58 protein-coding genes and 1 pseudogene (2 of these 59 running past the window's edge) are annotated in these 56,107 nt (G+C 70.2%); 16 read left to right on the top strand and 43 right to left on the bottom strand.

Annotated features, from left to right (window positions below; all coding sequences use genetic code 11):
* The 3 genes from ACN6LM_RS02040 to ACN6LM_RS02030 form a co-directional block, all read left to right on the top strand.
* Positions 1 to 3,075 carry the 3' portion of a type I restriction-modification system subunit M gene (locus tag ACN6LM_RS02040; protein ID WP_445063511.1) on the top strand. 192 nt of this gene lie to the left of the window's left edge, so 3,075 of the gene's 3,267 nt are visible here — the last part of the coding sequence; its start codon lies beyond the left edge, outside the window; its stop codon occupies positions 3,073 to 3,075.
* 550 nt (positions 3,076 to 3,625) lie between these two features.
* Positions 3,626 to 4,849: a helix-turn-helix domain-containing protein gene (locus tag ACN6LM_RS02035; protein WP_445063510.1), complete on the top strand. Its 1,224-nt coding sequence runs from the start codon at positions 3,626 to 3,628 to the stop codon at positions 4,847 to 4,849.
* Positions 4,850 to 5,480: 631 nt separating this feature from the next.
* Positions 5,481 to 6,002 (top strand): hypothetical protein, encoded by a 522-nt coding sequence (locus ACN6LM_RS02030; protein ID WP_445063509.1) that lies wholly within the window; start codon positions 5,481 to 5,483, stop codon positions 6,000 to 6,002.
* 81 nt (positions 6,003 to 6,083) lie between these two features.
* On the opposite strand, the gene ACN6LM_RS02025 is transcribed toward ACN6LM_RS02030, so the two are convergent.
* The gene (locus ACN6LM_RS02025; protein ID WP_445063508.1) at positions 6,084 to 6,314 is read right to left on the bottom strand and encodes a hypothetical protein; all 231 of its coding nucleotides are present in this window, start codon (positions 6,312 to 6,314) and stop codon (positions 6,084 to 6,086) included.
* A gap of 134 nt (positions 6,315 to 6,448) precedes the next feature.
* Between ACN6LM_RS02025 and ACN6LM_RS02020 the strand changes: the two genes are divergently transcribed.
* The 3 genes and pseudogenes from ACN6LM_RS02020 to ACN6LM_RS02010 all read left to right on the top strand — a co-directional run.
* Positions 6,449 to 7,345, top strand: coding sequence for a DUF5655 domain-containing protein (locus ACN6LM_RS02020; protein WP_445063507.1), 897 nt, complete (start codon positions 6,449 to 6,451; stop codon positions 7,343 to 7,345).
* Between the two features lie 490 nt (positions 7,346 to 7,835).
* Complete coding sequence (locus ACN6LM_RS02015; protein WP_179499972.1) at positions 7,836 to 8,012, top strand: hypothetical protein; 177 nt, start codon at positions 7,836 to 7,838, stop codon at positions 8,010 to 8,012.
* A 6-nt stretch (positions 8,013 to 8,018) separates the two neighbouring features.
* Positions 8,019 to 8,705, top strand: a pseudogene (locus ACN6LM_RS02010) (JmjC domain-containing protein); the annotation flags it as partial.
* 396 nt (positions 8,706 to 9,101) lie between these two features.
* On the opposite strand, the gene ACN6LM_RS02005 reads toward ACN6LM_RS02010, so the two are convergent.
* From ACN6LM_RS02005 to ACN6LM_RS01980, 6 genes are all read right to left on the bottom strand, one after another.
* Complete coding sequence (locus tag ACN6LM_RS02005) at positions 9,102 to 9,944, bottom strand: hypothetical protein (RefSeq protein ID WP_445063506.1); 843 nt, start codon at positions 9,942 to 9,944, stop codon at positions 9,102 to 9,104.
* A 262-nt stretch (positions 9,945 to 10,206) separates the two neighbouring features.
* Positions 10,207 to 10,476: a DUF6087 family protein gene (locus tag ACN6LM_RS02000; RefSeq protein ID WP_445063531.1), complete on the bottom strand. Its 270-nt coding sequence runs from the start codon at positions 10,474 to 10,476 to the stop codon at positions 10,207 to 10,209.
* Positions 10,477 to 10,594: 118 nt separating this feature from the next.
* Positions 10,595 to 13,846, bottom strand: a complete 3,252-nt coding sequence (locus ACN6LM_RS01995) for a hypothetical protein (protein ID WP_445063505.1) — start codon at positions 13,844 to 13,846, stop codon at positions 10,595 to 10,597.
* A gap of 36 nt (positions 13,847 to 13,882) precedes the next feature.
* Positions 13,883 to 15,166, bottom strand: coding sequence for a DUF317 domain-containing protein (locus ACN6LM_RS01990; RefSeq protein ID WP_445063504.1), 1,284 nt, complete (start codon positions 15,164 to 15,166; stop codon positions 13,883 to 13,885).
* Between the two features lie 15 nt (positions 15,167 to 15,181).
* A complete protein-coding gene (locus tag ACN6LM_RS01985; protein WP_445063530.1) occupies positions 15,182 to 16,327 on the bottom strand; it encodes a DnaB-like helicase N-terminal domain-containing protein in 1,146 nt (381 codons plus the stop codon).
* Positions 16,327 to 17,586 carry a DNA cytosine methyltransferase gene (locus tag ACN6LM_RS01980; protein ID WP_445063529.1) on the bottom strand — a complete coding sequence of 420 codons (1,260 nt, stop codon included), beginning with the start codon at positions 17,584 to 17,586 and terminating at the stop codon, positions 16,327 to 16,329. Before ACN6LM_RS01980 ends, ACN6LM_RS01985 begins: the two co-directional genes overlap by 1 nt.
* Positions 17,587 to 18,057: 471 nt before the next feature.
* Between ACN6LM_RS01980 and ACN6LM_RS01975 the strand changes: the two genes are divergently transcribed.
* Complete coding sequence (locus ACN6LM_RS01975) at positions 18,058 to 18,588, top strand: NUDIX domain-containing protein (protein ID WP_445063527.1); 531 nt, start codon at positions 18,058 to 18,060, stop codon at positions 18,586 to 18,588.
* A 247-nt stretch (positions 18,589 to 18,835) separates the two neighbouring features.
* On the opposite strand, the gene ACN6LM_RS01970 is transcribed toward ACN6LM_RS01975, so the two are convergent.
* The 15 genes from ACN6LM_RS01970 to ACN6LM_RS01900 form a co-directional block, all read right to left on the bottom strand.
* Positions 18,836 to 19,648: a hypothetical protein gene (locus ACN6LM_RS01970; RefSeq protein ID WP_445063503.1), complete on the bottom strand. Its 813-nt coding sequence runs from the start codon at positions 19,646 to 19,648 to the stop codon at positions 18,836 to 18,838.
* 98 nt (positions 19,649 to 19,746) lie between these two features.
* On the bottom strand, positions 19,747 to 20,529 hold the full coding sequence (locus ACN6LM_RS01965) for a hypothetical protein (RefSeq protein ID WP_445063502.1): 783 nt from the start codon (positions 20,527 to 20,529) through the stop codon (positions 19,747 to 19,749).
* Positions 20,530 to 20,920: 391 nt separating this feature from the next.
* Positions 20,921 to 22,714 (bottom strand): type IV secretory system conjugative DNA transfer family protein, encoded by a 1,794-nt coding sequence (locus ACN6LM_RS01960; RefSeq protein ID WP_445063501.1) that lies wholly within the window; start codon positions 22,712 to 22,714, stop codon positions 20,921 to 20,923.
* Between the two features lie 46 nt (positions 22,715 to 22,760).
* Positions 22,761 to 23,513 (bottom strand): DUF317 domain-containing protein, encoded by a 753-nt coding sequence (locus tag ACN6LM_RS01955; protein ID WP_445063500.1) that lies wholly within the window; start codon positions 23,511 to 23,513, stop codon positions 22,761 to 22,763.
* Positions 23,510 to 23,932, bottom strand: coding sequence for a hypothetical protein (locus tag ACN6LM_RS01950; protein WP_445063499.1), 423 nt, complete (start codon positions 23,930 to 23,932; stop codon positions 23,510 to 23,512). The genes ACN6LM_RS01955 and ACN6LM_RS01950 overlap by 4 nt, the downstream gene beginning before the upstream one ends.
* Positions 23,823 to 24,962 carry a DUF317 domain-containing protein gene (locus tag ACN6LM_RS01945; protein ID WP_445063498.1) on the bottom strand — a complete coding sequence of 380 codons (1,140 nt, stop codon included), beginning with the start codon at positions 24,960 to 24,962 and terminating at the stop codon, positions 23,823 to 23,825. The genes ACN6LM_RS01950 and ACN6LM_RS01945 overlap by 110 nt, the downstream gene beginning before the upstream one ends.
* A gap of 28 nt (positions 24,963 to 24,990) precedes the next feature.
* Positions 24,991 to 25,791, bottom strand: a complete 801-nt coding sequence (locus tag ACN6LM_RS01940; protein ID WP_445063497.1) for a DUF317 domain-containing protein — start codon at positions 25,789 to 25,791, stop codon at positions 24,991 to 24,993.
* Positions 25,788 to 26,171 (bottom strand): hypothetical protein, encoded by a 384-nt coding sequence (locus tag ACN6LM_RS01935; protein WP_445063496.1) that lies wholly within the window; start codon positions 26,169 to 26,171, stop codon positions 25,788 to 25,790. The genes ACN6LM_RS01940 and ACN6LM_RS01935 overlap by 4 nt, the downstream gene beginning before the upstream one ends.
* Before the next feature lie 22 nt (positions 26,172 to 26,193).
* Positions 26,194 to 26,409, bottom strand: coding sequence for a hypothetical protein (locus tag ACN6LM_RS01930; protein ID WP_445063495.1), 216 nt, complete (start codon positions 26,407 to 26,409; stop codon positions 26,194 to 26,196).
* A gap of 38 nt (positions 26,410 to 26,447) precedes the next feature.
* Complete coding sequence (locus ACN6LM_RS01925; protein ID WP_445063494.1) at positions 26,448 to 26,855, bottom strand: hypothetical protein; 408 nt, start codon at positions 26,853 to 26,855, stop codon at positions 26,448 to 26,450.
* A gap of 16 nt (positions 26,856 to 26,871) precedes the next feature.
* Entirely contained in the window at positions 26,872 to 27,150 is a 279-nt protein-coding gene (locus ACN6LM_RS01920) for a hypothetical protein (RefSeq protein ID WP_445063493.1), read from the bottom strand.
* Positions 27,151 to 27,510: 360 nt separating this feature from the next.
* A complete protein-coding gene (locus ACN6LM_RS01915) occupies positions 27,511 to 28,269 on the bottom strand; it encodes a hypothetical protein (protein WP_445063526.1) in 759 nt (252 codons plus the stop codon).
* 23 nt (positions 28,270 to 28,292) lie between these two features.
* The gene (locus tag ACN6LM_RS01910; RefSeq protein WP_445063492.1) at positions 28,293 to 28,988 is read right to left on the bottom strand and encodes a hypothetical protein; all 696 of its coding nucleotides are present in this window, start codon (positions 28,986 to 28,988) and stop codon (positions 28,293 to 28,295) included.
* 13 nt (positions 28,989 to 29,001) lie between these two features.
* Positions 29,002 to 29,844 carry a relaxase/mobilization nuclease gene (locus tag ACN6LM_RS01905; RefSeq protein WP_445063491.1) on the bottom strand — a complete coding sequence of 281 codons (843 nt, stop codon included), beginning with the start codon at positions 29,842 to 29,844 and terminating at the stop codon, positions 29,002 to 29,004.
* On the bottom strand, positions 29,841 to 30,266 hold the full coding sequence (locus tag ACN6LM_RS01900) for a hypothetical protein (protein WP_445063490.1): 426 nt from the start codon (positions 30,264 to 30,266) through the stop codon (positions 29,841 to 29,843). The genes ACN6LM_RS01905 and ACN6LM_RS01900 overlap by 4 nt, the downstream gene beginning before the upstream one ends.
* Before the next feature lie 251 nt (positions 30,267 to 30,517).
* On the opposite strand from ACN6LM_RS01900, the gene ACN6LM_RS01895 reads away from it, so the two are divergent.
* On the top strand, positions 30,518 to 31,081 hold the full coding sequence (locus ACN6LM_RS01895) for an HNH endonuclease (RefSeq protein ID WP_445063489.1): 564 nt from the start codon (positions 30,518 to 30,520) through the stop codon (positions 31,079 to 31,081).
* A 61-nt stretch (positions 31,082 to 31,142) separates the two neighbouring features.
* Here ACN6LM_RS01895 and ACN6LM_RS01890 read toward each other — a convergent pair whose 3' ends face one another.
* From ACN6LM_RS01890 to ACN6LM_RS01800, 19 genes are all read right to left on the bottom strand, one after another.
* A complete protein-coding gene (locus tag ACN6LM_RS01890) occupies positions 31,143 to 31,589 on the bottom strand; it encodes a hypothetical protein (protein ID WP_445063488.1) in 447 nt (148 codons plus the stop codon).
* Between the two features lie 253 nt (positions 31,590 to 31,842).
* Positions 31,843 to 33,642, bottom strand: a complete 1,800-nt coding sequence (locus ACN6LM_RS01885; RefSeq protein ID WP_445063487.1) for a hypothetical protein — start codon at positions 33,640 to 33,642, stop codon at positions 31,843 to 31,845.
* Positions 33,639 to 34,781: an AAA family ATPase gene (locus ACN6LM_RS01880; RefSeq protein ID WP_445063525.1), complete on the bottom strand. Its 1,143-nt coding sequence runs from the start codon at positions 34,779 to 34,781 to the stop codon at positions 33,639 to 33,641. The genes ACN6LM_RS01885 and ACN6LM_RS01880 overlap by 4 nt, the downstream gene beginning before the upstream one ends.
* Before the next feature lie 179 nt (positions 34,782 to 34,960).
* Complete coding sequence (locus ACN6LM_RS01875) at positions 34,961 to 35,182, bottom strand: hypothetical protein (protein WP_445063524.1); 222 nt, start codon at positions 35,180 to 35,182, stop codon at positions 34,961 to 34,963.
* Positions 35,183 to 35,269: 87 nt separating this feature from the next.
* A complete protein-coding gene (locus ACN6LM_RS01870) occupies positions 35,270 to 36,541 on the bottom strand; it encodes an MFS transporter (RefSeq protein ID WP_445063486.1) in 1,272 nt (423 codons plus the stop codon).
* Positions 36,542 to 36,571: 30 nt separating this feature from the next.
* The gene (locus tag ACN6LM_RS01865; RefSeq protein ID WP_445063485.1) at positions 36,572 to 37,726 is read right to left on the bottom strand and encodes a hypothetical protein; all 1,155 of its coding nucleotides are present in this window, start codon (positions 37,724 to 37,726) and stop codon (positions 36,572 to 36,574) included.
* Entirely contained in the window at positions 37,723 to 38,169 is a 447-nt protein-coding gene (locus ACN6LM_RS01860) for a hypothetical protein (RefSeq protein ID WP_445063484.1), read from the bottom strand. The genes ACN6LM_RS01865 and ACN6LM_RS01860 overlap by 4 nt, the downstream gene beginning before the upstream one ends.
* 322 nt (positions 38,170 to 38,491) lie before the next feature.
* Positions 38,492 to 39,232, bottom strand: coding sequence for a glycosyltransferase family 2 protein (locus ACN6LM_RS01855; RefSeq protein WP_445063523.1), 741 nt, complete (start codon positions 39,230 to 39,232; stop codon positions 38,492 to 38,494).
* A 50-nt stretch (positions 39,233 to 39,282) separates the two neighbouring features.
* A complete protein-coding gene (locus tag ACN6LM_RS01850; RefSeq protein WP_445063532.1) occupies positions 39,283 to 39,507 on the bottom strand; it encodes a hypothetical protein in 225 nt (74 codons plus the stop codon).
* Between the two features lie 358 nt (positions 39,508 to 39,865).
* A complete protein-coding gene (locus ACN6LM_RS01845; RefSeq protein WP_445063483.1) occupies positions 39,866 to 40,774 on the bottom strand; it encodes a hypothetical protein in 909 nt (302 codons plus the stop codon).
* A 150-nt stretch (positions 40,775 to 40,924) separates the two neighbouring features.
* Positions 40,925 to 41,494 carry a hypothetical protein gene (locus tag ACN6LM_RS01840; protein WP_445063482.1) on the bottom strand — a complete coding sequence of 190 codons (570 nt, stop codon included), beginning with the start codon at positions 41,492 to 41,494 and terminating at the stop codon, positions 40,925 to 40,927.
* A 33-nt stretch (positions 41,495 to 41,527) separates the two neighbouring features.
* The gene (locus ACN6LM_RS01835) at positions 41,528 to 42,076 is read right to left on the bottom strand and encodes a hypothetical protein (RefSeq protein ID WP_445063481.1); all 549 of its coding nucleotides are present in this window, start codon (positions 42,074 to 42,076) and stop codon (positions 41,528 to 41,530) included.
* A gap of 20 nt (positions 42,077 to 42,096) precedes the next feature.
* Positions 42,097 to 43,611, bottom strand: a complete 1,515-nt coding sequence (locus tag ACN6LM_RS01830; protein ID WP_445063480.1) for a VirB4 family type IV secretion system protein — start codon at positions 43,609 to 43,611, stop codon at positions 42,097 to 42,099.
* 28 nt (positions 43,612 to 43,639) lie between these two features.
* Entirely contained in the window at positions 43,640 to 44,101 is a 462-nt protein-coding gene (locus ACN6LM_RS01825; RefSeq protein WP_445063479.1) for a DUF6238 family protein, read from the bottom strand.
* A 94-nt stretch (positions 44,102 to 44,195) separates the two neighbouring features.
* Positions 44,196 to 45,668 carry an SCO6880 family protein gene (locus ACN6LM_RS01820; protein ID WP_445063478.1) on the bottom strand — a complete coding sequence of 491 codons (1,473 nt, stop codon included), beginning with the start codon at positions 45,666 to 45,668 and terminating at the stop codon, positions 44,196 to 44,198.
* 81 nt (positions 45,669 to 45,749) lie between these two features.
* Complete coding sequence (locus tag ACN6LM_RS01815) at positions 45,750 to 47,129, bottom strand: SCO6881 family protein (protein ID WP_445063477.1); 1,380 nt, start codon at positions 47,127 to 47,129, stop codon at positions 45,750 to 45,752.
* 36 nt (positions 47,130 to 47,165) lie between these two features.
* Positions 47,166 to 47,858 (bottom strand): hypothetical protein, encoded by a 693-nt coding sequence (locus tag ACN6LM_RS01810; RefSeq protein ID WP_445063476.1) that lies wholly within the window; start codon positions 47,856 to 47,858, stop codon positions 47,166 to 47,168.
* Positions 47,858 to 48,172, bottom strand: coding sequence for a DUF6112 family protein (locus ACN6LM_RS01805; RefSeq protein ID WP_352028813.1), 315 nt, complete (start codon positions 48,170 to 48,172; stop codon positions 47,858 to 47,860). Before ACN6LM_RS01805 ends, ACN6LM_RS01810 begins: the two co-directional genes overlap by 1 nt.
* Before the next feature lie 99 nt (positions 48,173 to 48,271).
* Positions 48,272 to 49,384 (bottom strand): C40 family peptidase, encoded by a 1,113-nt coding sequence (locus ACN6LM_RS01800; protein WP_445063475.1) that lies wholly within the window; start codon positions 49,382 to 49,384, stop codon positions 48,272 to 48,274.
* Positions 49,385 to 49,898: 514 nt separating this feature from the next.
* Between ACN6LM_RS01800 and ACN6LM_RS01795 the strand changes: the two genes are divergently transcribed.
* The 4 genes from ACN6LM_RS01795 (at position 49,899) to ACN6LM_RS01780 (ending at position 52,385) form a co-directional block, all read left to right on the top strand.
* Positions 49,899 to 50,654 (top strand): DNA-methyltransferase, encoded by a 756-nt coding sequence (locus ACN6LM_RS01795; RefSeq protein ID WP_445063474.1) that lies wholly within the window; start codon positions 49,899 to 49,901, stop codon positions 50,652 to 50,654.
* Between the two features lie 219 nt (positions 50,655 to 50,873).
* On the top strand, positions 50,874 to 51,425 hold the full coding sequence (locus ACN6LM_RS01790) for a DUF4913 domain-containing protein (protein ID WP_381062644.1): 552 nt from the start codon (positions 50,874 to 50,876) through the stop codon (positions 51,423 to 51,425).
* Entirely contained in the window at positions 51,422 to 51,901 is a 480-nt protein-coding gene (locus tag ACN6LM_RS01785) for a hypothetical protein (protein ID WP_445063473.1), read from the top strand. The genes ACN6LM_RS01790 and ACN6LM_RS01785 overlap by 4 nt, the downstream gene beginning before the upstream one ends.
* A gap of 112 nt (positions 51,902 to 52,013) precedes the next feature.
* Positions 52,014 to 52,385, top strand: a complete 372-nt coding sequence (locus ACN6LM_RS01780; protein WP_445063472.1) for a hypothetical protein — start codon at positions 52,014 to 52,016, stop codon at positions 52,383 to 52,385.
* A gap of 144 nt (positions 52,386 to 52,529) precedes the next feature.
* Here the strand turns inward: ACN6LM_RS01780 and ACN6LM_RS01775 are convergent, their stop codons facing one another.
* Both ACN6LM_RS01775 and ACN6LM_RS01770 read right to left on the bottom strand, forming a co-directional pair.
* Entirely contained in the window at positions 52,530 to 53,165 is a 636-nt protein-coding gene (locus ACN6LM_RS01775) for a hypothetical protein (protein WP_445063471.1), read from the bottom strand.
* Positions 53,162 to 53,425, bottom strand: coding sequence for a hypothetical protein (locus ACN6LM_RS01770; protein ID WP_445063470.1), 264 nt, complete (start codon positions 53,423 to 53,425; stop codon positions 53,162 to 53,164). Before ACN6LM_RS01770 ends, ACN6LM_RS01775 begins: the two co-directional genes overlap by 4 nt.
* Positions 53,426 to 53,906: 481 nt before the next feature.
* Here ACN6LM_RS01770 and ACN6LM_RS01765 point away from each other — a divergent pair, with 481 nt between their 5' ends.
* The 4 genes from ACN6LM_RS01765 to ACN6LM_RS01750 all read left to right on the top strand — a co-directional run.
* The gene (locus ACN6LM_RS01765) at positions 53,907 to 54,656 is read left to right on the top strand and encodes a hypothetical protein (protein ID WP_445063469.1); all 750 of its coding nucleotides are present in this window, start codon (positions 53,907 to 53,909) and stop codon (positions 54,654 to 54,656) included.
* 182 nt (positions 54,657 to 54,838) lie between these two features.
* A complete protein-coding gene (locus tag ACN6LM_RS01760) occupies positions 54,839 to 55,153 on the top strand; it encodes an SH3 domain-containing protein (RefSeq protein WP_445063522.1) in 315 nt (104 codons plus the stop codon).
* A gap of 105 nt (positions 55,154 to 55,258) precedes the next feature.
* A complete protein-coding gene (locus tag ACN6LM_RS01755; RefSeq protein WP_445063468.1) occupies positions 55,259 to 55,738 on the top strand; it encodes a hypothetical protein in 480 nt (159 codons plus the stop codon).
* A gap of 23 nt (positions 55,739 to 55,761) precedes the next feature.
* Positions 55,762 to 56,107, top strand: the 5' portion of a protein-coding gene (locus ACN6LM_RS01750; RefSeq protein ID WP_445063521.1) for a hypothetical protein. Its footprint extends 74 nt past the window's final position; 346 of the gene's 420 nt are visible here — the first part of the coding sequence; its start codon is at positions 55,762 to 55,764; its stop codon lies off the right edge, out of view.

Here is a 56,107-nt window from a genome sequence, read left to right as displayed (position 1 = left end):
TATCCGGACTCGTACCGGGATTTTGCGCTCCGCCGCGCCTCTGGCCATCCCTTCTTCAATGCCAGTCGCTACGCCCTGGATGCTGTCGTCGCTGATCCGAGTAATTCGGTGGCGTTGCTGCGTGAGTACGTGCGCAGTTACTCCGAGAACGTCAGGGACGTGTTCCAGCGCTTCGAGTTCGACCGCACCGTCGAACGGCTGCACCACACTGGGCTGCTGTATGCCGTCGTCAGCCGGTTCCTCTCCATGGATCTAGGGGCGCCCCTCTCTGCCGACGACATGGGGTTCGTGTTCGAGGACCTCGTACGGCGCTCTGCCGACCAGGCAGGAGGGACTGGCGCCGACGAGCACGTCACCCCCCGTGACGTCGGCCGGCTGATGTCTGCACTGCTGGTGCGGCCCGATCAGCATGCGCCTGGCGTACTCCGCACGGTGCATGACCCGGCCTGCGGGACGGGCGGACTGCTCGAGGAGGTGGCCAGGCGCATCGAGACCGCCAACCCCGAGGCGCATGTGTCCTTGTACGGCCAGGAGATCAACGCTGAGACCTGGGCCGTCGCAGGCTCCAACATGCTGATGAGCGGACGCGACCCGGGGCAGATCCTGTTCGGGAACGTCCTGCGGGAGGACCGCTTCGGCGATCAGCGCTTCGACTACCTGTTGGCGCACCCTCCATTCGGTCTCAGCTGGAAGCACGCTGAGCAGCAGGTCCGCGCCGAGCATGAGCTGGGCGATGCAGGACGGTTCGGTGGCGGGCTGCCGCGCGTCAGCGACGGATCGCTGCTCTTCCTTCAGCACATGCTGGCGAAGATGAAGCCGGTGGACGCTTCTGGGAATGGTGGCAGTCGTGTCGTGGTCCTCTTCAGCGGCTCTCCCATGCAGGGGGGAGCCACTGGTCTGGGTGAGTCCGACGTCCGGCGATGGATTGTCGAGAACGACTGGCTCGAGGGCATCGTCGCCTTGCCTGACCAGCTTTTCTACAACGCCGGCGTCAGTACGTACCTGTGGGTCCTGAGTAATCGCAAGGAGTCGGCGCACAGGGGCAGGGTGGCCCTGGTCAAGGCACAGGACCACTGGCAGAAGACCCGGCAGTCATCGGGCAGCAAGCGGAAGTACCTCGGCCCCGATCAACTCGACAAGATCGTCCGGCTTTACGAAGAGGCGCTGTCGGCTCCGGTCGGCGGATCTCCACGCGATCAGGTGAGTGTCGTGCGGAACGAGGACCTGCTGTACCGGCAGATCGTCATCGAGCGCCCCCTGCGTTTGCGCTTCGAACTCACCACCGACGGCTTGCAGCAGCTCACCTCCCTGCGGCCGATCCAACGAGGGGACCACCCCGAGAAGCTGGTCGGCGCGCTGCGTGGGCTCGTCGGAACGTCTTGGACCACCGGCTCCGACGCCTTCTCGGCACTGCGGGACGCGGTCGCGGCCGCCGGCCAGACCTGGCCGCGAGGTGCCGCCTTCGAAAGGAGCGTCCGAAACGCGATCGGGGTGCGCGATGGCCAAGGAGAAGTGCAGCAGCGCCGAGGTGTGACGGAACCTGATCCGGAGTTGCGTGACCTGGTCGTCGTGCCGTTGCGGGACGATCCTGATGAGTACTTCCGTAAAGAGGTGTTGCCCCACGCTCCAGATGCCTGGCTCGACGATGCGAAGACCCGGCTCGGGTGCGCCATCCGGACTTCGCTCTTCTACGTCGCGGAGCTTGACGGAGAGTTCGGGCCGCTGCGTGCCTTCGCGCAGCTTGAGACAGAGCGTGTCAAGCTGCGCCGTCCGCGACGCGGCGAGGCAGAGCCCATCCCGCCCAAGCACCTCACGGCGTCCTACCTGCACAGTGTCGACTCGGCCTTGGAACTGCCGGATGCCGAACTGGACGACTCCGAACTGACACCCTGCACGGGCGGCGACTTGGTCGGGCGCTCTGGTAACTGGCGCCTTCTGCCTGCAGGGTTCGGTGACGCAGTCACTCGGCTGTTCGTACTGCACCCCGCCCCCGGGAGCGGTCGTGGACTATGTGAGTGGCTCAACTCCCGCAAGGAAAACGCGACTTACCTGCAAGCCCGAGAGCTGCTCGACACGCCGGTACCAGTGGAGCTGGTCTCCGCCCCGGAGGTCGAGGATCTACTGGAAGAGGTGCAGGAGGGCCGTCATGCGCTACGAATGGCGACGGACGGCATCTTGCCGAACGTCTTCGCCGGCCCCGAGACACGCATTGCGGAGATCCGTCAGTCCATCCGGTTCATCGCCCGCGAAGCGCGCCTCGCGGGACAATTGGTGCGCCCTTTCGACGACCCTGTGTGGCGTGCGGAGGCAAGCTATCCATTTCACGTAGCCGCTCTCGCGCGGCGTTACCGCGTGAGCACCCACCCGGCCGAGCGGAAGGATGGACTGCTCAAGCTTGGTGAAGGAACGGCACGCGCGCTGGGCGTCCTTGCCTTGCGCGAACTCATCGCGCACCACGGGAGCTTCACCAGCTCCCTACGCAAGACTATCGGTCATGGGGCGACCTTTGGCACCTGGACCACGCTCATCAAGAAATTTACGGATGAGGTCCCCACACCTCAGCTGCCGGAACTCCTCGCGCTCCGCGAACACGGCGTCACGCTATCGCTCCTGAAGGAAATCAAGGATCACCGTAACAATTCCCACCACGCTCACGGAGTGCGCAGGAATCACGAACTCGACGAGGACGTCGAAAAGCTCGAACCTTATGTGGTATCGGCGCTCAACTCGGTTAACTGGCTGTCGAGCACCGACTGGTTCTGGGTGGAGCGCTGTGAATACCTCGATGATTCATCCTTCCAGGCTGTGGGCCTGAGGCTACGAGGGAGCCACCCGAGCTGGGAGCCGTTCAGCAGGCCAATCAACCACCCCCTGCGGCCGGACAGGATATATGTCGACGGTAACCCGTCAGGCGTCCCGATCGATCTATGGCCATTGGCGATGGTCAGCCTGTGCCCGGACTGCCGCACGCGGGAACTGTTCCTGATCAACAGCACTTCACATGGCACGGCAGTTCTACGCAGCCTGGAGGAGCACGAGCTGACAATCCCGTACACCACCCAGAACCAGAATTGATCTTGCGAGGGATGCGCGGCTGCTGGGTACTGCTTGAGCCGATTAGCGAGTCTTGGTCGTTGCGGTGTCCCGCAGCCGGAAGGCTGCGGGACACCGTGTCGATCGCAAGCTAGTGCAGCGCCTCGCAGGTCCTTTGCTGATTGGGGCGGCCTGGTCTGGTTACTTGATGTAGTCGGCGAGTTGGACGAGCGCGGCGGTGTCAGAGGCTTCGGTGGGGTGGACGGTGGGGATTGAGCGTGCCGCCGTTGCAGCCAGTTTTGCCATAGTGCGGACGCTGCGCACTAAGTGTCGCTATGTTGCACACGCGCAGGCACTATCAGCGACGAAAGGTCCACTGCCATGTCTCGCCTCAACCTCGCCCACCTGACGCTCACTGCCGCCCAGAACATCCAGACCGCCGACAAAGTCCGTCGTGACCCGGCCGTCGTCAAGGCGGCCAAACAGCTCGCGGAAGACGGAGCCCAGGCTCTCCGCTCCGGTGGTGAGCTAGCGCGTGAGGTTAAGTCCTCCTGGCGTCGCCACAGCCCGCGGACCGAAAGGACCGGAACCGGTGAATGATTTCAGCGCAGAGGCGATGGGCTTCGTCATCCGCGAGCACCGCCAGGCCCAGACACCCTCCATGACCCAGGAAGAGTTGGCTGCGCGGGCCGATTACGGGAAAGGCGGCGCGGTCTCGATCTCCCGGATCGAGCGCGGGCTCATAAGCCCCGGGGAGCACCGTCTGGCCGCCATCGCCCTCGCGCTCCAACTGACACCCGCGCAGCTCAAGCAGGAGGCGGAGGACCGAACCAGGACTCTCACTCGTCAGCGAGGCCAGCGGCCGGCGAAGCTGCGCGACCAAGTCGCGGAGACGAAGAGACGCCACGCCGAGATCAACGAGAAGGCGGCCCAGCGGTCGAAGATCACCCAAGAACACGGGGAAGCCTTCAACCGTGTCCATGATGTCGTCCGCGACGAGTTCTTCATGAGGTTCGTGGAGCTGGCCGAGAGCATCAGTGGGGCGCCCGAGCCAGAGAGACCGAGTGAGGAGGAGAGCGAGAGCGCGGGCGAGACCCCTACAGCGATACGCATCGAGGCCATGTCCGCCGGGATCGCCAACGCGATCCGTGGTGCCGCCGCGGGAGGCGCGGCCGGGGCGGCGGTCGGCGGCGCCGCGGCCTACGGTGCGTTCGCGGCCGCCGCGTTGTTCGGGACCGCCTCCACTGGAGCGGCTATTTCGACGCTGTCTGGGGTTGCCGCGACCAACGCGACTCTGGCCCTCCTAGGAGGAGGCACGCTGGCCGCGGGCGGTGCGGGCATGGCGGGCGGAATTCTCCTGCTCACAGGCATGGTCGCCGCCCCGGCGGCAGCGCTGGCGGCTGCCGGCTTCTACGTTTTGAGGCAGCGCCGGAACAAGAAGGAGGAGGAACGTCTCCGAACTCAGGTCGAGGCCGCGGAGGCGGCTCTGGAGCAGTCACAGAAAGGCTTCGACACGATGGTCGACGTACTGTCGCGCGCCACGACCATCATGGAATACGTCGAAGTCCACGGCACCCACGCCCTTGAGAAGTGGAGGGCGCGTTTGCCACCGGAGCCCCGGGACTGGGAATCGCTCGGGCACGAGGGGCAGGAACGATACAAGGAGTTCCTCACCGTGGCGGGATGCTTCCTCGCTGCGAGCCTCATCAACGTCCCTGCTCTCCTCACGGCCAAGCCCGACGATTTGCGCGAGATGGACAGGGCCATCGACGAGACGCTGCGGTATGCGGACGAGAGCATCAAATCGATCGTCTGAGTCCCGAAGTCGTCGCCACGCGCAGAGCTAGCTTGGTCACTGACCTGCGGGAACCCCGTCAGTGGTTCAGTCAACAGGCCAGCCCCCAGGAGGCGTCGGACCTATCGGCAAAGTGGCCCATGGCAGTGGCGTCCTCGTCGTAAGTCGCCGACGGGGACCCTCCGGGCGCCGGGCGCGGCGTGACCTGCCCCGGCTGCCCGACAGCTCCGGGCGACGTTGGCGCGCTCCACCTCGGTCGTCTGCGCCTTGCGCTGCGTCGTCAAGGAACGCGGTCAGGGCGTCGGGTTCCTCGACGCCAAGCTGTTCGAGGAGCCGCTTCACCGCCGTCCGGCTGCCCTGGCCCTTCTCGCGGGCCAGCAGTGCGAGCGCGTTCTGGTCGACCGCCACTCCTGTGCCGGGGCCGGTCGTCTTCGGGTCTCCGCCGGGCTGCGCCGACGGGTCGGTGGGCGCGGCGCCCAGGATCGGAAAGATCCGACATCCATCACGCCGACGCCCGAGGGGCGTCAGGGGATCGGGCAGCGGACGGACCACGATGGTGTACTCCAGCAGCAGCGCCCGTGTGCCGTAAGTCAGTCTAGCCGCTTCCAAAATCGCTCACGAGGGCCCGTGTCCGCAACCTAGGGTGCGGGCCATGACGAACACCCCTGACACCGCAAGGTGCAACGAGAACGACGGCTGCCTCTCCGACAAGGAGAACCGGATCCCTGACGCCGCGTGGTGGAACAACAACTACACGCCGGACGCCCGGACCCGGGACTTCGTGGACATGGCGATGGACCAGGTCGAGGGGTGCCGCGACTACCTCGTTGCGGGCAAGGACATACCCGGCGTGCTACGCGTCGCGTGCATTGAGTCGTTCTGGGTGAATGTGAGGCTCTTGGTGGAGTTCCTGGTGAAGCTCACCCACGACAGCCGGAACGCCGACGCCCGCGCCCTCGTGCCCGACTGGCAGAAGCCGACCGGCGACACCGCTGATCGGCTGCTCAAGGACTGGAACACGGCCAGCGCGCACGTGATGCACTTCGCTAACGAACGCGCGCCCGAGGACCTGGCTGACATCGACTCGATCACGGACGAGGACCTCAAGCGGGTCGCCCGCGATGTGCGCGCCGTGTACGACCAGTTCTGCCAGGCTGCGGATGCACGTCACTGATCGTCCGGCTTCGACGGCAGCAGCGGCACGCCCGGGTCCGCCTCCGACAGCCCCAGGTGCTCCCGCACGGCCGCGTGGTCGCTAGTGGCGTCCGCGAGGCGTGCCGCACGCCTCGAAGGCGCGGCGCTGGATCCGCACGACCTCCTCGGCGGCGGGCTCGGTGGAGTACCCCGCGTCCTGCAGCATCCGCACACTGGTCTTCAGGCTCATGACCCCGCTTGACACCCTGCTGACGACATCGGCCAGGACCGCCGTGCGGTCGGTCGGGGTGCGCGGGCCCCAGGCCAGGGACGCCGGCAGGGGCTTCCCCACGGGACCATGGCCGCGGGAAGGTGCACCTGGGATCTTGATGTACCCCCACACTTTCTTCACTGCAGCGTCGGGCTTGTGCGGAAACAAATCCGCACGCGCCTGACGTTGTCGATCTCCTAACCGAGGAGGGGAAGGTGTCGGGCCTGAGACTGTTCCGCACGAGCACGACGAATAGCGCCATGGCCGAGGTCACGCCGCGTCTTGCTGAGGTCGAGGCAGACGTGCAGTGCCTTGTCGAGGCGCACATGGAGACGCTGCTGGGGGTTCGTTTCCTTGCGAGCGAGTACAGCACGGGGCCGGTGCACGGTGGCCGGATCGACTCGCTCGGGCTGGACGAGAACGGATCACCGGTCATCGTCGAGTACAAGCGCGGGGTCGACGCCGGCGTCATCAACCAAGGGCTGTTCTATCTCAGCTGGCTGGTAGACCACCGAGCCGAGTTCGAGCACCTGGTCCGCGACCGGCTCGGGGGGACGGCCGCGTCCCAGGTGCTGTGGAGCGGCCCGCGCCTGATCTGCATCGCCGGCGACTTCACCCGCTACGACGTGCACGCCGTGCGCGAGCATCGGCGCTCGATCGACCTGGTCCGCTACCGACTCTTCGGCAGCGACTTGCTCGGGCTTGAGACCGTAGCGTCCGTCAGCGGCGGCACGCCGGTGGCCCGCCGGGCTCGCCGGCAGGCGGTCGCTCGGGCCGCAGCAGACGTTCAGGGTGCGCCGATGATGGAGCTGGCCAACGCGGTCGACGAAGTGCTGCTCGGGCTCGGGGACGGTGTGAACCGCGTCGAGCGCAAGACCTACCGGGCCTATCAGCGGCTGCGGAACTTCGCCTGCGTCTGTCCGCCGCAGCGGAGCAAGCTCCTGGTCTATCTGAAGGTCGACCCGAAGGATGTCGACCTCGTTCCGGGCTTCACCCGGGACGTGTCTGGTCTCGGTCACCACGGGACGGGTGATCTGGAGGTGCAGCTCCGTACGCCGAGGGACGTGGAGCGGGCGCAGGATCTTTTCCGGGCGAGCTACGCGTCGGCGTGATCGTCTGCCGGCCTCTTGGCCGTGCGAGCTTCGTGGGTGGTCTGTGGTCGTCGGTGGTTCCTTTCGTCGGGCGGGCAGGGCGTGGCGGTGGACCATCAATACTCCGTGGGATCGCCGGTTTGGCCAACCGGCGATCCCACGCTATGTTCCTCCGCTCCGATTCCAGTGCGTCTGATCGTGCAAGGTGTGTTCACTGGCCTGGCGGACCAGATCCTTGAGGTGATCTCGTACGTTCGCGAGGGCGGAAGCCTTGGGGCACCCCGGCAGTGCGCCCCGCATCCCTCCGCGTACGCCTTGGGGTGACCTGAACGGACACGTGAAGGCAACGACCGATCCCCGTGTCACCCGGGCCAGATACGCGGCGCCATCGGCGGCGAGGACAGCGGCTCCGCACGCGTGTCCGAATCGCGCTCTATTGTCATCGGCTGGACGCGGGTTAACTCGTTCCTTCGCTCGGAGCCGGGCGGGAATGACCGAGAGGAGAGTGTCGATGGCAGACAGGGCGTCCACGCAGACGTCGGGGACCAGCCCCGCGCTTCTGATCGCGGTGGAAGAGCTGGCGACCGCGCACGACCGTAGCGAATCCGAGCGGTCTGACATCACCAGCTCGCAGAACAGCGCGGGCGACGACGGCGAGAACCGCGACCTGAACCTCCCAAAGGAGTAAGGGGCCATGGAGCACCGGCTCGTCACTCACATCGAGAAAGCTCTCGGCTGGGACGGGCCGGGCTCCGTGGGGACCGCGTTCGCGCGCGGCCGGCTCACGGACCCGGACCTGCCTGCCCGCCTGCTGACCCCACACAGGCTGCTGGACCTGATCAAGCGCCGTCACCTGGCCAACCCGCAACTGCGCTGCTACGCCGAGGGCGACGAGATCCACCCGTCCACGTTCCTGTCCACCAACGTCAACCGGCGCAGGCAGGCCGTGAGCCAAGCGGACATGGCGGCCCTGGGACGCATCCTCAACGAGGGCGGCACCGTGGTGCTGGATCACGTGGACTTCTTCGACCCGACGCTGGAAGTCGCCTGCCGGGCCCTGGGGTGGTGGTCGGGCGAGCTGACCTCCGCCAACGCCTACCTCGCGGTCGGCGACACCGACGGATTCCATCTGCATTGGGACGACCACGAAGTCATCGCCGTGCAACTGTCCGGGGAGAAGTCGTGGGAGGTCCGCGGGCCGTCCCGGCCCGCGCCGATGTACCGCGACGCGGAACGCAACCGCACGCCCTCCGATGAGGTGCTGTGGAAGGGCACGATGCGGGCCGGGGACGTCATGCACATCCCCCGTGGCTTCTGGCACACCGCCACCCGCCTCGGCTCCGGCAGCGACGGCCACTCGCTGCACGTGACGTTCGGGTTCACCAAACGCACCGGTGTCACATGGGTCAACTTCCTCTCCGACACCGCCCGCGCCGACGAGGCGTTCCGACGCGACCTGGAAGGCGCTGGCGACGCCGGACCCAAGGGACTGGCGGACAAGCTCAGCACCCTGGCCGCCTCCTACAGTCCCGAGCGGTACCTGGACGAACTGCGCTCCAGCACCCCACCCGCCCGCCCCGCGGATCTTCCTGCGGGACTCCGAGTCGGCCACACCGGTCCAGGCGGTCTACCGCGCCGCCTTCCGACTGCCCCCGGTCGACGCGGTTGCGGTCGGCACGGACAACACGGAACATCTGCGCGAGCTGGTCGACGCCTCGGCGTACGAGGTCGACGACCAGGTCGTCCGGGAGTACCGACGGCTCCTTCGTTCCCGGCGTCAGCAGCGCGTCTGAAGGCCCATCACCACTCGGTCAGCCGTTTCCCGGGCGGCCCCCAGCCGGGGGTCGTCCGGGTCGGCGTAAGGGCCGAGGATCTTCGCGGCGACGAACAGCGTCATCAGCCGGCCGTCCCGGCTCTCCAGATCGTCACGCCGCTCGCTGCGGACTCGGTTGGCGAGGGACGGGACGGCGAGGGACGCCCCCCACAGGTTCGCCGCGTCCAGGCCGCGCGGGGCCATGCCCCAGTCCTCCCAGTCGAACACGCAGAACGCCGGCGCCGTCACGTTCGCCCAGTTGAGGTCCGCATGGGCCGGACGCCACTCACCCACGGACGTATCGACGTCGGGGAAGACACCGCGGATCGTTTCCGCGACAAGCTCCTGCGTCAGGGTCTCTGTGTCCGGCGTCGCGATCCGGTTGGTGCGCTGCGAACCCAGAGCATCCAGGGAGGCGTTCAACCCGGCCCACCACATCTCGGACAGGTGGGGCTCCCCTGTCAGCACGGTGTTGCCCACCGGCGGCCCGGGCAGCAGCTCCGTTTCGTCCGCCCGCCACATCACCGGATCCGTCTCGTCCCGCCAGGCCACGCCGGCGAACCAGGCTGGCTTCGCGACATCCGACAACGCCTCCGCGGACGCGGTGCCGTCCCCGCCCTGGACCCCGATCCGGTCCAGCCCACGGCGCTCGATGCGCACCCACGTACCACGGTCCGTCCGCGCACCCACCGAGCGGCGCTTACGCACCACACTCTCGCGGTCCAGACTCGTCCCCAGCGACCGCTCGACACGGTCCAGTGCGGCTTCCACCGGCTCTTTACGCAGATCCACCGAACGCAGCGTCATGCGCCCGAACGTACCCCAGAGGCCGGGACGCCAAGCCCGACACCGAGCGCCTCCGAACCGTTCGCGCCTTCACACCCGTCGTGAGCAGACTCGTGCCGCCACGCAGAACGGCTCGCGAGCGGGCAGCCGCCCTCGCCCGAGATGGGGCCGGCCATCGGGGTCTGCCATCAGCCTCTCAAGCAGCCTGCACCTGCTGATCCCGCTCCTCAGCCGGGGACGGCTTCCGATGCCGACCACGCCCCTTGCCCATCGCGGGCCGGTCCTACTCGGCAGGCTTCTCCCGCGTGGGCGGTGGCGGGTACAACAGGGCCTGGGCAGCGGCCAGGTTCTCCACGACGCCGACCACCACCCACTCCGTGCCCGTCCACTCCTCGATCGCCCCCGGCGCGCCGGGGGCGACATGAGCCCCACAGCGTGGGCCACTACCCAGCGGCACCGCGCGCACCTGCCCTTCGAGGCGGCCTGGCGCTCGGCACGCCGACGCGGGAACCCATGCCGAGGGTGTCCCGCTGCTCGACGCCGGTGGCCGCATCAGCGCCCTCGGCAGGGACCGTGTAGCTCTCACGCCAGCCATCCGACTGGCATTGCACCGTCTCTCAGAAACGCGTACGACGTCCGCGAGTGAGGGTGCCTGTCCGAAGCGGGGCGGCTCAGGAGGCGGGGTCCGCTGGTTGTGCGGTCAGTAGGGAGCGGAACTGCTGGTAGCCGCGGGCGGCTGCACGGTTGATGATGCCTCGGGCAAGCATGGTGTGCTCGGGAGCCTGTAGGCCGGTGCGCAACAGGGTGCTGATGTCGGCTTCGCGCAGGCTGGGAAGCCAGGGGTCCATGGACGGTGAAGCGAGGCATTGCTGTAGGAGGTTCAGCACCGGGCCGGTGTGATCTTCGACGATGCTCGTGAGGTAGCGGAAGACGTGCGTGTTCCGGCCGAAGGATCCGGTGGTCTGGAGGAGGTCGTCGAGTTGATCAAGGCACCAGGTGGCCGGGAATCGTCCGCTACCCACCAACGCTCCGGGGATATCCAGCAGCTCTCGTCGTTCCGGTGACTCTGGGCCGACAGGTGCTCCGGCGAGCATCGCCATTCGCCATTCCCACCAGAGGCGGACACGTTCGATGACGGCAGTGGGGATGTCTGGACCAGTCCGGAGGCCAGAGGCGATGTTCCAGGCGAGCTGCTTGAGGGCCTCACCGCTGGAGTTGGCGTAATAGTCGCGGATGATGCTGTCCTCGCCGTCCAGTTCGATGAGGCCGCCCCAGTAGCGCGCAAGGATGTCTGAGCCGAGTTTGATGCGGAGGTATTCTTGTCGGGTGGTGCCGTCTTCGGTGCGGGTGGAAGCCGCAGTGCGGTAGGCGCCGAGAAGGAGTTCGATGGCGGGCCGGTAGTTCGGTGAAGCCTCCAGGTATGCCTCCCACGCGAGGCGTGCCAGCGGCTCGCTTCCTGTCAGGAGATAGGCGTGGCGATCGGCCCAGTCATGGTCGAGGTCGGTCAGTTGCGCAAACCGCTCGCCGACGACGGTGACAATCAGGTCCGCGATGGGCAAGCCGGCAAGTGAGTCGGGTTCGGTCAGTTCATCCAGAACGCCGAACAGGCGCCGAAAGTCGGCATCGTGGGTGCGGCACCATCGCGCCCAAGCCACCATGGTGCGCAGCGCCTGGGCGCGAGGGTCACTCCAGTGATCGGTGTCGCCGGCCGCGGGCAGGTCGGTAGTGCGGAGGGTGGCGGTGAGGGTTCGCCAGATGGCCTCGGCCAGGTCAGGTACCGGCTGTGCCGTGGGACGAACGAGCATTCCGTGCAAGAGTTGGGCGCTCTCGCGGAGGATGTCGTGGGTTCGCGGACTGGCAGACCGCTCGGTGGCAGTGGCCGCCAACTGGACGAGGGCTTCGCTGTCGAGGTCCTCGCCGCGGCGGATGGCATCAGTGAAGCCACCGAGCGCGGCAACAAGATATGCATCGTCCAGGTCGGCGAACAGTGCGGATCGTGAGCTGTGGGTGCGTGCCTGCTGGCTGATAGCCGACCGTAGCTGGACCGCGAAGTCCCCTTCGGATTGCCCAGTGAACCAGTCGGCCGATGGGGTGAAGGCGCGAACGCGGGCAACGAGCTCAGTGGTGTTGAGAGCCGCCAGTTCGTCCGTGTCTACCGAACTTGGCGGAGTCCACACGAATGGCTCCTTGATGTCGTCGAGCGAGTCCGCCGGACCGTACTCCGTTTCGAGCCGCTGGAGGTCGTTCTGCAAATCGCTTGGCAGGATAGGCCGGATCGAGGCGTAGCGCTCCCGGCGCCACGTGTCCGTGAGGTGCCTCAGCTTTGTGTCGCTGATCTCCTCGTTGGCGTATCGACGGTGGCTTTCTTTCCACTTATCTGTGTGAGGCCCCTCCCGGACGATTTGCATCAGAACATCGCGGTGTTCGGGTTCGAGCTGTTCGCAGCGGGCCCGGGCCAGGCGCAGCCACTCGAGTGCGAGGGCATCGTCTCTTGCCAACTGTCGGTCGGACAGGGCCTGACTGACCAGTGCCGGCGTGAGATCGCCGTGATGCTCCAGCACGTGAAGACGTAGACGCCGGAAGATCAGCCACGGGTAGGTGTCGAGAACGGCAAGGACGGCGTGAAGGTCCGCCCGACTCGAGGTCAGAAGATGGCGAGCGGCATCTCGGACTGCTGCTGTCAGGCGTGCCTCTCGCAACTGGTAGGGGTGCGGGCGATCCTGTTCGAGAGTCGGGCAATACGTCCGGGACATGTCCATCCCAGACCGGCTTGCCGCTTCTTCAGGAGTCCCGCTCGCCTGATCTAGGAGGTCGGCAAGAATCTCCAGCCACGGCAGCCCCACGGACTCGGCGAGGCGGGGCGCGTAGTGCCCCAGGATTTGCTCGTACTCCCACTCATCGAGCCGACCGCCGCTTTGTGCCTCGTCGATTAGGGCAGCCATCAAGTCGAGTGCGGGTGCCTGATCGCTGTTCTCGGCGCAGTGGGCAACGAGGGCCGCGTATCGAAGTGGGTTGATCAATTCGCGACTACGGCGCGCTGCGGTTGTGGCCCTCGGAGCGAGCTTTGCAGCCTTGGCAGGCGGCATGCGTAGAGCTGCCTCCACCAGGTCGAGGTTGACGAACGGGTTGTCCGTCTCCGGGACATCTCGGGCGATGACAAGTACCTGCTCGGGGTCAGCTTCCGCAACACGGGCGAGGTATGCCGATGCCGGCCAGCGAAGATAGGAGACCTGGTTCCCCTCGTCGTCGACTGTCACAGGTGGGAGATCCGCGAAGAACCCCGCGCTGCGTAGTGGTCCGAGCCATGCCGGCGTAGTGAGCCGGGAAAAGAACCTCTCCCAGGTGATCTGGTTTTGAGGGAAGTCCTTACGTAGGCGCTGCGCGTCCGCGGTGGTGGGCTCCGGTATGTCGGCCAGGGCCTCCAGACGTTCCACGGACGCCAAGTAGTGGGCTTCGAAGGCGTCGAGGACGGTGTCGAGCATGCCTTCCAGGCTGTCGACTCGCTCAAGGATGTCTGCATCCACTGTCTGCGGATGTTCGAGGTTCCTCCTGTGCGCCCGCCCCTGTAGTGTGCCGACCGCCTTGAGCCACGCCTTCCCCGCTGGCGATGTCTTCTCGATGCTCAAGGCGGCCAGGATGGCCTCTACCGCCTTTTTGTGAGCTGTACCCGCGCCCGCTTCGCGGGGTACGCGGGCCTCATCAGGTAGAAGAACGGCCCTGACCGAACTCTCCAGCTCCCTGAGCAGGTGGAAGATCAGCATGGATCGGCTGTTGAGCTGGAAGTCGTGGTCGACCAGGCGACACATGTCCTCGAACAGGGCTGCTGGGCCGGGACCGAGATGCTGCAATCGTTGATGAATGCGCTCCCGACGAATGGAGCTGCTGTCATCCGGTGCAGGGGGGAGGGCTGGAGGCTCTGTCACCTGGCCATCATGCCCGTGCTCGTCGTCTCGTGCGGGCTAACGGAGCCAGCCACGGCGCTGAGGAACGACGACGGGGACTGGCGCGCCCAAGGGCGGCCGGCGTACGGAAGGGGGCTGTGGCGTGGAGAGATCGGCAGCGGTGCTGACGAGGTGGGCCAGGAGGTCGTGGGGAACGCCGGCCGAGAGGCGGATAGTCCACGCCGCTCGGTCGAGGTTGTCGCCGCCGTACAGCATCCAGCGGTCGGTCGTGGCGTGCAGGGTGTGCTCGAAGGTGATGGCACCGGCTGCGGTCCAGGTGGTGCGGGCGGGGTGGCTCGCCGGGTGCCAGGCAGCGTCGTGGAGAACGTCGTCCGGGCCGTACGCGGCCGTGAGGGGCGGGGCGTCGAGGTACTGGAGCATCGCGCGGATGAGGGGCACGGGGGTGCCGGCGGTGAGGGTGGCGTGCCAGAGGCGCTCGCCGACCGGGCCGTCGTACTCGGCGACCGTCCAGGCCACGTCGGTGCAGTGCCGGGCCTCGTGGTCGAACTCGGCTCGCACGGCGAGGGATTCGTGGGAGGCGATGGTCGTCTCGTCGGAGGGGCGGTACCTCTCCCACTGACGGTCCTCGTCGAAGAGGGCGGCGAGGAACGCCTCGTGCTCGCCGGGCTCCGCGACCGGAGGCTCGACCGTGGGCTCGGAGGTCTCCTCGGCGGTGGACGGGGGCTTGCCTGCGAGGAGCCGGCGGACGGCCTGTTCGAGGTCGGTGAGCGGGGCAGGGCCGGGGCGGACGGCGACGGAGTACAGCCGGTGGAACTCGGCGACGGCCTCGGCTTCGGTGTCGTACGAGGTGGAGATCTGCCGGAGATGGTTCTCCCCGTGGAGGTGGATGTGCCGGCGCACGCCGGTGGTGTAGGAGCCGACGGCGACGGTGGTGTGGCCGTCGTCGGCGTGCAGGTGAATGGTCAGGTGGCCGGTAGCGATGTCGTCGTGGATGCGCTGGGCCGCGGCGCCGACCTCGCGGATCTCGTCGCGTGTGCACCAGGGCATGGGGTGGTTCGCCCAGGTCCATTCGGTGTCGATCTCGTCCTGGAGGGCGGGGTCGATCTCGGTAGTGAAGCCGTACCGCTGGAGCTGTTCGGCGGCGCGGGCGGTGTAGTGGGGCTCTTCGCGGTCGATGCGGGCCAGGACCATTGTGGTCGGGCCGGTGCTGCGGAAGCCGTGGTCGTACAGGTGGGAGCGGGCGGCGTCGGCTGTGGGGCCCGTCGTGGTGGCGATGACGGCGGGCTGGTGGTCGGGGTGGAGGGCGAAGTGGACGTGGGCGTCGGCGGAGGCGTACGGCATAGGGTCCTTCCGAGGTTAGGGGGTTCGGCCGGTGGCGGCCCTCGCGGCGGGGCGCGCAGACGGCGGCGAGACGACGGGGGCGCGGCGCGTCGAGGGGCCGGCCCGTGTGGTGGGCGCGGCCCGCGCTCGCTGGGGCAGCGGCCGGCCGGTGGCATGCTGCCAGCGGGTACGGACGGCGCCGATGTCGGCGAGGGTCCGGCGGGCACCGGCGACGAGCTGGAAAGGTGTGTTCATCGGGTCGTCGGAGTACGCCTGGATGCGGCGGGCGGAGTGGTGCACCGTGGTCAGGAGCGAGCGTGTGAGGGCGCGTTGGCTCCAGTGTTCGATGGAGCCTGCGGGTTCGGCGAGAAGACGCAGAACGTTGCTCGGCTCGCTTCCGTCGTGCAGGAGGCCGCGCTGCTGGGCTTCCCACAGGACGGTGACGGGGTCGACGGGCTCGTGGCGGCGGACGAGGGTGGTGAGGCACTGCCACAGGCCGGCGTGCAGGGGTTGAGTGAAGTCCTCGGGCAGCAGCCACCGTACGGACTCGATGTCGGCGGGGCGGGCGGTGGCGGTCGCGAGCAGCAACTGCTCCTCCTCCGCCGCATCGGTGTGGTCGGGCACGATGGCCGGCGGGGAGGCCGGGGTGCGGGGCAGGGCGCCGGCGCGTGGAGGGAAGCGTGTGGCGATGTCGTCCACGACCGCGGCGAGCGCGTCCGCCTCGGCGAGCACTGTCGGGACGGGGTGCGGGAGGGTGTCGTCGTGGGCGGTCTGGAGGAGGTGCTCGGCGGCGGCGCGTAGCCGGCGGCGGGCGTGTTCGGCCTCGACCATCCGTGCGTAGGCCGCCGCGTGCCTTGGCCAGGGACAGACCTGGATGAGGGTGTGCAGGTAGGAGGCTGTCAGGCCGCGTGCCTGCTCCCGGCCCGCGGCGAGCACCTTGTTGAGCCACGTGATGTTCCTCGCGTGCTCGTCCGGGTCGGGCGGCGGCAGGGCGTTGATCGCGGCGAACAGGCCGGCGTGCGCGGCGGTGGAGAACGAGTCGGCGCAGATCCCGGTCATGTCGCCGAGACGTCGCGGATCGAGAAGAAGGGCGCCGAGGAGGGCTTGCTCGACGTGGAACACCGGCGGCGGCGCCGGGATCGTGTCGAGGTCGTCCTCGTCTGGATCGAGGTTATGGGGCATCAAGCGGCCAGGGTGAAGTCGTTGGGGTCGAGGGTGACACCGAGGTGCGGGGCGAGGAGGTGGCCGGCGAGCAAGGGCGGAACCGCGTTGCCGATCTGCGAGAACTGCTGGCCTTTGTTCCCGGCCCACGGGTAGTCGCCGGGGAAGGTCTGCAGCAGGCCGGCCTCGCGAGCGGTGATCCGGATCGGCTCCGGCACCGCAGGCACGTCCCCGTCCTGCGCCGACGTCGGGACCGGTTCGGCGACCCAGGTGCACTCGTTGGCACGGTGTCCGAAGAACAGCGTGCCTGCCGGCTCCTCAATGGACCGGACGGTGGCGTTTGCCTGGTTGTTGCTGCGCAGAGACCACGACCAGCGATACGCCTCGGAGGCAAACGTCGGCGCCGAGGCGGTGGCGGCACGGTTGTCACGGGTGCCGTGCCGCGCCGCCCACCCAGCGCCTTCGCGGCGGGACTGCAGGACCACTCCGTCCGGACGCGGCATCCAGGTGCCGCGCTCCCGCGCGTCGGTGAGGGTCTTGCGGGAGCCCGACGGGAACGGCTCGGGGCCGCCGCCGGGCCCGCCACCGGCGCAGACGGTCGGGACGGGGCGGTCGGTCGCTCCCCAGCCGAGGGCCTCGGCCATGGACACCCAGCGGGCGCGGCCCGGCCCGAAGAGGCTCTCGGGCTCGGCGACCTGGGCGTGGGTCGGCGTCGGGGGTTCGGCGGTACGGACGCGGGAGGCGAGCAGGATCGCCCGCCGCCGGGTCTGAGGCACCCCGTAGTCCGCGGAGTTGAGGATGCCGCACCACACGGAGAAACCCCAGGATCTCAGGATCTGCGCGTACTGCTTCCACAGCGGCAGCACGTCGGGCACTTCCTCCATGGCCACCCATTCCGGCTCGCCGACGGAGTTCAGGGCGCGCAGGTAGCGCATCGGCTCGGCTGCGAGCAGGGAGCGTTCGTCGCGACAGGCGGCCAGGAGCGCCTTCCGGGTGTCACGCCCGGCGGCGAGATCGGCGACCGCCTGGTGGACGAGCGGCTGGTCCACCAGGCCGAGGCGCTTGCCCGCCATGGACCATGCCTGGCACGGAGGCGAAGCGATGAACCCCCGGACCCTGCCGGCGAAGATCCATGCCGGGTACATCGCCACATCGGTGCGGATCGTCAGCAGACCGGCCGCCGCCCGCGTCCGGCACGCCCACTCGTCCCATTCCAGCCCGACGTCCCGGACCCCGAAACGGTGCAGAGGGACGCTCCAACCACCAGGACCTGCGAACAGATCAAGCACGAGCCCCTTCGGCGGGATCACGACGCGAGACCGAAGTCGTCCTGCTCGGCGTCGCCGCTGCAGCTCCAGGGGGAGCAGCCGTTCACCACACCCAGCTCGGCGGCCTCGGCTTCGGCCTCGTCGAGGGCGGCACGCTCGGCCCTTGTGACGTGGTCGATCGGCGCCTGGCCGAGCGGGACGCGGGAGCGGTGTAGGAACGCCTCCCCCAGCAGGGTGTTCCCGGTCGCGTTGGCGCGTGCCTTGCCCTTGCGGATGGCCGCGTCGAACTCGACGACGTCCTCCCACTCCGAGGGCGAGGTGTCGCGGATTTTTCGCCACTGGGCATTTCCGTGGAAAGGGCAAGTTATTGAGAATTGAGACAGGGTCGTGATCCTTTGTTCGGGGGGATGAGGCCGGTCTGAGGGGTCGCTGACTGTGCGACGGTCCGGTCATTCCGGGCGGGTGTCAGTGGTGCCTGCGATCGTGTGCGGCGTGGATGAACTTGTGGAACGTGTTGACGCTCAGGACCGTGTGCTGGGGGTAGTCAGTCGGAGGGACGCCGTTCGGGAGGGCTGGCTGCACCGGGTTGGCGTGGTGGTGTGCCGCGATAGGCGAGGCCGTCTTCTCGTCCATCGGCGGGCCGAGCACCTGTCCCGTTTCCCAGGGCACTACGAACTCGGGGTCGGGGGTGCTGCGGGAGTGGGCGAGTCCTATGAGCAGGCAGCTGCCCGCGAGCTCAGCGAGGAGCTGGGGGTGCGGGCGACAACGTGCCTTCGATTCAAGTTCCTCAACCGGGACGGGCTCAGCCCTCACTGGCTTGCGGTCTGTGATGCCGTGGTTCCGGAGATCGTCGCCCCTGATCCGGAAGAGGTGGCCTGGCACGGGTGGCTTACCGAGTCCGAGCTGCGGCGGGCTCTGCAGCAGCGGATCTTCACTCCTGATAGCCAGGCGGTATTCGATCGATATCTTGCTTGTCGTGCTGCCCCGGCTTCTGCGCAGGAACGGTGTTCTTGAGCTGGGTCAGTGGGACGAAGGTGCCGGTCGTTCCGAGGTCCCTGGGAGTGGGGCTGGCGGGGGTGGGGTGTCCGCGAGACGTTCGGCAAGGGAGGTGACCGCTTCGCGGTCACCTTCGAGTGCTTCGCGCTCGTCGTCGGTGAGGTCGACCTGTTCGAGCATCTTGTTGATGCCGTCCTTGACCGCAAGGAGCTGGCCCTTGGACGCGCGGGAGGTTGGCGGAGCGGCTTCTTCGCGGGCAGGGGCGTCACCGTCGCGGACGCGCGGGCAGCGTGGTGCCCTTCGTCCTGACCGGCGTCGGCGTGGTGCGCACGAGGCCGCAGTTCCGTACCGGACGTGCCGATACGAGGACTTGGACGCCGGCGGTCGTGAGCTGGACGCCGTACCGGTCTTGCTGGACGAGCTGGGTGAGGCAGACCAGTCCCTTGTCCATAAGGGCGTCGATGGTGGTGCCCCTCATGTGCGCGTACAGAGGGGCGATGACTTCTCGGGTGCCCGCGGCGCTCTCGTGGACGACGGCCTCACCGCGGGCGAACGCGGCGAGGCCGCTGCGCTGGGCTTCGCTGACCTTGACGGTGGGGGTGCTGGTGCCGAGGTTCTCCCGCGCCGCCTGTTCCTGGGCGTAGAGGTAGCCGTCGTGCCGCAGCAGGGCGCCGCTGACGTCCTGGACGGCCACCGGCGTTCGGTACAGGTGCGCGCGGGACTGCTCCAGCAACTGGTCGGCCGAGGCGGTGTCGCCGTGGGCGAGGGCAGAGACGGCGTCCGATGCGCGCGCGGCGGCGTTCGAGGTGGCCTCGGTGAGGCGACGGAGGATGGCGATCGCCTCCTGGCCGTCGATGGTGGTCGCAGCGTCGGAGAGTGATGCCTGGGTCAGGAGTTTGCCGGTGTGCAGCGAGGTCCGGTACAGGGCGCTGCCGGTACGAATGGTGTCCGCCAGCCGCTGTGGTGCCTCGCCCGGCTGCCGCGTGAGGCCGTCCAGCAGGTCGCCGCACTTCAGCAGGTACTGGGTCAGGGCCCACAGGTCCTCATCGATCGGGCCGGGAGTGAACGGGTGTGTCAAGAAACGGGACTCCTTGGCGAAGAGAAGAAGAGGGGATCGCGAGGACCGGCCCTGCCGCCGGGCGGCGCGGCGCAGGCGCCGGCGCGGCGGTCCTTGGGTCAGCGGAGTCGGGTTCGGGCGGGCTGCGCCGCGAGCGCGGCAGGCCGCTTCGAGGTGGGGGCGGGGGGACGGCCGAGCCTAGAGGCGAGCGCCGCGCGGCCGGCGTCGGTCAGGTACAAGCGCACCGAGAGCGACGTGTCCAGCGGGCGGGACGCGCGGGTGACCCAGCTCTGCGCCTCCAGGGAGCGGACCGTGGCCATGGACAGCCGGTCCAGCCGCAGCCAGGCTTCTTCGACCGTTCGGGCGTCCACGCTGACGTAGCCCTGGGCGACGGCCAGGAGGCACAGGTACTGGGAGGACGACATCACAGCGGCGGGCTCGGCGCCGTGCTGGGCACGGACCGCGACCGCGAGATCGCCGGCGGCACCGACGAGGTCGGGTGCTCCCAGGGCGGTCAGGGTCCTGGCCGCGGCCACGTGCCGCCCCGCCTCGATGAGCGTGTCCTGGACGTGCTTGGTACGGCCACCGGGCCGCTGCGCCATCTCCTCAGCGGAGAGAGTACGCAGGAGGCTCTCGGTGATCCGCAGGTCGTCAGCGGCTGTCGCGGCCTGCGTGGCGAGCAGCGTCATCCGGATGTAGATGTCGTGGGCGACGGGATTGAGGGGCAGGGGGATCCGTGCGGTGGCCTTCTGGACGTCCTGGACGTACCAGGAGATGGCGCCCGCCCGCGTGGCGAGGGCCTCGGCGATCTCCCGCGAGAGATGCTCTCCGACGCGCAGGAGTTGCAGGTCGTCGTGGAAGCTGGCGAACTCCTCGGCCAGGGCGAGGAGACGAGCAGGCATCGGGATCTCCGGTGACTTCGGGCTGACGGGGTGTTCGTGCTCGGCCGGCGTCACAGGCCCCTCCCCGACTTGGCCGTTCGCGTGACGGTCGAGGAAGCGACCGGGGGCATGCCGAAGAGCGTGGCGGGGATCGCTTGGGCGAACACCGTGATCGGACCGCGGTAGGACCGGGGGACGTCGCCGGCCGCCGCCTGCCGACGGGCGTCGAGGCGTACGGTCACGTCACGGTGTGCGGCGCAGGGACGGATCCGGCCGGCGAGCGCACAGGCGACGTCGTGCGCGATCGGGGCGTTGGGAGACGTGGGAGAACCTCCGTTCAGGAACGTCCTGTTCGTGGGGGCGGTGTGAGCGGACAGGGCCGGGGCCCGTCAGCGGTAGGGGAAGAGAGCCGTTACGCGGCCTGTTCGAAGTCGCCCTTGGACGGTCGCTGTTTGGCGACGGCGCGGGCGGTGATGGCTTTCGAGGCGCGGGCGGAGGCGGCGGCGAGTTCGTCGGCGCCGGGCTCGGCGTACCAGGGGCGCAGGTCGAGCATGGCGACGCGCATGCCGGTGGCCAGGCACAACGCGCTGCCCTTGGGTAGGGCGCGGATGGCGTCGGCAGGCAGGATCCGCTCCTGCCGCATGCTGATCGAGGTCGACTTGCCTGACTCGGAGACCGAGGTGGAGGTGGTCTCCACGTCGTGGTCGCCGATCATCCGCGAGAGCTTGTCGGCGAAGTCCGGATCGTCGATGCCCGAGCCGATCACCTTCACCGTGGCCGCCGACCACATCGCGTCCATGCCCGCGTCACCCCACACTTTCTGGCCTTGGCGGTAGGACTGCAGGATGGTGATCGGGATGATCCCGCGCGACCCGAGGTGGGAGTACAGGTCGGGCAAGTCCGAGATTTTGCAGACGTTGGCGGCCTCGTCGAGGATCGCGAGCATCGGTGGGTCCAGCCGCCCGCCGGCGCGCTCGGCCTGAGCGGTCGCCGCACGCATCACGGAATCCGCGCACGCCGCGATCAGCGCTGAGGCGCCGCCTCCGCCGTCCTTCGACAGCAGGAACAGGGTGTCGGTGGAGGTCACGAAGTCGGCCGGCCGGAACTCGGGGGTGTCCTTCTGCGGGGTGACCCAGGCGGCGATCTCGCTGTTGAGGAGGGCGGCGGCGTACTGGCGGGCGGTCTCGTAGATGCCGTCCCGCGTCTCGGGCGGTCCCTCGACGGTGCCCTTGAGCTGGGCTGCGACCGCGGCGAAGCCGTGATCGCGGAGGATGTCGAGCGGGGTGCGGTCGGCCGGGAAGGCCAGCCACTGCATGATGTCGGTGATCGGCCGCTCGTCCAGGGCTGCGGCCAGGAGCAACTGGGACAGGATGTTGCTGCCGGCCTTCGACCAGAAGTCGCCCTGCTGGGAGGCATCGACGCTCGCGGCGAGGAAGTGCCCGGCGAGCCGTCCGGCGCCGTCGAGGGTCTTGGCGTCGGCGAGCGGGTTCCACCACATGGTCCGCTCGGCGTGGGCGATCTGCTGCGGGTCCATCGACCACACCCGTCCCACGGCGGCGCGCGCGTCGAGGCACGCGGTGTAGGCGTCGCCGGCCGCCTTGTTCGAGGTCAGCAGGACCGGTCCGGGCGCGGCGAGGATGGAGGGGATCGCCAGGCTGGTGGTCTTGCCGGAGCGCGGGGCCATGATCGCGACGGCCACATCCTCGAAGCCCATGCGGACCTCGTGACGGGTCCCGGTGAGGTTGCCGAGGAGGACGCCGGCGTCGCGCGGCTCGATGTGCTTGGCGGCCTTCAGGCTCGGCCGCAGCGAGCGCGCCTTGGACTCGATGGCCTTGGCGAGCAGCGGCTCGATGTCGCGGGCCTTGGCCATCCCGTCGACCTTCTGCTTCCGGCCACCACCTCGGTTCTTGTACCGCAGCCACACGGCTCCGCCAGCGGCGGCGAGCAGCAGCGTCACCAACACGGGGATGACGCGGGTGGCCAGGAGCAGAGACGTTTCTCCGGCCTGCGGCCACAGCTGTTCGGGGCGCAGGAGAGCATCGGCCGGCCGGTAGGGCGCCCACGTGCCGGTGCCGGTGGCCCAGGCGGTGAGGTTGCCGCCGAGCCAGGCGATGGAGGCGAGGGGAAGGCCGACGGCGAAGGCGCCGAGGAGGACCTTCAGGGCTATGTCGTAGCCGTTGGAACTGGAGGAGGGAGCGGAGCGCAAGCGGTGGTTCCTTGAACGGTGCGGCCCCTGGTGGGGCGGGGGAGCGTCAACGGGCGCGGCGGGGCGCCGGCGGCGGGGTGGGAGGCGCGGGCGGTGGCGGACTGGCGCGGCGGGCGGCGAGGCGCTCGATCCGCTCCGGCAGCGTGCGGGCGACGCTCTCGGCCAGCCACTCCTGCCAGTGCAGGGTGATCCTTCGGCGGGAGAGGCCGACGGTCTGCTCGTGGGAGCGGCGTACTGGCTCCGGATCGGCGAGTGCCTGCATGAACGCGGCCACGAGAACTCGGGGTGTGCCGCCGCTGAACCAGGCTTTCCACACGGGGTCGTCCTCGTCGAGGCTGGCCGTGACACGCCAGTTGCGGCTGCCGGAGAGATTGAAGTGCTCGCCCCTCACACGGCCGTCCGGCGAGCGGAACTCCCCGTTGCCAACGGAGTCCCATTCGGCATCCCACAGCGGCTGGTAGGGGGCGGATATCGCCCGCGCGTTGTAGCCGGGGTCGGTGAGCGCGTCGGTGACCGAGGCGATCAGCTCGACGGGCGTCCCGCCGTCGAAGGAGGCGTTCCAGACCGATCCGGTGCGGCCGTCGCGATGCGAAAGGTGCCACCACGGCTCGTTCGGATGGGGCTCGAGGCGGAGCATCGACTTCTGGTCGGGGCTGGTCAGGATCACCCGGGGCATGAGCGGGTCGTGGCCGTGGCTCCACCCGGCGCCGGCGTGCAGGGCGGCGGTGATCCAGGCCGGGTCACCGGGGCCGGCGAGGTAGCGGGGCGAGATGAGCGCCTGCTCGACCTTGACGCTCACCCGCGCCTCCCGGCCGGGCGCCGTACCGGCGACGCCGCCGGGGCCGGTACGGCACCCAGGATCCGAGTCGGTGCCTTGAGGGCGACGGCGTGGATGCCGAGGAGGGCCCGGCCCTGGGTGGCCCAGGTGTCCAGGGAGTCCCACGCCTCCTCGTTGCGCTCGGCAAGAGAGTCGACGAACTCCTCCTGCGACACCGGCGGCAAGGCCCGCCGGGCTTCGCGGACTTCGGCATGCCCGCGCTGGAGCGTCTCCAGCTTCTCCAGGGCGCGGGCGAGCTCGGCGAGCTGCCACGCCCATCGGGGCTCGATGTCACCGGCGTTGATGTGCTGGAGCTGGACGGCGGCCGTGGCGAGTAGCTCCCGGGCCGAGGGGCGGACCTCCTGGAACGCTCTCCAGGTCTCGGAGTCCCGCTGGACCATGCGCCAGCCGTACGACACCTCGTCGTACGGCCAGCCGTCGGCGTCGGTGTGCTCGTCGGAGTAGGCGTCCCAGGCGGTGAGGATCGCCTCGCTCTCGACCAGGAACGCCTCCAGCCGCCTCAGCAGGAGGGCGTGCCGGTCGGGCGGGAAGGTGGTGGACGGTGTGGTCAGGGTGTTTCCTTGTGTCGAAGGCGGTGGTCAGCGGCTGCGGGCGGGCGGGCGACGCGACGACGGGTGTGTTCGGCGCCGGCTTGGCCGCGATCGGCGGCGTGGTGGGGCGGTGCCGGCGGGCCTCGGCGAGACGCTGTTGGTGCGCGGTCACGATCTGTTCGCCGATCACGATTTCCCGGCCCACGGTCAGGTGCGGGCTTTCGTCGATGGCGAAGCGCGGGCGCGGCACGGGTGCCGGGTCGGACAGGGCGGTGGCGACGGCGCCGAGCACATGGTTGGGCGTTCGGATGTCCAACGAGGCCCGCCACAACAGCCCCTCGGGCCCGTACGGTCCCCGGTAGCGGGCGACCTCGATCTCCCAGCCGCAACGGCCCATGGAGGGCGAGATCCGCTGCTCGACCATCGCGGTGAGGTCGGGCGACATGATCTGGTGACCGCCGAGCTCATCGGTGGTGTGCTCCCAGCCGCGTGTGGTGAGGATGGCCGCGAAGTCTTCCCGGGAGGTTTCCTCCGGCTCGGGGAGCAGGAGGGTGTCGGTGAGTCCGGCGACGATCTCCACCGGCGTGGAGCCGCTGAACGCGGCGTACCAGTTGCTGGGGCCGAATCCGCTGTGCACCGTCCACCAGTTGCGCGTGTACTGGGCGGAGGGCTTGAAGACCAGCTCGTGCTGCTGGTCGGGGCTCTGCATGCGGATGTCCGGGTGTAGAGGGTCGCAGGGCGTGCTCCAGCCGGCGGCGCGCAGGGCGTGTGTGACGTGCCGGGGGTCGCCGGGTCCGGCGAGGTAGCGCGGGGAGACCGGCGAGCCGAGCTTGTTCGTGTACTCGTTGGCGAAGGCGTCGAGCTGACGCCAGGTGATCACGGTGGTCCTCCTTCTGTCTCAGGACGGGTCAGCGGCGGGTCCGGGCGCCGCTGGCGGGGGTGTAAGGGCGGGGGGTGGAGCGCGGCCGGGAAGTGCGGGCGCTGTTACGGGCCCAGGTGGCGGCGCGGGCGGCCGTGATCCGGGCCTGCTGCCACGCGCTGAGCTGGGAGGGCTTGACGGAGACCGACCAGGTGCGGATCTGCGTGCTCAGCGGAACGTGTCCGCGCGGACGCATGACGGGGTCGGGGTTGGCGAGTTCGGCCGAGAAGGCTTGCACCAGGTGCATCGGCGTGCTCGGCGAGAAGTTCGCGGTCCAGCCGTTGCCCTGGCGGTCCTTCGCCCCGGTCCACCACATCGCCTCGCCGTCGGGGCCCTGGTGGTACTGCATCCAGGCAGTGCCGTCGGGGCTGGTTGCGGTGTAGTGCTCGCCTTCGAATCGCGTGTGCCAGTTCTGCTCCTGCAGCGGCGCCCAGACGTTGGGGGCGTGCGCGGAGCGCGGCCGGGTGAGGGCGTCGGTGAGGCCGGCGACGATCTCCACCGGGGTCTGCCGGCCCAGGTGCGCCGACCACTCGTCGCCGTGACCGCTCGCAGCGCCGTGGACGGTCCATCCGCCGGGCAGGACGTAGGGGTGGTACGAGATGCGGATGGTGCGGTCCGGGCTCTCCATGGCCAGGGGACCGCCGGTCTTGGAGTGGTCCCGCCATCCTGAGGCCCGTAGGAACTCGGAGACGTGGCGGACGTCGCCGCCGCCGGCGAGGCCGCGGGGGTGGACGAGGTAGTGCTGCTCGGCCTGTTCGCCCGGCCCCCAGCCCTGCCACGTCCTCTTCATCGGTGCCGCCGGATGACGAGCGGGGCGGGCACCGGTGGCTTCGCCGCTGTTGCGGCGGGCTGGGCACCGACCCGCCGGAGGGTGACACGGTGTTCGTCCAGGTCTCCTCCGATGGCGTCGAGGTCGTTGGCGGCTCGGCCGAGGGCGAGCCACACCTCGGCCGGCAGCACGCCCCGCTCGGCCTGAGCCTTCGCGAACGTGCTGCTGACGGACACGAGGCCGGTGACGCCGTCGAGCAGTCCGTCCTCCGGGTCGAGTACGTGAGCGATGACCTGCACCGCTTCGTGGGGAGGGAGCTGGGCGAGGTGGTCGGTCAGCAGGCCGAGCTGTCGGGCGATCTCGTCGGCCAGTCGCACGGGGTAGGGGGCGGGGTGGGACATGCTCCTCCGGGTCGGTGGGCGGTCAGTGGTGCTGGTGGCCGACGCGCTGCGTCTCGGCGAGGACCGACTCTGGGCGGGCGCCGGCCAGTGGGGAGACCTGGTTGGGGCCGGTCGGGATGCAGGCGCGCAGGTAGCGGCGGAACAGGGCTGTCGCGAGGCGGGGCTTGAGCAGGGAGGTGATCGGTGTGGGTGTACGGGGTGCTACGGGTTTCTCCGAAGGTCGAGCGGGGCGGGGCAAGCGGCCCCCGGCCGAGGCCGGGGGCCGCACGAACGGTCTTACGGGGTGCGACGGGCTGGTGCGGGGCGTGAGGAGGAGGGGGCCGGTGCCGGGTTCCGCGGTGAGGTGTGGGCCGTGCGGGCGAGGGCCTCGTGCGCGGCCTGCTGGAAGGCGGCTTCGTCGAAGACTTCCGGAGTGCAGTTGACCTTGTACCCGGCCAGGCGCAGGGCCGGGATGGCGCGGGTCGCCAGGCGTTTCTGCTCATCGGTATCGAGGTGATCGGGCACGGTGTGCCAGATGTAGAGGGGCGAGCCGACGGGGTTCTCGTGGCGCTCCAGACCGAGCTGTTCCAGCAGTTCGTGGAGCGCTGCGGGAGCACCGGTGGGGGTGTCGGCGTGGATGGTGGTGGTCAACGGCTTGACGTAGAGCTCCACGTCCGTGCCGTATTCGTCGGCCAGATTGGCCACGGATCTCCTTTCTGGGTCAACGGCGGCGGGCGGCCGGTGACTGGGCGGGGCCCGGCGGCAGCGACGGGGCGGCTGGCTCTCGCGGAGTGCCGCCGACGTGGTCGCGGGCGAGGCGGATGAGGTACGCGGCGTGGGACAGCGAGTCCGCGGTGTCCCCGAGTCGGGCGACGGGACCGGCTTCCTTGCCATGGGCGTCTTGGCGGATCGCAGCGTTCCAGGACCCGACCACGACTTCCCGGACGAGGGGAAGCAGCCCGTGGACCGGGGCGGCGATCTCGGTCAGGACCTCGGCCACCTCACTGCTGGTCTTGGCGGCGAAGGTCCGTTCGGCGAGCTGGGCGATATAGCGCAGGGCCGCCTCCCGGTCGCCGTCCGGTGTCGCCAGCGTGTTCAGGGAGGGGTCGAGGTGGACGCTGTGGCCCGCGGTGAGCAGGGCGTGCGCGGCGGCGGTCGCCCTTCAGGCGCTGTTCCTCGAAGGGCAGTGCGTGGGGGAGCCGGTGGTAGTCGCAGCGGGGCCCGGGGGCGGAGAGGAAGCCGGTTCGTTGAAGGATGTCCGCCGCCCGTTCGGTCCCGCCGATGGCGACGACCAGACCGGTGCGGGGGTCCTGGGTGATGGTCACGTACTCCAGCACCCAGAAATCTGGTTCCTTCTGGCTCATCGAGTCCGGGCGGCCGGGGCTCGGGTGCCGGCCGGAACATGTGGCACGGACGCCGGGGCCGAGGTGGGCGCGGTCCGGCTGGCCGGGTGCTGGAGCGCCGTGCCGATGCCGAGGGCTTCGAGCTGGGGGCCGATCGCACGCAGGGCACGGGCCTGCGCCTGGGTGTCATCCGTGCCGAGGCGGTAGATGCCGCTCTGCGGGTCCTGGATGAAGCCGTTCGCTTCCAGGACGGCACCGGCCTGGTTGCCGACGGGGGCGGTGGCGACGCTGCCGTCCGGCTGCCAGGTCAGGACGAGACGGTCCGGCTGGGAGGGCTGGATGCCGCCGAGGGCGTTGTCCCGGACCTGGGCGAGGGCGCTGTCGTAACGGACAAGGAGGTCGCTGGCGACCTGCTCGGCACTCAGGAACGGGTCGTCCGTCAGGGCGATGCCGTTGGGTTCGGGGACGGCGCGGTACGCCTCGTCGGGCAGGGCGCGCGGGGCGACGGCGGCGACGAGGAAGCCGTCGCGCTCGTCACGCCGCTCAAGGAGGACGAGCTGGGCGCCGTCCGGGCGGGTCAGGACGGCTGCCTGCCGCAGCGGGTGCTCGGTGAGGGAGGCGGCGACCAGGTCCAGGTCCCAGATGCGATCAGCGAGTTCGGCGAGATCGTCCTTGGCGTCCGGCGGGAGGTAGGAGCTGGTCCAGGTGTCGGGGAGTTCTCCGGCGAGGACGTCGGCGTACGAGGCGAGGCGTTCGGAGGTGTCGTGGTGGTGCATGGTGTCCTTGGGCGAGGTGAGGGTCAGCGGCGCAGGCCGGCGGCGACCGGGGGCGGCGGGGCCGGAAGCGTGCGCGGTGGGGGAGGGCAGGCGCACACGGCGGAGCGTTCGCGTTCGGTGGCGGGGACCTCTTCGGTGCAGGTGCTGCGGCCGGGGTGAGGGGCGTGCCGGTCGGCGAGCGCGTTGCGGGTGTGGGTGAGGTCGCTGCGGAGGACGCGGAGGTGCTCGTCGGCGAGGTAGTGCAGCCGTCGGGCGATGTGCGGGTCGGCCGCCTCACCGAGCCCGTCATGGAAGTCGGCGGTGGCGACCAGCACCTCACCCAGAGCGGTGAGGATGCCGTCGTGGGCGGCGGTCAGCTCGGTCAGAGCATCGGCCACTTCGTCGGTCGTGGTGGCTTCGTGGATCTTCTGGGCGAGGTGAGAGACGGAGGCGCCCAGCGGCAGGTAACTGGCCGGACGGGAGCCGGAGTCGAAGTCCTGGTGACAGCCGACGTGGTACCCGGCGACGCGAAGCCGTGCGACGGCGTCGGTGGCGAGGCGGGTCTCGTCCGGCTCGGTCAGCCCGGTGGGGGTGCGGTGGTAGGTCTCGTGGAGACGGACCACGGCGACGAACCCGGCGCGCTGGAGGATGCTGTGCGCCCCGGGGTCCCCGCCGCGCGCGAGGACTTCGTCGGAGTGCGGGTCGCGGCGGATGTCCAGGAAGCGGTCGGCAACGGGCAAAGAGACGTTTCTCCTACAAGGCTCGATGGACCGGGGGCCGGGCGGCGGACGGCGTGGTGGCGACCCGGGGCCGGACCAGGTCAGCGGCGGTGGCGTCCAGGTCCTGCTGGATGCCGTGGAGGCGGTGGGCGATCAGCTCCAGGCGGTGCGCAGCATCGACACCGGCGGCGCCGGGAAGGCAGGCGATGCGATGTGCGGTGTGCTCGACGAGTCCGCGGACCGTGGCCAGCGGTCCGGCCTGCTCGTCGGCGAGCTGCGCGAGCACACTCGCGAGCTGGGACGACACCGCCGGTACCGGCCCGGAGGCGACCCGAGCCGCGGATGCGGTGCGCACCGCGATCAGGCCCAGGTCCTCCTCCACGCGACGGGCCTCGCCCGTGAGACGCCGCAGGACGTCGGCGGGCGGCGCGTGCCACGCACCGTCGAGGTGGACCAGGTTGGCAATCAGGTCGAGGCGCCCTGGCTGGGCCTGGACGGCGATCCACCGGCAGCCGTGTCCCTTGCCCGGGATCTCGACGCCGGCGGCGCGGACGAACCGGTGGGCGACCTCACCCCACTCCGGGCCGGTCAGCGGCCGGTCGTCGGGGTGGAGCCGGACATCGAGGTGGAGGATCGCCCGCCGTTCGCCGTCCGGGCCGGCGGCGAACGGATGCTCCAGGAGGGCCTCGTCGAGGTGATCGGCCCACCGGGCGAGCGTCCAGGTCCTCCTCGGGTCCAGGTCATAGTCATCCAGGCCCGGCCAATGGGCTACGACGCTGCGTTCCGGAAGCCGCTCGCTCGGCGAGATGGGTCGCCCCAGCGCTTCGGCGAGCGGATCGTACGGGGTATCGGTCTGCTCGTGGAGACGCGGGATCACCGGCCGGCCCGGACGTCGGCGACGTGCACCAGCTGGCCCACGGCGGTGGTGGTGTACCAGCCGCAGTCGATCAGGGCGTTGTCGTCGGGGTACTTCGGCAGGAGGGCGTCCTCCATGGCCCGCAGGTGGATCAGGCAGTCCGGGCAGCGGCGCGAGAGGTGCACGAGGTACCGGGGGTGGGCGGTGACATAGGACTGTTGCCCGCCGGTCGCGTCGCGCAGCCGCCAGCCGTCCTCGTCGGTCGGCAGATGCCAGGACGGTGCGACCACGCGCATCGCGTCGCCCCACAGCTCGCCACCGGCTACGCCCTTCAGGATGACGACCGTGTCGCCGGCCTGGAAGTGGGCGTGGGTGACGTCCCGGTCGGGAGTGAGCGGGTCGGGAGTGAGCGCGACCACGGGGTCGGGCGGGAGCTGAGACATGCGATTCCTTCCACGCGGGGCGGATGCGGTGGGAGGAACAATGGTCCGGAGGATCGCCGGTTTGGCTAACCGGCGATCCTCGGCTATGTTGCGCCGCGAACAAGCGGATCGGCACCGAGCCTGATCGCATCGGACGATCCGGTGGTACGCGACGGGGGCCCGCAACTCGCTGACGCGGTTGACCTTGCACCAGTCCGCCGCCCGTTGTCAGTGGTGCCCGCTAAGTTCCTCCCGAGCGCGGGGAGGGCGCATTGGGCCGCAAGAAGCAGGACATGTGGATCAGGCTGATGGTGCTGTTCACCAACATGGGGCGCTGCGTCTACTGCGATTTCGCAGAATCACAGGAGATCGACCACGTCATTCCTGTGAAGCACGGGGGCCGAGACCACTGGTCCAATCTGGTCCCGGCCTGCGAGCCGTGCAACCAGGGCAAGAGCGCAAAGGGACTGTTGGCGTGGGTTGCTGAGCTGACGTATCAGCGAGACAGGGCGGAAGCCAGCACCTGGCCACACGGGAACAAGGGCCTCTGGTGGATGCGGGCGAGAATCGAGCACGAATTCGACGAGGTCATGGCTCGCGTCGAGGGGGTCAAGTCGGAGTTGGACGACGAGGCGCGCAGAAACTGGTTCCTTGACCGCTATTGGTTTCTCGGGAAGAACGATCCGGTCTATCTCTGGCGTGGCTGGATTTCGAGCCGCGTAGAGAAGGCCCGCGAGGAAGGCTGGCCGAAGCCGCCCCCGCCGCCGCGCATGAGGGTCGTACGAACCCGCCTCGGGCAGGTGATGGAGCCGATCCCAGAGGGCGAGACAACGTGACGGTGACCTGTACACAGGAGGGCCTGCCTGACGCACGAGCCCGGCTGTGTGCTGGCCGCCGTCAGCGGAACGGGTTCTCCGTCCCGCGGTCGCCCTCACCGGCGGCATCCAGGAGTTCCAGCAGGTCACAGCCCTCGGCTTCACGCTGGTCGATCCACCACCCGGCGCGGGTGATCGAGCGGGCCTTCTCTTCCAACTCTGCCCAGTCCGCCTCGTCCCAGGAACCCTCGACGACCAGGGCGGCGTACGCCGAGGTCATCAGCTGGTGGCGGGATCGCTCGCCCCAGTCCAGGGCCTTCTCCGGTCCCTCCAGCTGCGGCATGTCGAACTGCTTCGCCCACGCGGCGGCAGCCTCCTGCTCCGCAGCTCGCCTGGCCGCGAGCCACTCCTCCTTGGACTTCGTGTCGGCGTCACGGGCCGCCTTCCAGCAGTCGGTGCAGTCCCGGCCGGCGAGCCAGCGGGCGAACCCCGACCGGCGGTCGGCCGCCCGGTCGGAGAGATTGTGCATTACCTCGTGTCCACAGCTGTGGATCACGGTCCAGACGGTCTTGACCCCCGGGGAATTCCGGTTGCTGGGCGTTACGTTCGAGGTCGGGCTGCTGGTCTGGGGCTTCAAATCGTGTGCCTTTCGTCGGCGGTTGGGGTGGTGGCCTGCGTCGCTGTGGAGGGTCGTGCATCAGATGCACGATTCGGGCGGCAGACGGAGGTGGTCCGGGTGCTCGGCGGTGGTCTCGGGGGCCGCTTCCGCCTTCTGAGGCGTCTCAGCGTGTCCTGCGGATGGCGTCTGTGGCCGCCGTGGCGATGGCGGCGGGAGCGCTGGAGGGCCGGGGCAGGTGCAGCAAGGTGGTCCCCGGCAAGTGGCGGGACTCTGCGGTGAGGGTGAGCTGGAGTACGGCGCAGCCGGCGGTCGTGAGCTGCTTGACGCGGGTGATGGCTTGAGCGGTTTCGTCGCTGCCGTAGTGGGCGTCGGTGACGATCACGAGGAGGCGGCCGGCGCCGGGGCGGCTGAGTTCGAGGCCGTGGTCGAGTGCGTCGATGGCGTCGCCGAGGTTGTGATGGCCGCCGGTGGCATCGAACGTCGTCACGCGCTCTGGTGCTCGGTGGGTGGGGCGGGTCAGTGCGGTCAGGTGCCTGTCATAGGCGATGGTGGCGGTACGGGAGTCGGGGTCGGTCAGGGCTGCTGCGCGTGCCACGATCCAGGCAGCGGACGCGACGGGCGCGCAGGCGGCACGCATGGAGCCGGAGACGTCGACGGCGATACCCACGCGCAGCGGTGGGGTGGGGGAGTTCCGGCGGCGGGTGTGGGTGAACGGTTCTGCGGTGGGGACCGATCCGGCCACGCGCTGGGCGTCGCGGGCGAGGGCCGCGCGCATGTTGAGGCGGCCGGGCGGGGTGGGGCTGGTGGTCCGTTCTTCGGTCCGCTCGCGGTAGGCGGCGGCACGCAGGGCGCGGCTCAGGCGTGCGGCGGCACTCTGCTCGGCGGCGGTGGGCCTGCGGGTGCCGGTGACCGGGTTGCTGCGGGGCGCCGGTCTGCCATTGGGGGTGACGGTGGTGCCACGGGCGTTGAAGACCGACCTGGCGGTGGCGGCGGCTTTGCGCCGCTGGCCGGCCCGCTGGGTGCGGTCCTGAGCCTGCGCCTTGGACCGGGCGGCCTCGGCGTTGGCCGCTGCGTCCTGTGCCGCGAGGTCGGCGGCGTCGGTGGCGGCCGTACTGCCCATGACGACCCCCACGGCGCCGGACAGCAGATCGGTGAGGTTCTCCGGCACGGGCAGGGCGGGGGCCGCAGTGTCCAGAGCGTCGCACCATTCTCTCGCGTGCGCGAGCATGGTCGTGGCGTCGTGGTCGGCGCACTGGTGGGCTGCGGTCCAGATGCTGGTGAGCGTGGCCAGCAGGTCTGCACCCAGCACCTGTTCGCACAGATCGGCGACGGCCCGGGTCTCGCCGGCGTCCAGGATGCCTACGTCACGGCGGCCGAGGATCAGGGCCGCCACGGCGGCTGCGTGCTCGATGCCCTGGAGGGTGGGGTGGGCGAGGTCGGGCATGACCAGGGTTCGGGCACTGGTGCGCAGGTACGTGCGGTCCGTGGGCCGCGTGATCAGGTGTGCGCCTTCGACGCGGCTCTCCTCCAGCAGGAGCGCGGCCTCGACGACACGGGGGTTCGCTCCGGCAGGCGCCGTCCAGACGGAGTGGGCCGCGTGCGCGGCCTCGTGGACGAACACTCCCCAGGCGGCGGGATACCGCTCCTCGTCGCCCACGATCCGCGGATGGATCTCGTGGGGCTGGAGCGGGGCGAACAGGCCGGCGTCGAGCTCGACCTCGCCCAGAGTCGGGAAGAACGCGGCCGGTGCGCCGCTGCGCGTGCCGGGGCGGCAGGTGACGAGGAGGTCCTGGCGGCCGGAGAGGGCGACCAGCCGATCGCCGAGTTCGGCTCCCACGCGCAGCCACGCGGCCGGGGAGGAACGGGGCTGCGCGGGCGGGGCACCGTCGTCGTCCCAGCGCGCGAGGTCGGCGTCGTCGTCCGGCGTGGTGGCGGGGGCCTGGACGTGGCGGTGGGCGCTCATCGTGAGCGGCCCCGGTGCGCGGAGCCCGTGCTGCCCGGAGGCTGCCGGACGGCCGAGGCGGAAAGCTGCTTGCCGAGGGTGAGGGGCGCGATCTTCTTGACGCCGACGGCCTTGATGACGGCGGCGGCGACGGCGTCGCGATCCTCCTCAGGAGCGATGCCGACGAGGTTCGCGAGCGCGGCATTGGTGCCGAGGACGGCCTCGGTCTTCTGGTAGCTGAGCAGCTCTCGCAGCTGGGGGGCCCAGCCCAGCTCGCCCAGTTCGACCTGGCGGGCGAGGTGCCGGGCGACCCGGACCACCCGGGCATCGATCCTCAGCGCTAGCGCGAGGTCGTAGTCCGTGCCGACCTGGATCTGCACGCTGAACCGGCTCGCGAGCGCCTCCGTCAGCACCGCGCCGTGGACGCCGGGATTGTGGCCCGCCACCACGTAGAAGCCCGGCTCGGCCTTGATGGTCTCGCCCTTGTGGGCCTTGACCTGGATCTGCCTGCGCCCGTCCATCGCCGGATACAGCGCCGCCAGGACCTTCGGCGAGATCAAGGTGGCATCGTCGATCAGCAGGGCGCGACCCTCGGTCATCGCGGTGACCAGCGGACCGTACTGGAAGACGTAGTTGCCGCCGTCGTCCTGTGTGTACTCGCCGATCAAGTCGCCGACCGTGGTGTCGCCGTCACCGGCGACGGTGAGCAGGTCCGGGAACGCCGCCTCGACCAGACTCGTCTTGCCGGTGCCCGGAGGGCCGTAGAGCAGCACCGGCACGTCGGCGTCACGCAAGCGATTCAACGCCTCGACGTCGGGCAGATCGGCCAGCTCCCGGGGGTGGTAGAGCTGACCCCCCGCACGGCGGATTGGGCCGGTCTGCCTGGGCGTGGCTGCCGCGAGAATGGTCGTGCGGGCCGTGGCCGCCCGGGCGCGGGGAGAATGGGTGCCCGGTGGGCTGATCACAGCGGTCTGCGCGGCTGCGGCGGTCTTCGCGTTCGCGCGGAACTCCGGTTGTCCGGTTCCGCCTTGGTCGGCCTCACCGCGTCGCACCAGGGTGAGGGCGGCGTTACGGACGGCGCCGTGGGAGTGGCCCAGCTGCCTGGCCATCTCCCCGACGGTGAGCGTGTCCGCCGGCCGGTCGGCCAGCAGCCGGGCCACCTTGGCCCGCAGCTCGCCGCCCTTGGTGCGCGTAGGCGTGACGGGTGTGGTCAAAACGAGGTTCCTTCAACAGGTGCGGGTGGGGTTGGCGCTGCGCTGGACAGGCTGGCCGATCTGGGACCGGATCACGGACTGTGCCGACATCGGCGACCGGGCCAACCGGGGCGCACCGTCGGCGCTCACCGGCCGACCGAGGACTCGGTCCAGGTGCACGGGGTGGCCGGCGACGAGCAGTTCGCCGGCTGCCGAGCAGGCCCGTGCGTCCGCTCCGTACCAAGTTCCGTCGCTCGGCAGGCGCAGACTGGCGCCTCTTCGAATCCGTCCTGGAGCAGGATCCGCCGGGCGGCGGCGTTGTAGGCGGTGGTGGTGATCTCGCCGGTGATGGTGTGCCGGATCGTCATGAACGGCTCTGCTGGTGCTTCGGACAAGACGGATCTCCTATCGGTGGTGACGGGAAAACAGTGGGGTGTTGGGGGTGGTGTCGTGGATCAGGGCGTCTTGTGCCGGCTCCTGGGCGGGCGACGGTGCCGGCCGCGGCGGTCCTGGTGTCCGGCGTGGCCGAGGCGACGGCGTGCGGCGAGCAGGACGACGAGCGCGAAGGCCGCGCCGGCGGCAGGGAGCGCTGCAGTGGTAAGGGGCTGCTCGGCGAGGCGCCCGGCCAGGGCGGTGCCGGCTGACTGTCCGGCGCCGATCGACAGGATGAGCCACGCGTACGCCTCGCTCGTGCGACCGGCGGGGGTCAGGGCGTCGGTGGTCACGTAGGCGCACGCGACCACGACGGTCAGGAACACACCGGGCACGGCGACCGCGGCGGTGGCCGCGTACGGGCCCGGGAGAGCAGCGAGCGGGAGCCAGCCGGCCAGGAAAAAGGTTCCGCCGCCGATCAGCCGATCCGTGGTGGTACTTCTCCAGCGGCGGCGTCCGTAGAGGAGGCCGCCGAGGAAGCTGCCGGTCGAGAACGCGGCGGGCAGGATTCCGGAGAGCAGCTCCTGCCTGTGGTGCTCGGCCATGGCGACCGACCACACGTTCATGGCCCCGATCGCGAACCCGATGCCGGTGAGGGAGACGAACAGCAGCACCAGGCCGGGGCTGGCCAACCGGTGTGCCACCCCGGCCGAGGTTTGTGCGGGCGGTGTCGGGCGCCAGCGCCGGGACGGCGGCGTGAAGGCGACCACGACGGTGCCGACCAGGCCGAGGGCGGCGGTGACGGCAAGCGCGACGGGCGGGGTGTATGAAGCGGCGAGCGCGGCGACGAGCAGGGGGCCGGCGATGTACAGGAGACCCTGCGTGCCGGTGTCGAGGGCGAGCGCGGCGTGCCGCAGCCGCGAGTCGGGCAGCACGCTCAGCCACAGCGCCCGGAGCCCTGCCTCCAAAGCAGGCGTAGTCAGGCCGCCGGCGACGACGATGGCTGTGGCCAGGCCCGGTCCGCCGTACGGTCCGGCCAGCGGGAGGGCCACCAGGAGAGCCGAGTTGAGAAGGGCGGACGGAAGATGTACCGCGGTCTGGCCGTAGCGGTCCATGAGGCGCCCCTTGACCGGCTGCGCCAGCGCGGACGCGAGCCCGTACAGGGCGCTGAGCAGCCCGCCGAAGGCGATGCTGCCGCCGCTCGTAGTGGCCCACAGGACGATGGCGACGGGCGCCATGCCGTTGGGGAGGCGGCCGACGAGGGTGCCGCCGAGCAGGCGGGCGACGTACGGGCTGCCCAGCACCGCGCCGTAGGTGATGCGCGGTGCCGGGGCCGGGGGTGCGGTCAGGGACAAGAAGGGCTTTCTCTCGGGGGAGGCGACGCCTCAGCGGTGGCGGGCGGCCGTGCTGGTGCGAGGTGGCGGCGTGGGCGGTGCGGTGTCCACGGCAGGGCCGGGGCGGAAGCGCGGTACGGGAGTGCGGTGCGGCGGCAGGACGGCGACGGTCGCGCCGAGGTCCTCGGCCGCCTCCTCGACTTCGCGGGCGAGGAGCTCGACCTGGCGGCCGAGCGCAGCGAGCCGGGCGGCGATCTGCCGGCCCTGCACGGTCTCCAGCGCACCGGCGAACTGGGAGCCGGTTTCCAGGAGTTCTTGGAGGCGGACCATCGGGCCCGCGTCGTAGCCGCGCTGGGTGGCGCTGAGGAGCGCGTTGGACGCGTCACCGGCGTGCTGGGCCTCGACGATGTCCCGGATGAGTTCCTGCAGCGACACCTCGGGCGCGGGCGCGGCCCGGTTGAACTCGGAGACATCGGCCCGCAGTACACCGGGCGGAACTGCGGCGGGCAGGATCTGTCCGGCTTCGTATTCGTGGGCGTAGTGGCCGATCACCTGCCAGCCTGGTGCGTCAGGGTCGCCTCTCAGCGCGACCACCGTCGAGTCGTCGTTCTCGACCAGGTAGGCGAGGGTGATCGGCTGTCCGTCCGCGGCGTACCAGGACTCGGTGAGCTGCAGCTCGCCCCGCCTCTGCGCGGCCCGGGCCAGCTCGGTCCACATCTGCTGCTCTTCGCCGGCCAGCGGGGCCTTGTGCTGCTGGCGTTGGTCGAGGTCGGCGAGGTGACTGGCGATGAAGCCGTGGTCCGCCCAGGCGGTGAGGTGCGGCCACAGAGCCTTGTACTGGGTGCGTTCGCCCGCGGGGGCGGGAGCGGTCGGCCGGTCGAGCATTCGGCGGATCGCGGCAGTGGAGGCGGCCAGGCTGTCCAGCACGGTCCGCCACCCCGCCAGGTGCCGGGCGGGCGGCAGTTCGTCGAGCGTACGGCGGGCAGTATCGAGCAGGGCGTCGGCGCACGGCGCAAGGTACGTGGTGTACGCCTCGACGGCCGCCCTGTCGCGGTGGGCACGTACATCTGCGGCGGCGTCTGGGTGGACGGTGCGTCCGTAGCGGTCGCGGGTCATGTCCAGCGCGGTCTCGGTCTCGCGGTCGATGACCGCCATCCGCAGCCGGAAGTTGCGGGCCCCGTCGGTGAGCTTGCTTCCGGGTGTCATCGGGATCGCCCGCCGCCTGCGGCCGTCAGGTGGACGGTGGGCGCGTAGGTGGGCCTTGGCGGGATCGGCGGGGAGGTGGTGGGTGGCGCGGCGCGCTGTGTGGTTCGGCCGGTGGCGGCCTGCGCGAGCCGACTGCGCCGCTCCTGCGGTCCGTTGGGGCGGACCGGGCGCGGCGGGCCGGCCGATGCGGCGGGGTCGAGAGCGATGTCGGCGTGCACCGTGTAGCCCTGTCGCCGCAGGTCGTGGACGACCTGACGGGTGCGGCGGGGGCCGTCGTTCTCGGGTTCGACGAGCCGGTACAGCCGCGGTTGCCCGGGGACGGGCTCGAATTGCTCTCGCTCCAGGAACCAGTGGGCGAGGTGCGTGGGCATGGAGGCGGTGAAGGAGGCGACGAAGCCGTAGTCCTTGTGGGTACCGAAGGCGAAGTGGGTGCCGGGTTGCAAAGGGGCGGGATTCTCCTCACGGGTCGGTGGTGGAGCTGATCAGCGGCTGTCATGCGCAGTACGGGCAGCGCGAGGGGCTCAGTGGAGTGCGAGCAGCGAGAGCCGGTGGCCGTGGTGCGCGCTCAGGCCGACATGGCGGAGGGGCTCGTTGCCGGTGGGCCGTACGGCGGATCAGCGCGACGGCGGCGGCTCGACGGTGCCCCTCGACAGGCGGCCGGCGCCGCCTTCGTCCGGCAGGAAGTCCGTCCCCGCCCGGGCGCTGCTGCCTGCGGTGATGCCGACGACGCCCGTGCCCCGCCTGGGCGACGGGGCGTCCCGCGTGTCAGCCGTGGACCAGATCCGCGCGGCTGTCCAGGACGGAGCGGAGGCTGTGGCCGTACTGCCAGGCGTGATTGCGGGCCGCCGCCTCCAGCTGGTCGTACCCGAGCTGGGCCGTCATCTGCCCACCCCACTTCCGGTACCGGTACACGGGGACCGGGAGCAGAACTCCGGGTGCGAGGTTCGAGGTGCCGACGGCCGCCATGTAGTCCTCGCCCTGGACGAGTCCGCCCATGCCGCCGGCTGCGCGTACGAGGCGGGTGCGGGCGAGGATCGTGGTCGGCCCGATCGGGATGGTGTCCTCGGGGCGCGGCCAGTAGGTGATCACGTCGCCGGCCGCGTGGTAGCCGGGCGGGGTGGGGCACTTCCACAGGCGAGTCGTACCGTCCGGGAGCCAGTCTTCGCTGTATCCCGCGACCCACCCGAGCCGGTCGGTGAAGGCTTCCAGACGCAGGCCCAGGCTCCAGTCGGGGAAGAGGTCATCGTCATCGGCCCAGTTCACGAACTCCGTGCGGACTTGGGTCAGGCCGAAGTTGCGGGCGCAGGCGGCACCGACCGGACGCGGCAGTACGAGGGGCCGGATGCGGGGGTCGGCGGCAACCGAACTGGGGAGCAGCTGCGGGTCGGCCCCGTCGAGGACGAGGACGGCTTCCCACGGCGCGGTCTGCCGGGCGAGGCTCGCGTGCATCTCCTCCAGGTAGGGCAGTCGCTCGGGGCGGAGCTGGGTGGCGATGACGACGGTGATCTGCGGGACGGACAGCGAAGGGCTCCTGTGTTCGGAGTGGGACGGGGCGGTCAGCGACGGGCGACCGTACGGGACGTGCCCGGCGTTGCGGGAAGGGGGGAGGCTGTGGACGGCGCCGGGGAGCGGGCCGGCGTGACGGTGGGCCAGGAGGCGGGGTTGCCGAAGTCGGTGAGAGGGTCGGCGTCCCAGTCGACGATGGGGCCGGAAGTGGCGTACATCGTGGGGAACACCTCGACGCCGGACGGGCGCAGGACGTATCCCCACTCCACGTCCATGTTGGCGACGGTCGTCTCGGTGACCGTGATGCGGGTCGGTGGCGAGCCGTCCGGGTGATCAGGTTGTCCAGGGTTCGGCTGGGCCAGGGTTGTCCGCCGGTAAGGGCGGTGACGATCCCGGGCGGTGCTCCGTCGAGGAGATCGCTGCCCAGCTCCTCCCAGCCGATGGCGACGTTGTCCACGAGGTGCCGGGTCATCGCTTCCAGATCACGGCCGAAGCGGTACTGAAAGGCGGTGACCAGCAGCGGGAGCTTCGAAGCGGGCGTGCCGTCGAAGCTCACGTACACCCCGGTGTACCCGGTGGCGGTGGGGCGGGCGATGAAGGATCCGGTGGTCAAGGAGAACGCTCCAGGAGCGGTTAGCGGCTGGGGGAGGTGCCGGGCCTCGGCGAGCTGGGCGGAGCCGGTGGGAGGGGTGGCGTGGGTTTCCGGGCTGCGGACGGTGGCGCGGGGGCGGGGGCGTACTCGGCGCGGAGGTTCTCCAGGTCGGCCTCGGCCACCTTCTCCATGGCTGTGCGGATGCTCTGGGCCGCTTCCCGTAGAAGACGCTGGGCCTGAGGCGTGTGCCGGTGGTCCTGGCCGCGCCAGAGAGCTACACCGACGATGTGCCGGGCGATGTGGTCGAGCACCGGCGCGGTGATCCCGGCCAGGTGGTGCGTGATGGCGCTGACCTCGGCGGGCGTCTCGGCCGCCCCCAGGGCGGAGAGGAATGGCGTCAGGACCGGGAGCGGCAGGGGCTCCTGCGGGAGCGGATGCTCGGCGAGAAAGGCTGCCGCGTCCCGGCGGGCGTACCCGCGAAGCACCCTCGGGGGCATAGCGGCCCTCGTGTCGGGGGCATTGAGCAGTCCGAGTTGGGCCAGCCGCAGGTCGATCGCATGGATGAGGGGCGGGACGCTGCCGCCATGCACGGCTTCGGGCCGATCAGGAGTGCCGGAGTCGTAGAGCACCTTGATCAGCGCTTGGTCGTCAGGGTGCTCGCGGGTCACGATCCACCCCTCGGGGTCCCCCGGCGGGCGGTCGGACGAGGGCTCCTGCGGTGGGCCGATGATCAGGTGGCTGTCGTCGGGGAGCGAGACGCGCACGATGTAGGCGCTGAGGCCGTACTCGATGTCGCATTCCAGCCCGCGCTGGCGCAGGGGTGTGGTGATGTGTGAGTGGCGGGACCACAGCTCCTGCCACCAAGGGGCGCCGACGTGGCGGTGATCGGGAAGCGGAGCGAGCCGGCCAGTGTGACGGGCTTTTGCGAGGTTGTCGCCGTCAGCGTTCACGGCTCCTCCGGCGGAGAGTAGACGCGCTGCGCGGTGAAGGCGTGTGGCCCTCGGGCCGGCAGGCGGTCCAGGCGGCGTCGGTGGGGTTGTAGGGGCGGTTCAGAGGTCTCCTTGACGAGGTGACGTCGGCGCAGGTGCTCACGGCGCGGGTCAACGGTGACGTGCGCTTGGTGGGGGCGACAGCGGTGCCGCTACCGCCCGTTGCGCGGGCGCGGGCAGGAAGCGGTGGAGGTCGAGGTGAGCGTGGAGTTCCTTGGCCGCTTCGCCGATCGATTCCGAGGTGCGCCGCAGGTAGGCGGGCGCCGTGGCGTGGTCTATGACCATCGAGTTCCCTCGGTACCGCCTGGTGATCGGGCCTGCGGCTCGGGAGAGGGAGAGGGCGGTCTCCGCGGTCTCGGCGAAGTGCGGTGCTGCGTGGCTCGACATCGTGGCCGCGGTCGCGAGGTGGGCGAGGACAGCGCGGCCGGCGCGGTTCCTACTGTGGGGGCTGCGGGCGAAGTCGGCCGCCAGCTGGACGACGTCGCGGGAGAGGTCCTGCGCGTCGGCGGCATGCTGGAGCAGCTCGGTGTACGACGGTTCGGCCGGCACGTCACCGGTGTCGTCGAGTAGCTGCCACTGTTCGGCGGCGTCGAGGAATGCGGTCTTCAGACTGTCGAGCGAACTGATCAGGCGGAGGGTGTCGCCTCGCGGTATCAGCTCGCCCTGGATGCCGCGATTCATGGATCTCTCTCCTGTGCGGGGTATGTGCGCTGGTCAGCGTCCTCGCGGGGGGTTTGTCGCAGCGGGAGGTGCCACGGGGTGGGCCGGTGCGGTCGTGGTGCTGACCGAAGGTGCGCGCGAGATCTGCGCGGCGTGATCACGCAGGTGCTGGGCGGCCGTGCGCAGGGCGGTGCCGGTGTGGTCAAGATGCTCTTGGAGGACATGCCGGACGTTGTCCGGCGCGGGGGTGCGCTTGTTGGAGGAGTGCCGGATGTTCTCGTGGAGGAAGCCGAGCCGCTCGATGACCTGGCCGAGGTGGGCGAGGGCGGTGCCGAGAGGGGCCGCACACCGGGTGAGGGCCGCGGTGCCGAAGCGTTCGGCGTGGCTGTACGCCGACGGGATCTCGGCTTCGTGGCGGTTGCTGGTTTCCAGCTCTTCGCTGATCTCGATCACGTAGTGGGCGATGTCGCCGACCATGCTCTGGATGGCCGGACTGATGTCGTCGCCCTGACGCAGTTGCTCGGCTTTGGGGAGGTCGTTGAGGGTCCTGTCGATGCTTCGCGCGAGCCGGATGAAGTAGACGGGGTGGGTGATATCAGGCATGGAAGGGTCCTGGTGGCCTTTCAGTGCATTCGGGCGTCGGTGTCGAAGAGCGCCAGCTCGTGACTGTGCAAAAGATGTTGAACGATGAATGACCGTCCGGCGACCTTCCACAGGCCCCGGCCGCGGTTCAAGTGCGCGATGGCGTCCATCTCGACCGAGGTGAGGCCGAGCAGGGAGGCCGCGGCCTGGAGCTGGTCGTTCTCCTGGCGGTAGATGATGCGGGTGGAGCAGTCGGCGAGGAGGCCCTCGGCGAGAGCGCGGCCCTGTGATCCGGCGTCGCCGGCGGTGAGCAGGTCGGACAGGCGGTGGATCACCAGGAGGTTGGCGATGCCGAGGCCGCGGGAGAGTTTCCACTGGGCCTGCATTCGCTGCAGCAGGCCGACGTGCCGCATCAGGCGCCATGCCTCGTCGTACACGATCCATCGCCGGCCGCCGTTCGGGTCGGAGAGGGCGGACTCCATCCAGGCGGAGGCGCAGGTCATCGCCAGGACGAGGGCCGTGTCGTCGCCGGATCCGCCGAGCCGGGAGAGGTCGATGGTGAGCATCAGCGCGTTCGGGTCGAAGGCGACGGTGGAGGGGGCGTCGAACATCCCGGCGAGGTCACCGTGGACCAGGCGCCGCATCGCGTGGGCCAGGTCTCGGGCGGCGTCGCCGAGCTGCCCCGACATGATCCCGGCGGCCTCGTCGAGCGTCCGGGGATCGTTGAGGGTCGCGGCGACGTCACCCAGGAGCGGGGTGCGGCCGGTGGCGGCAGCGCGGCTGACGACGGCGTCCAGCGCGATGTCCAGGGCGGTGTGCTCCATGGGCATCAGGTCCCGGCCCAGGACGGTCCGGGCGAGGGAGCCGAGCAGGAGCAGGCGCCGTTTGCGGATCTCGCCGACCCAGTCGGCCTCCGCGACGCCCCCGGGGCGCGGGGCCGCGTCGAGCGGGTTCAGCCGGCCGGGCAGTCCGGGCCCGAGGGCCACGGACCGTCCGCCGAGGGCTTCAGCCACCGGTGTCCACTCGCCCTTCGGGTCACACGGGACGTAGACGCGGTATCCGAAGGCGATCGAGCGCAGCGCGAAGGACTTGGCCAGCGCGCTCTTGCCCTGGCCGATGACGCCGGCCAGGAGGAGATTCGGGTTGGTGAAGCCCTCGACCTTGCCGTACAGCGCGAACGGGTCGAAGACGAAGCTGGCTTCGGCGTGGACGTCGCGCCCGATGTAGATGCCTTCCGCGCCGAGGCCGCCTTCGGCGAGGAACGGATACGCGCCGGCGGCCACAGCGGTGGTCATGCGGTGGGCGGGGAGTCTGAGCCGGTTGTGGCGGGCGGAGGCGGGGCCGGGGCGTCCGCCCGGAGGGTAGAGCGGGGCCGGTGTGGCGTGGTCGGCCGATGTGGTCTCGGCCTGGTGGGCGCTGGCTTCCGCGCGGGCCTTGGCGGCGGCTTCGGCGAGCTGCCGGCGAGCGGCCTTTCGGCTGGCCCGGTCGGTGCCGTGGGGGGTGAACAGGGGAGACGCGGAGGCGCGGCGGGCGCGGCGGGCGGGCCGGTGACTCATCGGAGGCCCTCGTTTCTGCGGGTCGTGCTCATCGCGCGCAGGCCGTGGTGTGCGCGCGGAGGTCGGTGGGGGTGGTCTTGCGCCGGACGACGTGGCCGGCAGCGAGGTGGCGCTGGCAGATGGTCAGCACAGGCGGTCCCTCGGGCAGCCGCTCCGGACGGCACGTGCTCGCCTCGGTGCCCGCCGTCGCGCTGCTGGGCAGCAGGTGGAAGGCGGCGTGGACTTCGCTCGCGGCCTGCCACAGGTGGGTGTGAGCGGCGGCCAGGTGACGGCCGGCTGCCGGATGCGGTGGCCGGGTGGTCTCGGCGAGGCGGTCGAGAAGCTGGAGCACGGTGGTGAGGTGGGCGTGGAGCACATCGAGGTGCAGGCGGTCCGCCGACGGGGGAGGGCCCGTGTCCGACGGTGCCAGCGCGCGGGTGTGGTGGCGTACTCCGGCGGTCGCGGCGCGGAGATAGGGGTGGGCGTCGGCCGGGTGGGCGGGGGAGGTCAAAGGTGGTGGTCCTTCCTGCCGGAAGGCAGGGGTGGCGACGGGGGTTCTGCCGCAGACGATCGGAGGGGGTCAGCAGGACCGGGGCGGGCCTGGGTCACAGGGCGGTCCGGGCGAGCGGGAGCGCGCTGAGGGCGAAGGCGTCCGGCTGCTGGTAGTTGAGCCTGCGCAGGTCGACGCCCGAGGTGACGGCGTGGGTTTCGATCTGCGCGCAGGCGGCGTCCAGGAGGGCGTCGGTCTCGGCGGTGACGGTGATCAGACCCGTGAGCGCCACGTCGGCGTGACCTGCGATGAGCTGGCGTTCGCGGGTTTTGACGTCGGCGTACTCGACGGAGTCTTCCTCGCTGTCGACCTGTCCCCGGCGGGCGCGTTCGTTGGCGTCGGCGATGATCGCGGCCTTCTTCCGCTGGACGTCCCGCAGCGCGGACTCGAGCCCCTGCGGCACGTATATAAGGGAGAGGCTGCGCCGCACGCCGGCCGTGAACATCAGCCCGTGCAGGAATCCGGCCCCGATCTCGGTGCGCGGCCAGTTCTCCACCCAGTACGTCGCGTGCCGTGCGCTGTCGGTGGCGATCCGGTCGTACTCCTCGACCTGGACGACGGGCCCGGCGGCGGCCGGGTCGGCCTCGGCGCGGCCGGTCTCGGACCACTGCTGGAGTGCGCCGAGGGCCTTCGGGTCGTAGGCGGTACGGATGACGGCGGCGATCTCGCGCGAGCTGAGCCATCCGGTGACCTGGAGGCCGGCGGTGCGGGCGGCCTGGGCGATGGAGGCGGTGGTCTGCTCCATGACGGTGAACGCTCCGGGCAAGCCTCCGCCGGCCTGAGCGATGAGCCGCTTGGCGGCCTTGAGGTCGAGGGAGATGGCGAGGTAGGTCTCGTGCGGGGCGGCGGCGGGGCCGGCGGAGGCGACCAGCTCGGAGTAGATCTGGCCTGCGACCGGGGCCTGGGGCTGTCCGTTCTGGGTCCAGTGGCGGGTGAGGGTGTCGCCGCTGTCGGGGACGGTGCGTTCCAGGACCTGCACGGTGGCGATGTGCCCGCTGCGGGCGATGCTCGCCAGCGCGCGTCCCCAGCTGGCCACGTTGTGGTTCTGGGTAGCGGGATCGAGGAGGGCGAAGGCGCGGGAGGTGACGCGGGCGATGGCGGTCAGCGTCTGCTGGTGGGGGTCGTGTACGGCTGCGGCGCCGTTGGCGGAGTCGCCGGGGGTGACCACCTTGAGGGAGGCGGCGCTGCCGGGCAGGTGCAGGACGCCGTCCTGCCGGGGGCGGGTGACGGGACGGGCGAGCCAGAGAGTCTGGCCGGTGCGGCGGCGGTGCGCGTGGCGAGCGACGATCGGCATCCAGTCGATGAGGGAGCGGCCGTGCCAGCGGATCGCGACGAGCGCACCGGAGGCCGCCCACAGGGGGGCCAGGGCGAGGGCGCCGAGCAATCCGGTGGAGACCACGGTCATGAGCAGCAGGGCCAGGGTGGCGGAGACGAGGACCAGTTGGGGCAGGGAGAGGCCGAGGAGGATGCCGCGGCGGGACCGGTGCGGGAACTTCACCGTGACCGGGGCGACGGAGAGATCAGTCAAGGGACGGGTCCTGGGGACGCGGGCGGAACCCGGGGGCGGGAGGTGGCGTGCACGTCCCGCCCCCGGTAGTCGGGCTGGGGATCAGAAGCCGGCCGGCGGCTGCGGAGGCGAAGCCGGTCCGCTGAACGTGGCGTTCTGTGAGCCGGAGGACGGGGATGCGCCTTGCGGCGGTGGGGTCGTGGTCGGCGGAGTGGACTGCCATCCGCCGCCCTGGCCGGACGCGGGGTTCGTTCCGGAACCGCCCTGCCCCGGGCTGCCGCCCGCCTGGCCGCTGGTGTCGGCGGACACGCTCGTCGGCGCGGGCTGGACGGCCTTCTCCAGACCGGACTTGATGGCATCACCACCGGGCGAGACGCCCGTTCCGCCGCTCGGCGAGCCTTCGTTGCCTTCTCCACCTGCACCGGCCGGGTGGGAGGCGACGTCGCCGGGGAAACCACCGCCACCAGCCGCGGACGGGCCCTGCGGAGCAGCGCTCGCTCCGGCTGCCGCACCACCGGTTCCGGCGGTGGCCGCTGCTGCGGCGGCCTTCCGGGCGGCCTTCTCGGCATGTGCCTTGGCGATCTGCGCTCCGGCGCCGCCGGCCCGGTGGATGGACTCGCCGTCCGTGCCCTCGGCCGCCCAGTGCACGAACTTGAAAACGGCGTACGGGCACAGCAGCACGAGGACCATGATGACGATGCCGGCCATGACGTCGGCGAGAGCGGCCACACCGTCCTTGGCCTCCGTCCGGCCCATGGCGGCGATGCCGAGCACGAAGATCACGGTCATCAGCAGCTTGCTGACCACGAGGGTGGCGGTGGCCTCGATCCAGCCCCGGCGCCAGCGCCGAGCGACCTCCCAGCCGCCTCCGGCGGACGCGAAGATCGCCAGGGTGACCATGACCAGGATGCCCACCTTGCGGACCATCATCACGCACCAGTAGAGGATCGCGCCGATCGCGGCACCGAGGCCGGCGACGACCGGTACGAGCCAGCCCAGTCCTGCGAGGGCGCCGATCTGGTTGACCTTCACGATGCGGCGCACAGCTGAGGCGATGTCCAGCTGCGCGGTCTTGAACAGGCCGTCGGAGATCGCGTCGACCACTTCGACAGCGACCGTGGTGAAGGCGATGGTGCAGAAGGCGAACAGGACGCCGCCCATGGTGCCGGTGAACGCCTGGGTCAGGGCTTGTCCGTCGCGGCGGACGGCGGCCCGGACCAGTTGTGCGCAGAACGTCGCGACCAGCAGGACCAGGCCCAGCGGCAGCAGCGTCTCGTAGTTGTCGCGGAACCATCCGGCGTTCAGGTCCACCTTGGTGGTGGTGTTGACGGCCTCGGCGGCCAGGTCGGCAGCCGCGGCGGCCAGCTCGCCTGCCGACTTCGCCATCCAGTCGCCGATGGCCTTGCCGGGGTTGGAGGCGAAGTCCACTGCGTCGCCGACGGCGCACAGTTTGTCCGCCAGGGGGAAGTCACAGAAGCCCACGAGGAGTTACTCCTCCTTTCTGGTGTCAGGCGCGGGTCACTGCGTGACGTTCGGAGCGATGGCGGCGAGAGAGCAGTCGTGGCTGGGGCGGCACTGCACGGCGAGGGTCACGGCACGCTGCTCGGCGCCGGCGCCGCCCTGCTTCCAGGCGATCTGCTGCTTGCCGTTGACGGTGACGACGTAGATGTACGCCTTCGTGATCGCGGAGGGGTCCTCGGTCAGGGCCTGCTTGAACGCGCCGGGGTAGTGGCCTTCGAGGGCCGCTCCGGTGGCGTGCTGGTCCTGGTCGGCCATCCGCGACCACAGCACCGGATCGGGCACCTGCCCGACGACGGAGGCCCAGTCGGCGTACTTGGTCTCGCTGGTCATCCACGCCCGCATCCCGGCGAGTTGCTGGTCGCGGCTGGTGGTGCGGGTGTCGTAGGACCACAGCATCTGGGCCGCGGCCTTGGCGTAGGCGACCGGCTCGGCGATCCGCGGAGGATGGGGAACGGACCCGGATCCGGCCGCAGGCTTCGGGGCGGCCTCGGAGGAGGACGTGCTCGGCGCCGGGGCCGCAGCGGCGGTGTCCGGGGCCTGGTGGCCGTTGTTGCCGCCGGACAGCCAGGCGACGACCGTGGCGACAGCCAGCAGGACGGCGACGACGGCGGCGACGATCGCGATGCGCCGGTTGGCGGACCAGCCGGCGCCGTACGAGGACGACGACAAGACGGAGAGTCGTTTCTGCATCACTGGACCTGTGACCCGAGGGCCGAGAAGAAGCTCACGATCCCGTTGGCGGCGCCGAGGCCGAGGGCGGCGCCGGCCGCAACGACCGCGCCCTTCTTGCCGTTGGCCTCGGCCTGGTGGCCACCGGTGTGGTGGCCCCAGGCCCACACGCCGAGCGAGACGGCGAGGGCACCGACGACGGCGATGATTCCGAACATGTTGATCGAGTTGACGACGTTCTTCAGCACGGCGAGTCCGGGCAGGCCGCCGCCCTTGGGCGAGATCCCAGGGTCGAAGGCGAGCTGGATGAGGTGGTCTGCGAGGGGGAGGGGCATGGGTGTGGCGGGGCTCCTTGCGTGCGCAGGCCGAGCGGGCCCGGGCGGAGGTGAAGAAGAAGGGGAGGGCCGCGCGAGCGGCGCGGGAAGGGGCCGGCGTCAGAGGACGCGGCGGGCGGCGAGGACGTCCCAGTCCTTTAGCGGCGTGATCCGGACGGGCTTGCCGGTGCGGGGGGCCTCGATCACGAGCCCCTCGCCCATGTACATGCCGACGTGTTCCGGACGGGCCGCGGTACCGCGGCTGAAAATCAGGTCGCCGGGCTTGAGCGCCTTGACGGAGACGGCCTTGCCCTCGTTGACCTGCGTGTACGTGGTGCGAGTGAGCTGGATGCCGGCCTTGGCGTACGCCTGCTGCATCAGGCTGGAGCAGTCGCAGCGGCCCATCGGATCAGGGCCGTGTGCGGCCGTGCACGTGCCGCCCCACTGGTACATCGTGCCGAGCTGGTGCATCGCCCAGTCGATCGCCGTTCGGGCGCGCGGGTCGGCGTCCTTCGGGATCGAGTAGCCCTTCGGGACGGCACCCTCGGGGATCGGCCCGTACTGGGACCCGTCCTGCGTGCTGCAGCTCGAGGAGGCGGTGTCACCGGTCTCCTCGCCGGCACCGTCCGAGTTACCGGGGAAGGTGGCGGCGATGGCCTTTTGCAGGGCGGTCGCCAACGGCTCCCACTGCGCGTACGCGTCCGGGAAGCCGGACTTCTGGACGGCTTGGGCTGCCTGGGTGACGGTCATCTGCTGCCAGCCGTCCACGGCGAGAAGAGCCTTGTAGAAGCGCTCGCTCGCGTAGACCGGGTCACGGATCTGCTGGGCGGTGCCCCAGCCCTGCGAAGGGCGCTGTTGGAACAGGCCGAGCGAATCGCGGTCCCCGTAGTTGAGGTTGCGCAGCCGCGACTCCTGCATCGCCGTGGCGAGGGCGATGATCTGCCCCTTCTTCGGGACGTCGAGGCTGATGCCGGTGGCCACGATCGTCTGGGCGTGGGGGATCTGCTCGGTCGGCAGGTCCAGGCCCTCGACGTGGACATCCTTGCCGGACGCCCCGTCGAGGATCTTGGTGACCTGGTCGGCGACCTTGCCGGCGTCGATGTCCGTCAGGCAGTTGCTGACGGAGCCGGTGGTCTGCACGGCTTCGGCGGAGGCGGCCAGCGTCATGCCGGTGCCGGCGATCAGGAGCGGGGAGAGGAAGACGGCGCCGATACCGGCGGCGAGCGCCTTCAACCGGTGCTGATGGCTCGCGGGTCAGCGGTTTCGGGCAGGGGCGGGTAGCGAGACGTCATGGACATGTCCTTCGGGGTGCGGTGTTCGGCGTGCCGCGTGCGCGAGGCGTGTCGGAAGGGCGCGGCAGCCGGGGTGGGCGATCGGTACGGGCCGGCGCGGGCGAGTTGCCGCTCGCTCCATGCGGCCGGGCCGTGAGCTAGGTGTGCCGGGGCAGGGGGAACCTCCGTGAGGAAGGGCAGGGGAGGAGCCAGCGTTGGTGTGCGCCGGGCGGTTCAAAAACAGTAGGCGCGAATTGGCGGCTGACCAAAAAGCGGAACGGGGGGTACCGAAATCCGGCACCTCAGCCATGCACTTCTTGGTCGTCGGCGCTTTCGCCTCTACAGTTTTTGGACTCCCCTCGCCCTCCTCGGTCTGCGGCCCTGGGCTTCTGCATGCCCACCTTCGGCCCGCGAGGACTCCTTTCGCGCGACGGGCAGTTCCCTCCGTGCTTCCACACCCGAATTGGGGTTCCTCTTTGCCTTTTTCCCTGCACCACGGTGATGCCCTCAGCGTCCTTGCCGGTCTGCCGGGCGACTGCGTCGACTCCGTCATCACCGACCCGCCGTACAACAGCGGCGGGAGGACCGCGAAGGAGCGCACCACCCGCTCCGCCAAGGCGAAGTACACCTCCGCCGACGCCCAGCACGCCCTGCCGGACTTCACCGGCGAGAACATGGACCAGCGGTCGTACGGCTTCTGGCTGACGCAGATCATGACCGAATCCCACCGCCTGACGAAGGAGGGCGGCACCGCTCTGCTGTTCACCGACTGGCGCCAGCTCCCCGTCACCACGGACGCGATCCAGGCGGCTGGCTGGCTGTGGCGCGGGGTGCTCGCCTGGCACAAGCCGCAGGCCAGGCCGCAGAAGGGCCGGTTCACGCAGAACTGTGAATTCATCGTCTGGGCGTCAAAGGGGGCGATCGACGGCTCCCGGAACCCTGTCTACCTGCCGGGCATGTACAGCGCCTCGCAGCCCTCGGGAGCGAAGCGCCAGCACATCACCCAGAAGCCCGTCGAGGTGATGCGCGAACTGGTCAAGATCGCCCCGCCGGGCGGCACGGTGCTCGACTTCTGTGCCGGCTCCGGCTCCACCGGCGTCGCCGCCCTGCTGGAAGGCCGCGACTTCATCGGGGTGGAAAAGACCGCGCACTATGCGTCGATCGCGGCCGACCGGCTCACCGAGACGGTCCGCGAGACCCTGACGCAGGACGACGTGGTTCTCGCCGTCTAGAGCGTCGGCGGCAATCGGGTTTCTTTTCCAGTCTCTTGCGGTTTCACGCCGGAGCGTGCTCGTCGTTTGCCGGCCGGTCTGTGTGCCGCCATCCGTGTCTCATAGGAGGCCGTACTTCTCATGCCCGAATCCACAGAGCCCGCGGACGGCGGGACGCTGGAGCCGGTTCGCATTCCGGATCCGCAGCTGGAGGGAATCGAGGCGAGCGTCCGGCGGCTCATGGAGCAGTCGGCGCAGCAGGCCCGACAGCTCGACCACCTCTCCTCTGCTCCGGCCCCGGACCGATCGCCGTTCGCCGCGTTCGGCATGCCCGGGTTCGGCGGGCGGCCTCCCGCCGTGCCGTCGGAGCCCCGCCCGATTCTGGAACTGGACGGGGAGGAGCGCGAGGACGAGTTGGACGCCCTGTCGGACTGGGTGGACGACTTCTTCCTCCCCGTCTACGGGGCGGAGGTCACCACCGCGGCGCCCTGGTGCCTGCAGTGGCAGGAGCACGACGATGTCGTGGCCTGGCTGCATGCCCTGTGGCTCGCCTACCAGCAGCACAAGGAGCCCGACGCCGGCCTGGCCGGGATGTTCGTGTGGCACCGTGATTTCCTCACCCACGCCATCGCGGCGATCCGCGCGCCCGGCGGCCCGCTGTCGGCCTGCATGACCTCTCCCGACCGGCCCGCGCACCGCCTGCTGCCCGGCCCGCCGCCGTCTGCCCGTACGGAAACGGCCAGCGCAGCGCAGCCCGCCGGTTCCGCGGAGCCGGACGAGCCGACGTCATGAGTGCGGGACAGCCGGCTTTCGGCCTGAGCTTCGACCCCCGTGCTCTGACCGACCTCCTGCAGGCGCCCGGCGATATCCGCGATCTCACCCTCGCTTACCTGCAGGAAGTCGTGAACGCCGAGCGCTTCGGGCTGCGCCTCACCGGAGACCTGGAGGGCTACCGCAAGCTGTTCGTGGACGCACGCAAGGACTGGCGCGTCGTCTACGGGCTCCGCCCCGCGCCCGCGGAGTCCACACATCAGCGGGAGATCCACGTCGTCGCGGTCCGACCGCGCGCGGGCAACGACGTATACGACGAGGTCGGCCGCCGCCTGGGGATGACGCGCCGGCCCTTGAGCGCCCGCACCCACGCGGCACGCTCCCGCTCCCCGCAGCTCACCACCCGCGCTCCCGTCCCCCGTCCCGGTCCGCCGCTCTCCGGCGTCCCGGGCCTGCCCCGCCCTGCGCAGAACCCCGCGCACCATCACACCCGCTGAACCCGTGGAGCGTCGCCTATGCCCCCTGAACCCGCGCCGGCGGCAGGCCGGCGTGCGGTTTCTCCGCTCGACCACCGCATCGAAGCCTTCACCGGCCATGACGTGACACGCTGTGGGCCCTTCGCGACCGCGGTGTCCTCGACGAACCGCACGCTGTCTGGTCGACCGGCATCGCGAGCTGGTCAGGGCCCAGACCAGCGTCACGTTCTACCTCAAGCTCCTCAACCGCCTCTCCAGCGGCGAGTTCCCCGTCGACACCGCCTGGTTCGAGCGCGTCGACCGTGCCGTGGACCAGATGGAGGAGGCCGCCGAGGAACGTGACGCCGCCGCCCGCAAGGTGCTCGCGGCCCTGGAATCCATCGGGGCCGCCGCCGCATCGGTCTGTGGGGAAGGAACGCTCTCGACTGACGACGGGCGGCACTACGTGCCGTCGCTGGCGGAGCCAGGCTCTACGAGCATTTGTGGACCAGTCCGCCGTCCGTGACCTCGCCGCCGAGATTCGTATTCCGTACGACGAGGTGCAGCGTCGAGGACGGCGACGCCGAACACCCCGGGGCGGGCGACCGGCACGGCGACGGGGAGGCAGAACCACGGAGACCTCCAGAGGCGGAGACGGCCGCCGCCGACGCTACGCGTTCCCCCGTGCTGCCGCCCGCGCCCGAGCGGCGTTTACGGCCGCGTTGTCGCGGGCGGTGTGGGCGCGTTCCTGGATGGTGGCGCCGAACGTGCTCCACCCGAAGAACATGGCGACGAAAGCGGCCATGGACGCCGTCGCGGAGCACGCCGTCGCCAGCAGCCGAGCCATTCCTGCGGGCGGGTATGCGAACACGCGAGCATGGGTCTCCACCGCGAGGTCGGCACAGCGGCCGGCCCACAGCTCGAGCCCCTGCGCGGCCCGCGCCAGACACGCTGCGACCGCCGCGAAGAACATGGCCACGACGAAGAACCCTTCTGCGGCCCGTTCCCACCACCCGCCGCCGTGGTCGCCGCCGATGGGCTCGCCCTGGATCACGACGCGGACGAACCCGACGGCGAAGACGGCGGCCAGGAACGCGGAGACGAGCAGCCCGAAGCCGACTTCGTCGTAGTCGTCATCCGGGATGAGGTCCCTGTCGTCCGGCGCTGGCCTTGAGGGGCGTTGCCGGTGGGACGTGGCGAAAATGTTGAGGATGTTGCCGAAGACGTTCCCGTTCACGAAGGTGCCGGGCCCGTTGTTCGTCTGGTTGACGGTCTTCTTCGGCTTCCTGGGGGACTGCTCGGTCACGCGGCGGGTCCGTTGTGGTTGATCGTGAGGCCGCCGTGGTTGTCGCCGTTGAGGAAGACGCCGTTGCCGCTGTTGGTCTGGTTGTAGGTGGTGGGCCCGGCGATGGTCAGAGCCTTGAATTCGTTGACGGCGGCTGGGTACGCGGCCAGGTGCGCTTCAAGTAGCGGCCTCACGCGGGCCGCTAGCTCCTCCGGCGTAGCCACCTGGTCGTCGAGCACGGCGATGACGGCGTCCTGCTCGGCAGCCGTTGCGTGACTCATGATCGAGCGTACTGGAGCGACGATCTTCGCCACCCCATAAGCGACGGCTCCCGACGCAAGCGTGATGGCTGTTCCGTTGAGAACCTCAACAGCAAAATCCGGAAGACTCACGGCAGTTGACCCCCTTTGTTCGTATGAACGGAGGGATACCGTACTGCGGTGGCCGTCGCGGGAGTGCGCGTTTGAAACGTGCGATCCATCACCCCCCGGCCGACCGAGTCCCTTCTCCTTGTCGCCACGCGAAGCACGTCCCAAGTTTGGACTTCAGCCACGTCACCACCGGTTCACGGAGGGCGGGTGCGGTGCACGGAGAGGTGGCCCTGCACGGCGCTCGTACGGGGGTCGCCGACCGACGCCGACCGCGCCGCGCTGTTCGCCGCCCGCCGGGCGCCCACCACCACGCAGGTGCCGAAGCCCCCGGCCCGGCCTGGGGCATGGCCGTCCACCCCGGCTCGGCGGCGCTGATCCCACCGAAAGGCTCTTGTTGTCCTCCACTGAACCGGCGCCCGCCCGGAAGTCCATCCCCGTCGTTGATTTCGACCTGGACGACGTCGACGCCGACGAAGAGGTCCTCCTCGACTTCGATCGCCAGGTCGGCGTCGGCCGGGACATGCTCACCCCGCTCGCCGAGCACCACTCCGCCGATGGCGTGCACAGCTACTACGTGTTGTTCGACGGCTCCGTCACCTGGGGAATCCCCGGTATGCCGCAGCTGATGGCCCTGCACCTGCAACGGGACCGGGAGAAGCGGACGTTCACCTTCGAGGGGGAACGGCTGCCGCTGCCCGCGATGGCGCAGTCCTGGCTCATCCACCGTGGCTGCCCACTCGAAGCCATCGGACTCAACCCCGAGCTGGGGCCACCGGCAGCGGACGAGACGACGCGCGCACTGGAACGCCGTCTCGCCGGCGACGGCGACCACTACGCCATGGGCTACTCCTACACCCCCGACGACCCGGACGACATGCTCACCGTCGTCGCGCTGCGCGCTCTGGACGAGCGGGCCCCCAGCCCGTTCCGCGTCCTGGTCGAAGAGGTCGACACCGACGCATGGACCCACACCCTGCGCGAGGGCGGCTTCGCCACCAGGGCCGAGGCACTGCGCTGGTGTTACAGCCGGCTCGACGGCGAGGCCGCGCCCCTCCCGCCGGTCCGCCCGGCAGCCGCAGCCACCCGCCCGTCCGGCTTGCCCAAGGCCCCTGCCCCACACCCTCCCGGCCGCTCGCGCTGAGCACCACCGCCGACGAGAGCGGCGAAACATAGCCGACGATCGCCGGTTAGCCAAACCGGCGATTCTCCGGACTCTTATTGCAGCCGCCGGGACGACGCCCGCAGCGGCCACCCACGCCATCCCTATGCCTTTCCGGAGGTCTCTTCCGCATGCGCTCCACCCGAATTGCCATCACCGCGGCGATGCTCGGCGCCATCACGCTGCCGGTGCTGTCCGCCACCACCGCCAGCGCGGCACCCGCCGCCGCGCCCACGGCCCTCGCGAGCAGCTGTTACGACCTGCCGCCGCTGCCGTACGAGGTGCACACCGCGGCCGTCACCATCCGGTCGAAGGCCACCTCGAATTCCACTGCCCTCGGCATCCTCTACCGCAGTCACAAGTTCACCGTGCACAAGAAGAGCGGTAACTGGCTCTACATCACGAACAGGACCACGGGCGTCAAGGGCTGGGTCTCCGGCACGTACGTCTATCGCGACGTCCGCATGTGCCTCGACTGAGAGCCGCACCCGCGACCTTCCCGTCCCACCGGCTGAGCTACCGGGACGCCCGCGAACTCCCCACCTTCCCCTCCGGTATCGCCTTCCGGAAAGGAAACCTTTCCCTTGTCTGACGACATACCCGACGTCGGTGAAGACGTAGTGGGAATGCTCACCGCACGGATCGAAACCCATCTCGGAATGGACATGGCCCACTTGAAGGCCGTCTTCACCGACGATCCGGCCGCGAACCCCTACGTCACCGACATCGTCAAGTGGCACGGTCTGCTTCTCGACGCCCAGGCTGTGCTCGACCGTGCGGAGGACGATCTCCTCGCCGCGCTGGAGACCCAGCCCAGTGAGGTCGACGACCCGACGATGGACCTCGCCCACCGCGTGAACGCGGCCGTCACCGCCCGCGACGGCCGGGCCCTGGTCGTGCGGTGGCTCCTCGACCCGGACGCTCCGGGCAAGAAGGGTCCCACCAACGAACGCCTCGCCCGCCACCGTTCCCGCACAGGGCCGGCGGTGCAGACCAGCCCGGCTCGCCGGCCTGCGGGAGTACCCGCGCCGGCGGTGGCCCGAGCGGCAAGGGCCCTCCGGTGAGCGTGCGAATCAAGACCAGCACCATGGACAGCGAGCTGCAGGACGTCTTCGACGCCCCCGTCTCCGAGCTGTACGAGGCGGCATGCGGTCCCGATGCCTCTCCCGCGCTCGCCCGGGCCATGGAACTGCGCTCCTTCCTCGCCCTGACCGAGGAACAGGTCGCCCGCGTCCGCGACCGCGTCCACGCGGACATGCGGCCGGACCGCGACATGAGCGAGCTGTCGGCGGACCAGCTCCGCTTCGACGCGCAGTGGCTGGAGGCGGCGCTCGAAGCCCGCGACGGCTACCGCACCGCGCTCGGCGAGCTGCTGCGCACCATGCCCACGCTCGACCAGCGACACCGGCCCGTCCACATGACCCAGCTCAGGG

Source organism: Streptomyces sp. SAS_281, assembly GCF_052542855.1.
The sequence above is the reverse complement of the archived record's forward strand: the minus strand, read 5'-3'. Positions and strand labels throughout refer to the sequence as shown.

Coding starts and splice junctions, on each gene's coding strand:
- ACN6LM_RS02030 (WP_445063509.1), top strand. CDS start 5,481: ATGACGAACACCCCTGACACCGCAAGGTGCAACGAGAACGACGGCTGC.
- ACN6LM_RS02015 (WP_179499972.1), top strand. CDS start 7,836: ATGGCAGACAGGGCGTCCACGCAGACGTCGGGGACCAGCCCCGCGCTT.
- ACN6LM_RS02005 (WP_445063506.1), bottom strand. CDS start 9,944: ATGACGCTGCGTTCGGTGGATCTGCGTAAAGAGCCGGTGGAAGCCGCA.
- ACN6LM_RS02000 (WP_445063531.1), bottom strand. CDS start 10,476: ATGCGGCCACCGGCGTCGAGCAGCGGGACACCCTCGGCATGGGTTCCC.
- ACN6LM_RS01990 (WP_445063504.1), bottom strand. CDS start 15,166: ATGCCGTACGCCTCCGCCGACGCCCACGTCCACTTCGCCCTCCACCCC.
- ACN6LM_RS01985 (WP_445063530.1), bottom strand. CDS start 16,327: ATGCCCCATAACCTCGATCCAGACGAGGACGACCTCGACACGATCCCG.
- ACN6LM_RS01965 (WP_445063502.1), bottom strand. CDS start 20,529: ATGCCTGCTCGTCTCCTCGCCCTGGCCGAGGAGTTCGCCAGCTTCCAC.
- ACN6LM_RS01950 (WP_445063499.1), bottom strand. CDS start 23,932: ATGGTCCAGCGGGACTCCGAGACCTGGAGAGCGTTCCAGGAGGTCCGC.
- ACN6LM_RS01940 (WP_445063497.1), bottom strand. CDS start 25,791: ATGAAGAGGACGTGGCAGGGCTGGGGGCCGGGCGAACAGGCCGAGCAG.
- ACN6LM_RS01935 (WP_445063496.1), bottom strand. CDS start 26,171: ATGTCCCACCCCGCCCCCTACCCCGTGCGACTGGCCGACGAGATCGCC.
- ACN6LM_RS01915 (WP_445063526.1), bottom strand. CDS start 28,269: ATGCACCACCACGACACCTCCGAACGCCTCGCCTCGTACGCCGACGTC.
- ACN6LM_RS01900 (WP_445063490.1), bottom strand. CDS start 30,266: ATGTCTCAGCTCCCGCCCGACCCCGTGGTCGCGCTCACTCCCGACCCG.
- ACN6LM_RS01890 (WP_445063488.1), bottom strand. CDS start 31,589: ATGCACAATCTCTCCGACCGGGCGGCCGACCGCCGGTCGGGGTTCGCC.
- ACN6LM_RS01885 (WP_445063487.1), bottom strand. CDS start 33,642: ATGAGCGCCCACCGCCACGTCCAGGCCCCCGCCACCACGCCGGACGAC.
- ACN6LM_RS01875 (WP_445063524.1), bottom strand. CDS start 35,182: ATGACGATCCGGCACACCATCACCGGCGAGATCACCACCACCGCCTAC.
- ACN6LM_RS01865 (WP_445063485.1), bottom strand. CDS start 37,726: ATGACACCCGGAAGCAAGCTCACCGACGGGGCCCGCAACTTCCGGCTG.
- ACN6LM_RS01850 (WP_445063532.1), bottom strand. CDS start 39,507: ATGGACGTGGAGTGGGGATACGTCCTGCGCCCGTCCGGCGTCGAGGTG.
- ACN6LM_RS01840 (WP_445063482.1), bottom strand. CDS start 41,494: ATGAATCGCGGCATCCAGGGCGAGCTGATACCGCGAGGCGACACCCTC.
- ACN6LM_RS01835 (WP_445063481.1), bottom strand. CDS start 42,076: ATGCCTGATATCACCCACCCCGTCTACTTCATCCGGCTCGCGCGAAGC.
- ACN6LM_RS01830 (WP_445063480.1), bottom strand. CDS start 43,611: ATGAGTCACCGGCCCGCCCGCCGCGCCCGCCGCGCCTCCGCGTCTCCC.
- ACN6LM_RS01810 (WP_445063476.1), bottom strand. CDS start 47,858: ATGCAGAAACGACTCTCCGTCTTGTCGTCGTCCTCGTACGGCGCCGGC.
- ACN6LM_RS01805 (WP_352028813.1), bottom strand. CDS start 48,172: ATGCCCCTCCCCCTCGCAGACCACCTCATCCAGCTCGCCTTCGACCCT.
- ACN6LM_RS01790 (WP_381062644.1), top strand. CDS start 50,874: ATGGAGCAGTCGGCGCAGCAGGCCCGACAGCTCGACCACCTCTCCTCT.
- ACN6LM_RS01785 (WP_445063473.1), top strand. CDS start 51,422: ATGAGTGCGGGACAGCCGGCTTTCGGCCTGAGCTTCGACCCCCGTGCT.
- ACN6LM_RS01770 (WP_445063470.1), bottom strand. CDS start 53,425: ATGAGTCACGCAACGGCTGCCGAGCAGGACGCCGTCATCGCCGTGCTC.
- ACN6LM_RS01760 (WP_445063522.1), top strand. CDS start 54,839: ATGCTCGGCGCCATCACGCTGCCGGTGCTGTCCGCCACCACCGCCAGC.